66 protein-coding genes and 1 pseudogene (1 of these 67 only partly in view) are annotated in these 57,671 nt (G+C 30.3%); 60 read left to right on the top strand and 7 right to left on the bottom strand.

Annotation, left to right across the window (positions count from 1 at the left end):
• On the bottom strand, nt 1-20 hold the beginning of the coding sequence (locus HMPREF2663_RS06225) for a hypothetical protein (protein WP_002446315.1). The gene continues 196 nt to the left of window position 1, outside the view; 20 of the gene's 216 nt are visible here — the first part of the coding sequence; it begins with the start codon at nt 18-20; its stop codon lies beyond the left edge, outside the window.
• 162 nt (nt 21-182) lie between these two features.
• Between HMPREF2663_RS06225 and HMPREF2663_RS06220 the strand changes: the two genes are divergently transcribed.
• The 17 genes from HMPREF2663_RS06220 (at nt 183) to hfq (ending at nt 20,412) form a co-directional block, all read left to right on the top strand.
• A complete protein-coding gene (locus tag HMPREF2663_RS06220; RefSeq protein WP_002446316.1) occupies nt 183-977 on the top strand; it encodes a TIGR00282 family metallophosphoesterase in 795 nt (264 codons plus the stop codon).
• A gap of 112 nt (nt 978-1,089) precedes the next feature.
• On the top strand, nt 1,090-2,850 hold the full coding sequence (locus HMPREF2663_RS06215; RefSeq protein WP_070846037.1) for a 2-oxoacid:acceptor oxidoreductase subunit alpha: 1,761 nt from the start codon (nt 1,090-1,092) through the stop codon (nt 2,848-2,850).
• Nucleotides 2,851-3,717 carry a 2-oxoacid:ferredoxin oxidoreductase subunit beta gene (locus HMPREF2663_RS06210; protein WP_002457346.1) on the top strand — a complete coding sequence of 289 codons (867 nt, stop codon included), beginning with the start codon at nt 2,851-2,853 and terminating at the stop codon, nt 3,715-3,717.
• Nucleotides 3,718-4,308: 591 nt separating this feature from the next.
• Nucleotides 4,309-4,926 (top strand): poly-gamma-glutamate hydrolase family protein, encoded by a 618-nt coding sequence (locus tag HMPREF2663_RS06205; RefSeq protein ID WP_070846035.1) that lies wholly within the window; start codon nt 4,309-4,311, stop codon nt 4,924-4,926.
• A 56-nt stretch (nt 4,927-4,982) separates the two neighbouring features.
• Nucleotides 4,983-5,273, top strand: coding sequence for a thiamine-binding protein (locus tag HMPREF2663_RS06200; protein ID WP_001829496.1), 291 nt, complete (start codon nt 4,983-4,985; stop codon nt 5,271-5,273).
• A 342-nt stretch (nt 5,274-5,615) separates the two neighbouring features.
• Nucleotides 5,616-7,160: a tRNA (N6-isopentenyl adenosine(37)-C2)-methylthiotransferase MiaB gene (gene miaB / locus HMPREF2663_RS06195; RefSeq protein ID WP_070846033.1), complete on the top strand. Its 1,545-nt coding sequence runs from the start codon at nt 5,616-5,618 to the stop codon at nt 7,158-7,160.
• Nucleotide 7,161: 1 nt separating this feature from the next.
• Nucleotides 7,162-7,527 carry a YlbF/YmcA family competence regulator gene (locus tag HMPREF2663_RS06190; RefSeq protein ID WP_002439569.1) on the top strand — a complete coding sequence of 122 codons (366 nt, stop codon included), beginning with the start codon at nt 7,162-7,164 and terminating at the stop codon, nt 7,525-7,527.
• Between the two features lie 23 nt (nt 7,528-7,550).
• Entirely contained in the window at nt 7,551-8,045 is a 495-nt protein-coding gene (gene thiW / locus HMPREF2663_RS06185) for an energy coupling factor transporter S component ThiW (protein WP_002489929.1), read from the top strand.
• Nucleotides 8,046-8,242: 197 nt separating this feature from the next.
• Nucleotides 8,243-10,864 carry a DNA mismatch repair protein MutS gene (gene mutS, locus HMPREF2663_RS06180; protein WP_002489935.1) on the top strand — a complete coding sequence of 874 codons (2,622 nt, stop codon included), beginning with the start codon at nt 8,243-8,245 and terminating at the stop codon, nt 10,862-10,864.
• 14 nt (nt 10,865-10,878) lie between these two features.
• Nucleotides 10,879-12,816, top strand: a complete 1,938-nt coding sequence (mutL, locus tag HMPREF2663_RS06175; protein WP_070846031.1) for a DNA mismatch repair endonuclease MutL — start codon at nt 10,879-10,881, stop codon at nt 12,814-12,816.
• Between the two features lie 13 nt (nt 12,817-12,829).
• Entirely contained in the window at nt 12,830-13,363 is a 534-nt protein-coding gene (locus HMPREF2663_RS06170) for a glycerol-3-phosphate responsive antiterminator (protein ID WP_002487388.1), read from the top strand.
• A 370-nt stretch (nt 13,364-13,733) separates the two neighbouring features.
• Entirely contained in the window at nt 13,734-14,558 is an 825-nt protein-coding gene (locus HMPREF2663_RS06165) for an MIP/aquaporin family protein (protein WP_002446324.1), read from the top strand.
• Between the two features lie 153 nt (nt 14,559-14,711).
• Nucleotides 14,712-16,211, top strand: coding sequence for a glycerol kinase GlpK (gene glpK / locus HMPREF2663_RS06160; protein WP_002489950.1), 1,500 nt, complete (start codon nt 14,712-14,714; stop codon nt 16,209-16,211).
• A gap of 176 nt (nt 16,212-16,387) precedes the next feature.
• Entirely contained in the window at nt 16,388-18,061 is a 1,674-nt protein-coding gene (locus HMPREF2663_RS06155; RefSeq protein WP_002446326.1) for a glycerol-3-phosphate dehydrogenase/oxidase, read from the top strand.
• A 221-nt stretch (nt 18,062-18,282) separates the two neighbouring features.
• The gene (locus tag HMPREF2663_RS06150; protein WP_032605407.1) at nt 18,283-19,209 is read left to right on the top strand and encodes an alpha/beta hydrolase; all 927 of its coding nucleotides are present in this window, start codon (nt 18,283-18,285) and stop codon (nt 19,207-19,209) included.
• Between the two features lie 11 nt (nt 19,210-19,220).
• Nucleotides 19,221-20,219 carry a tRNA (adenosine(37)-N6)-dimethylallyltransferase MiaA gene (gene miaA / locus HMPREF2663_RS06145; protein ID WP_002491369.1) on the top strand — a complete coding sequence of 333 codons (999 nt, stop codon included), beginning with the start codon at nt 19,221-19,223 and terminating at the stop codon, nt 20,217-20,219.
• The gene (gene hfq, locus HMPREF2663_RS06140) at nt 20,173-20,412 is read left to right on the top strand and encodes an RNA chaperone Hfq (protein ID WP_001829517.1); all 240 of its coding nucleotides are present in this window, start codon (nt 20,173-20,175) and stop codon (nt 20,410-20,412) included. The genes miaA and hfq overlap by 47 nt, the downstream gene beginning before the upstream one ends.
• Nucleotides 20,413-20,630: 218 nt before the next feature.
• On the opposite strand, the gene HMPREF2663_RS06135 is transcribed toward hfq, so the two are convergent.
• On the bottom strand, nt 20,631-21,110 hold the full coding sequence (locus HMPREF2663_RS06135; RefSeq protein ID WP_002446329.1) for a glutathione peroxidase: 480 nt from the start codon (nt 21,108-21,110) through the stop codon (nt 20,631-20,633).
• 109 nt (nt 21,111-21,219) lie between these two features.
• On the opposite strand from HMPREF2663_RS06135, the gene hflX reads away from it, so the two are divergent.
• The 4 genes from hflX to glnA all read left to right on the top strand — a co-directional run bounded on the left by hflX (nt 21,220) and on the right by glnA (nt 25,919).
• Nucleotides 21,220-22,461, top strand: coding sequence for a GTPase HflX (hflX, locus tag HMPREF2663_RS06130; RefSeq protein WP_070846029.1), 1,242 nt, complete (start codon nt 21,220-21,222; stop codon nt 22,459-22,461).
• Nucleotides 22,462-22,476: 15 nt separating this feature from the next.
• Nucleotides 22,477-23,715 carry a methionine gamma-lyase family protein gene (locus HMPREF2663_RS06125; protein WP_070846027.1) on the top strand — a complete coding sequence of 413 codons (1,239 nt, stop codon included), beginning with the start codon at nt 22,477-22,479 and terminating at the stop codon, nt 23,713-23,715.
• A 479-nt stretch (nt 23,716-24,194) separates the two neighbouring features.
• The gene (locus HMPREF2663_RS06120; RefSeq protein ID WP_001829488.1) at nt 24,195-24,560 is read left to right on the top strand and encodes a MerR family transcriptional regulator; all 366 of its coding nucleotides are present in this window, start codon (nt 24,195-24,197) and stop codon (nt 24,558-24,560) included.
• Between the two features lie 18 nt (nt 24,561-24,578).
• The gene (glnA, locus tag HMPREF2663_RS06115) at nt 24,579-25,919 is read left to right on the top strand and encodes a type I glutamate--ammonia ligase (protein WP_002446332.1); all 1,341 of its coding nucleotides are present in this window, start codon (nt 24,579-24,581) and stop codon (nt 25,917-25,919) included.
• 144 nt (nt 25,920-26,063) lie between these two features.
• Here the strand turns inward: glnA and HMPREF2663_RS06110 are convergent, their stop codons facing one another.
• The 3 genes from HMPREF2663_RS06110 to HMPREF2663_RS06100 all read right to left on the bottom strand — a co-directional run bounded on the left by HMPREF2663_RS06110 (nt 26,064) and on the right by HMPREF2663_RS06100 (nt 28,122).
• A complete protein-coding gene (locus HMPREF2663_RS06110; protein ID WP_002457334.1) occupies nt 26,064-27,188 on the bottom strand; it encodes a site-specific integrase in 1,125 nt (374 codons plus the stop codon).
• Between the two features lie 42 nt (nt 27,189-27,230).
• Nucleotides 27,231-27,602 carry a hypothetical protein gene (locus HMPREF2663_RS06105; protein WP_002457333.1) on the bottom strand — a complete coding sequence of 124 codons (372 nt, stop codon included), beginning with the start codon at nt 27,600-27,602 and terminating at the stop codon, nt 27,231-27,233.
• Nucleotides 27,603-27,771: 169 nt separating this feature from the next.
• On the bottom strand, nt 27,772-28,122 hold the full coding sequence (locus HMPREF2663_RS06100) for a helix-turn-helix domain-containing protein (RefSeq protein WP_002457332.1): 351 nt from the start codon (nt 28,120-28,122) through the stop codon (nt 27,772-27,774).
• A 164-nt stretch (nt 28,123-28,286) separates the two neighbouring features.
• Here HMPREF2663_RS06100 and HMPREF2663_RS06095 point away from each other — a divergent pair, with 164 nt between their 5' ends.
• The 4 genes from HMPREF2663_RS06095 to HMPREF2663_RS12870 are packed head-to-tail and all read left to right on the top strand — an operon-like array spanning nt 28,287 to nt 29,170.
• Nucleotides 28,287-28,523: a helix-turn-helix domain-containing protein gene (locus HMPREF2663_RS06095; RefSeq protein ID WP_002457331.1), complete on the top strand. Its 237-nt coding sequence runs from the start codon at nt 28,287-28,289 to the stop codon at nt 28,521-28,523.
• A gap of 27 nt (nt 28,524-28,550) precedes the next feature.
• A complete protein-coding gene (locus tag HMPREF2663_RS06090) occupies nt 28,551-28,829 on the top strand; it encodes a hypothetical protein (protein WP_002457330.1) in 279 nt (92 codons plus the stop codon).
• 21 nt (nt 28,830-28,850) lie between these two features.
• Entirely contained in the window at nt 28,851-29,006 is a 156-nt protein-coding gene (locus HMPREF2663_RS12875; RefSeq protein ID WP_002457329.1) for a hypothetical protein, read from the top strand.
• The gene (locus tag HMPREF2663_RS12870; RefSeq protein ID WP_002457328.1) at nt 29,006-29,170 is read left to right on the top strand and encodes a hypothetical protein; all 165 of its coding nucleotides are present in this window, start codon (nt 29,006-29,008) and stop codon (nt 29,168-29,170) included. Before HMPREF2663_RS12875 ends, HMPREF2663_RS12870 begins: the two co-directional genes overlap by 1 nt.
• Here HMPREF2663_RS12870 and HMPREF2663_RS06085 read toward each other — a convergent pair.
• The gene (locus HMPREF2663_RS06085; protein WP_002457327.1) at nt 29,159-29,362 is read right to left on the bottom strand and encodes a hypothetical protein; all 204 of its coding nucleotides are present in this window, start codon (nt 29,360-29,362) and stop codon (nt 29,159-29,161) included. The two genes, HMPREF2663_RS12870 and HMPREF2663_RS06085, sit on opposite strands and share 12 nt — an antisense overlap.
• 65 nt (nt 29,363-29,427) lie before the next feature.
• On the opposite strand from HMPREF2663_RS06085, the gene HMPREF2663_RS06080 reads away from it, so the two are divergent.
• The 8 genes and pseudogenes from HMPREF2663_RS06080 to HMPREF2663_RS13010 all read left to right on the top strand — a co-directional run.
• Nucleotides 29,428-29,637 carry a hypothetical protein gene (locus HMPREF2663_RS06080; RefSeq protein ID WP_002457326.1) on the top strand — a complete coding sequence of 70 codons (210 nt, stop codon included), beginning with the start codon at nt 29,428-29,430 and terminating at the stop codon, nt 29,635-29,637.
• A 14-nt stretch (nt 29,638-29,651) separates the two neighbouring features.
• Nucleotides 29,652-29,843, top strand: coding sequence for a DUF1270 family protein (locus HMPREF2663_RS06075; protein WP_002457325.1), 192 nt, complete (start codon nt 29,652-29,654; stop codon nt 29,841-29,843).
• 62 nt (nt 29,844-29,905) lie between these two features.
• On the top strand, nt 29,906-30,172 hold the full coding sequence (locus HMPREF2663_RS06070; RefSeq protein WP_002457324.1) for a hypothetical protein: 267 nt from the start codon (nt 29,906-29,908) through the stop codon (nt 30,170-30,172).
• A 13-nt stretch (nt 30,173-30,185) separates the two neighbouring features.
• Nucleotides 30,186-30,581, top strand: a complete 396-nt coding sequence (locus tag HMPREF2663_RS06065; RefSeq protein ID WP_002457323.1) for a single-stranded DNA-binding protein — start codon at nt 30,186-30,188, stop codon at nt 30,579-30,581.
• A gap of 29 nt (nt 30,582-30,610) precedes the next feature.
• Nucleotides 30,611-31,525 (top strand): DnaD domain protein, encoded by a 915-nt coding sequence (locus HMPREF2663_RS06060; protein WP_070846025.1) that lies wholly within the window; start codon nt 30,611-30,613, stop codon nt 31,523-31,525.
• Between the two features lie 5 nt (nt 31,526-31,530).
• Nucleotides 31,531-31,878 (top strand): SA1788 family PVL leukocidin-associated protein, encoded by a 348-nt coding sequence (locus tag HMPREF2663_RS06055; protein WP_070846023.1) that lies wholly within the window; start codon nt 31,531-31,533, stop codon nt 31,876-31,878.
• 50 nt (nt 31,879-31,928) lie between these two features.
• Nucleotides 31,929-32,228, top strand: coding sequence for a hypothetical protein (locus tag HMPREF2663_RS06050; RefSeq protein WP_070846021.1), 300 nt, complete (start codon nt 31,929-31,931; stop codon nt 32,226-32,228).
• 342 nt (nt 32,229-32,570) lie between these two features.
• Nucleotides 32,571-32,779 (top strand): annotated as a pseudogene (locus HMPREF2663_RS13010) (hypothetical protein); the annotation flags it as partial.
• Nucleotides 32,780-32,898: 119 nt separating this feature from the next.
• On the opposite strand, the gene HMPREF2663_RS06045 reads toward HMPREF2663_RS13010, so the two are convergent.
• Nucleotides 32,899-33,123, bottom strand: a complete 225-nt coding sequence (locus HMPREF2663_RS06045; protein WP_002457319.1) for a hypothetical protein — start codon at nt 33,121-33,123, stop codon at nt 32,899-32,901.
• A 174-nt stretch (nt 33,124-33,297) separates the two neighbouring features.
• Between HMPREF2663_RS06045 and HMPREF2663_RS06040 the strand changes: the two genes are divergently transcribed.
• The 27 genes from HMPREF2663_RS06040 to HMPREF2663_RS12295 all read left to right on the top strand — a co-directional run bounded on the left by HMPREF2663_RS06040 (nt 33,298) and on the right by HMPREF2663_RS12295 (nt 56,731).
• Entirely contained in the window at nt 33,298-33,798 is a 501-nt protein-coding gene (locus HMPREF2663_RS06040) for a sigma factor-like helix-turn-helix DNA-binding protein (protein ID WP_002484781.1), read from the top strand.
• Nucleotides 33,799-33,825: 27 nt separating this feature from the next.
• Entirely contained in the window at nt 33,826-34,668 is an 843-nt protein-coding gene (locus HMPREF2663_RS06035) for a hypothetical protein (RefSeq protein WP_002458440.1), read from the top strand.
• A gap of 54 nt (nt 34,669-34,722) precedes the next feature.
• Nucleotides 34,723-35,079 carry an HNH endonuclease gene (locus HMPREF2663_RS06030; RefSeq protein WP_070846019.1) on the top strand — a complete coding sequence of 119 codons (357 nt, stop codon included), beginning with the start codon at nt 34,723-34,725 and terminating at the stop codon, nt 35,077-35,079.
• 121 nt (nt 35,080-35,200) lie between these two features.
• A complete protein-coding gene (locus HMPREF2663_RS06025; protein ID WP_070846017.1) occupies nt 35,201-35,602 on the top strand; it encodes a hypothetical protein in 402 nt (133 codons plus the stop codon).
• Nucleotides 35,595-37,310 (top strand): terminase large subunit, encoded by a 1,716-nt coding sequence (locus HMPREF2663_RS06020; protein WP_002458437.1) that lies wholly within the window; start codon nt 35,595-35,597, stop codon nt 37,308-37,310. The genes HMPREF2663_RS06025 and HMPREF2663_RS06020 overlap by 8 nt, the downstream gene beginning before the upstream one ends.
• 14 nt (nt 37,311-37,324) lie before the next feature.
• A complete protein-coding gene (locus HMPREF2663_RS06015) occupies nt 37,325-38,551 on the top strand; it encodes a phage portal protein (RefSeq protein WP_070846015.1) in 1,227 nt (408 codons plus the stop codon).
• Nucleotides 38,541-39,185 (top strand): HK97 family phage prohead protease, encoded by a 645-nt coding sequence (locus HMPREF2663_RS06010; RefSeq protein ID WP_070846013.1) that lies wholly within the window; start codon nt 38,541-38,543, stop codon nt 39,183-39,185. Before HMPREF2663_RS06015 ends, HMPREF2663_RS06010 begins: the two co-directional genes overlap by 11 nt.
• A complete protein-coding gene (locus tag HMPREF2663_RS06005) occupies nt 39,178-40,428 on the top strand; it encodes a phage major capsid protein (protein ID WP_070846011.1) in 1,251 nt (416 codons plus the stop codon). Before HMPREF2663_RS06010 ends, HMPREF2663_RS06005 begins: the two co-directional genes overlap by 8 nt.
• A 13-nt stretch (nt 40,429-40,441) precedes the next feature.
• Complete coding sequence (locus HMPREF2663_RS06000; RefSeq protein WP_070846009.1) at nt 40,442-40,729, top strand: hypothetical protein; 288 nt, start codon at nt 40,442-40,444, stop codon at nt 40,727-40,729.
• A gap of 9 nt (nt 40,730-40,738) precedes the next feature.
• Complete coding sequence (locus HMPREF2663_RS05995) at nt 40,739-41,074, top strand: head-tail connector protein (RefSeq protein ID WP_070846007.1); 336 nt, start codon at nt 40,739-40,741, stop codon at nt 41,072-41,074.
• A 7-nt stretch (nt 41,075-41,081) separates the two neighbouring features.
• Nucleotides 41,082-41,426, top strand: coding sequence for a phage head closure protein (locus HMPREF2663_RS05990; RefSeq protein ID WP_070846005.1), 345 nt, complete (start codon nt 41,082-41,084; stop codon nt 41,424-41,426).
• Nucleotides 41,426-41,839 (top strand): hypothetical protein, encoded by a 414-nt coding sequence (locus HMPREF2663_RS05985; protein WP_070846003.1) that lies wholly within the window; start codon nt 41,426-41,428, stop codon nt 41,837-41,839. The genes HMPREF2663_RS05990 and HMPREF2663_RS05985 overlap by 1 nt, the downstream gene beginning before the upstream one ends.
• Nucleotides 41,836-42,225, top strand: a complete 390-nt coding sequence (locus tag HMPREF2663_RS05980; protein WP_070846001.1) for a hypothetical protein — start codon at nt 41,836-41,838, stop codon at nt 42,223-42,225. The genes HMPREF2663_RS05985 and HMPREF2663_RS05980 overlap by 4 nt, the downstream gene beginning before the upstream one ends.
• 11 nt (nt 42,226-42,236) lie before the next feature.
• On the top strand, nt 42,237-42,896 hold the full coding sequence (locus tag HMPREF2663_RS05975; protein ID WP_002458430.1) for a major tail protein: 660 nt from the start codon (nt 42,237-42,239) through the stop codon (nt 42,894-42,896).
• A gap of 23 nt (nt 42,897-42,919) precedes the next feature.
• Entirely contained in the window at nt 42,920-43,270 is a 351-nt protein-coding gene (gene gpG, locus HMPREF2663_RS05970) for a phage tail assembly chaperone G (protein ID WP_002458429.1), read from the top strand.
• Nucleotides 43,271-43,442: 172 nt separating this feature from the next.
• A complete protein-coding gene (locus HMPREF2663_RS05965) occupies nt 43,443-47,933 on the top strand; it encodes a phage tail tape measure protein (RefSeq protein ID WP_070845999.1) in 4,491 nt (1,496 codons plus the stop codon).
• Nucleotide 47,934: 1 nt separating this feature from the next.
• Nucleotides 47,935-48,759 (top strand): phage tail domain-containing protein, encoded by an 825-nt coding sequence (locus HMPREF2663_RS05960; RefSeq protein ID WP_070845997.1) that lies wholly within the window; start codon nt 47,935-47,937, stop codon nt 48,757-48,759.
• A 12-nt stretch (nt 48,760-48,771) separates the two neighbouring features.
• Nucleotides 48,772-49,950, top strand: a complete 1,179-nt coding sequence (locus HMPREF2663_RS05955; RefSeq protein ID WP_070845995.1) for a phage tail protein — start codon at nt 48,772-48,774, stop codon at nt 49,948-49,950.
• Nucleotides 49,937-50,158: a hypothetical protein gene (locus tag HMPREF2663_RS05950; protein ID WP_070845993.1), complete on the top strand. Its 222-nt coding sequence runs from the start codon at nt 49,937-49,939 to the stop codon at nt 50,156-50,158. Before HMPREF2663_RS05955 ends, HMPREF2663_RS05950 begins: the two co-directional genes overlap by 14 nt.
• Entirely contained in the window at nt 50,142-50,738 is a 597-nt protein-coding gene (locus HMPREF2663_RS05945) for a hypothetical protein (RefSeq protein ID WP_070845991.1), read from the top strand. The genes HMPREF2663_RS05950 and HMPREF2663_RS05945 overlap by 17 nt, the downstream gene beginning before the upstream one ends.
• 12 nt (nt 50,739-50,750) lie before the next feature.
• Nucleotides 50,751-51,767 (top strand): SGNH/GDSL hydrolase family protein, encoded by a 1,017-nt coding sequence (locus HMPREF2663_RS05940; protein ID WP_070845989.1) that lies wholly within the window; start codon nt 50,751-50,753, stop codon nt 51,765-51,767.
• 17 nt (nt 51,768-51,784) lie between these two features.
• Entirely contained in the window at nt 51,785-53,062 is a 1,278-nt protein-coding gene (locus tag HMPREF2663_RS05935) for a BppU family phage baseplate upper protein (RefSeq protein WP_070845987.1), read from the top strand.
• 23 nt (nt 53,063-53,085) lie between these two features.
• Entirely contained in the window at nt 53,086-53,481 is a 396-nt protein-coding gene (locus HMPREF2663_RS05930; protein ID WP_002484783.1) for a phage holin family protein, read from the top strand.
• A gap of 39 nt (nt 53,482-53,520) precedes the next feature.
• Nucleotides 53,521-54,438, top strand: coding sequence for a peptidoglycan recognition protein family protein (locus HMPREF2663_RS05925; protein ID WP_070845985.1), 918 nt, complete (start codon nt 53,521-53,523; stop codon nt 54,436-54,438).
• Between the two features lie 179 nt (nt 54,439-54,617).
• Nucleotides 54,618-55,391, top strand: coding sequence for a HipA family kinase (locus HMPREF2663_RS05920; RefSeq protein ID WP_002458418.1), 774 nt, complete (start codon nt 54,618-54,620; stop codon nt 55,389-55,391).
• A gap of 6 nt (nt 55,392-55,397) precedes the next feature.
• A complete protein-coding gene (locus tag HMPREF2663_RS05915; RefSeq protein ID WP_002484791.1) occupies nt 55,398-56,129 on the top strand; it encodes a hypothetical protein in 732 nt (243 codons plus the stop codon).
• Between the two features lie 389 nt (nt 56,130-56,518).
• Nucleotides 56,519-56,731 (top strand): helix-turn-helix domain-containing protein, encoded by a 213-nt coding sequence (locus tag HMPREF2663_RS12295; RefSeq protein ID WP_002457563.1) that lies wholly within the window; start codon nt 56,519-56,521, stop codon nt 56,729-56,731.
• Nucleotides 56,732-57,671 lie beyond the last annotated feature (940 nt).

Below are 57,671 nucleotides of genomic sequence, written 5' to 3'. Positions count from 1 at the left end.
GGATCAATATTAATAGACATGAATGAATAAACAACTCCTATATTTTTATTAGTTTTATATTAACACAATACATAAATATAAAAAAGTAAAGTCTTTTAATTTTCAGAATAATTAATTTGTTGATGAGACTTTTATTATAGTACAGTATCCATTAAACTTAATTTATGAGAGGATGAACAGAAATGAGAATATTGTTTATAGGTGACATCGTTGGTAAAGTGGGCAGGAAAATGATGACTACTTATTTACCTAAAATTAAACAAGCTTATCACCCAACAGTTTCTATAGTAAACGCTGAAAATGCCGCACACGGTAAAGGATTAACAGAGAAAATTTACAAACAACTTCTAAGAGAAGGCGTGGATTTCATGACTATGGGTAATCATACATATGGTCAAAGAGAAATTTACGATTTTATTGATGATGCTCATCGAATGGTTAGACCTGCAAATTTTCCTGATGAAGCTCCAGGAACAGGTATGAGAATAATAAAAATTAACGATATTAAATTGGCTATTATTAATTTACAAGGGCGTTCATTTATGCAAGATATTGATGATCCATTTAAAAAGGCTGACCAGTTAATCGAGGAAGCTCAAAAATCTACACCATACATATTTGTAGATTTTCACGCTGAAACTACATCTGAAAAAAATGCTATGGGTTGGTATTTAGATGGTAGAGTGAGCGCTGTTGTTGGTACTCATACACATATTCAAACTTCTGACGATCGTATATTACCTCATGGCACAGGATATATCACAGATGTCGGAATGACAGGTTATTACGATGGTATTTTAGGTATCAATAGAGATGAAGTTATTCAACGTTTTATTACCAGTTTGCCACAAAGGCATGTTGTTCCAGATGATGGGCGAGGCGTATTATCAGGAGTTATCATAGATTTAGATAAAGAAGGTAAAACGATTCAAATAAAGAGACTGTTAATAAATGAGGACCATCCTTTCCAAATTTAAAAGGATATAGTCCATTAGTATGAATTTAAACTTGTACCACTGTTGAAATAGTAAAACAGTGGTTTATTTTGTTATCATAGAGAGTGAATTAATACCACAGGAGGCATGTGATATGAAATCACAAATATCATGGAAAGTGGGCGGTCAGCAAGGCGAAGGTATTGAATCTACCGGTGAAATCTTTGCTACTGCAATGAATAGAAAAGGTTATTTTTTGTATGGATATAGACACTTTTCTAGTCGTATAAAAGGTGGCCATACTAATAATAAGATAAGAGTTTCAACATCGCCTGTGCATGCGATTAGTGATGATTTGGATATACTCATTGCTTTTGACCAGGAAACGATTGAATTAAATCATCATGAAATGAGAGAAGATAGTATTATAATTGCAGATGCTAAAGCAAAACCCCAAAAGCCAGAGAACTGTGTGGCTCAATTAATTGAGTTACCATTCACTAGCGTGGCAAAGGAACTTGGAACAGCATTAATGAAGAATATGGTGGCAATTGGTGCGACATCTGCACTGATGGATTTAAATACATCAACTTTTGAAACTTTAATCGATAACATGTTTTCAAAAAAAGGTAATAAAGTTGTTGATATGAATATACAAGCTCTTAATATGGGTTATGATTTAATGAAGCAACAAGTTACCAACGTTAATGGAGACTTTACGTTAGAGAATGGTAGCGGTCATCCTCATTTATATATGATAGGTAATGACGCAATTGGATTAGGAGCAATAGCAGCTGGATCAAGATTTATGTCTGCTTATCCAATTACGCCAGCTTCTGAAATTATGGAATACATGATTGCCAATCTACCTAAAGTTGATGGTACTGTCGTTCAAACTGAAGATGAAATAGCAGCAGCAACGATGGCGATTGGTGCTAACTATGCAGGCGTACGAGGATTTACAGCAAGTGCAGGTCCAGGTCTTTCCTTAATGATGGAATCTATTGGTTTGTCTGGTATGACTGAAACGCCGTTAGTCATTATTAATACTCAAAGAGGTGGTCCTTCTACTGGCTTACCAACAAAGCAAGAGCAATCAGATTTATTACAAATGATTTATGGTACCCATGGTGATATTCCGAAAATTGTCGTTGCTCCTACAGATGCTGAAGATGCGTTTTACCTTACTATGGAAGCATTTAATTTAGCTGAAGAATACCAATGTCCAGTCATTCTGTTAAGTGATTTACAATTATCATTAGGAAAACAAACTGTTAAAACGCTCGATTATAATAAAATCGATATTCGTCGTGGAGAAATAATACAGTCAGATATCGAGAGAGCTGAAGATGATAAAGCATACTTTAAAAGATATGCATTAACAGCTAGTGGCGTATCACCACGATCAATACCAGGTGTTAAAGGTGGTATACATCATGTAACAGGTGTTGAACATAATGAAGAAGGGAAGCCAAGTGAGGCGCCTATGAATCGTCAGAATCAGATGGAAAAACGAATGCGTAAAACTGAAAGCTTGGTTATCAATAATCCTGTGTTACTCAATGAACATGATGACAAAGCAGATATACTGTATATAGGATTTATATCTACTAAAGGTGCTATTGGAGAAGGTGCAGAAAGACTAGAACGACAAGGTGTAAAAGTGAATACGATGCATATTCGACAATTACATCCGTTCCCTAAAGATATTGTTCAACAAGCTATTAATAAAGCTTCGAAAGTAATAGTCGCAGAACATAATTATCAAGGACAATTATCAAGTATTTTAAAAATGAACACACAAGTTAATGATAAATTAGTTAATCAAACAAAATACGATGGGAAACCTTTCTTACCTTGTGAAATTGAAGAAAAAGGTTTAGAAATTGCTAAAGAGTTAAAGGAGTTGGTGTAATTGGCTACATTTAAAGATTTTAGAAATAATGTGAAGCCAAACTGGTGCCCTGGTTGCGGTGACTTTTCAGTTCAAGCTGCTATACAAAAAGCGACAGCGAACATTGGTTTAGAACCAGAAGATGTAGCAATCATTACAGGGATTGGTTGTTCTGGTAGACTATCAGGTTATATTAATTCTTATGGTGTGCATTCTATTCATGGTCGTGCATTGCCTCTAGCACAAGGCGTTAAAATGGCAAACAAAGATTTAACAGTTATCGCTTCTGGTGGCGATGGAGACGGCTATGCAATAGGAATGGGACATACTATTCATGCTCTTAGACGTAATATGAATATGACGTATATTGTCATGGACAATCAAATATATGGATTAACTAAAGGACAAACATCACCTTCCTCAGCTAAAGGATTTGTAACTAAATCAACACCTAAAGGAAATATAGAAAAGAATGTAGCTCCATTGGAATTGGCACTATCCTCTGGTGCAACTTTTGTAGCACAAGGATTCTCAAGTGATATAAAGGCATTAACTAAAATGATTGAAGATGCGATTCATCATGATGGTTTTTCTTTTGTTAATGTTTTCTCACCTTGTGTTACTTACAATAAAGTGAATACTTATGACTGGTTTAAAGAACATTTAACAAGTATCGATGATATTGAGGGCTATGACAACACAGATAAACAACTTGCTATGAAAACTGTGTTGGATCATGAGTCATTGGTTAAAGGTATTGTTTATCAAGATACAACAACACCTTCTTATGAATCGCAAATTTCAGAACTAGAACATGAGGCGTTAGCTAAAAGAGACATTCATATTACAGAAGAAACTTTTAACGACTTAACTGCACAATTTTTATAAAGGATACTCATTCATAGTAACTAGAATTGCGTCAAAATAAGTAGGTAAAATAAAAACGAAGGTGTACTTTTAATATGATACATCATGACTATTCAATTTTACTGAAATTTCTTATCTAATAACTTTAATGATTACGATAGAAAATCAAGAAGTACGGTTCAATTTAAAAAGTATTATAGAGCATGCATATAGGGAAATAATATATTTAAAGAGTGGGTCAGAATAACATTTTAATTCTGCTCACTCTTATTTTATATCTATATTGCTTATCAAAGTATAATGATTCAATAATGTAATTCTCATTTAACATTTTTTACACGATTAATCACCTATCTCATCTAAAGGTAAATAATATAAGAATGACATAATTTATTCCAAATTATTTTAAAAATATAGGTAAAGTAATTAACAGATGAAATTTTTCTCAGAGTTATTATTAAATATATAAATAAGGCGAACAGTTAAATGAACAGTCCTAATCAATGCAATAATTTTATTTTTTAATAAATATGTAAAAGATTTTGTAAAAAGATTTTAAGAATATGAATTTTGGGAATAATAAAAATATAAGATGATTTTTCGGAGGTTAATATGGACAAATTCAAATCTATGACGGAATTAAAAGAATTAACTAAAGAAGGAAAAGATTGGGAAATAGAGTTTGAAAATCGTTCTAGCATGGTCACTATATTAGCAATACACGGCGGTGGAATTGAACCTGCCACAACTGAATTAGCATATACGATTGCACATCGTGGCAACTATAACTATTTTTCCTTTAAAGGTATGAGAAGTGAGGGAAATAATGAGTTACATGTGACTTCTACACACTATGATGACCAAATTGCATTAGATTTAGTGAGAGGTAGTCAAAGAACTGTAGCCATACATGGTTGTGAAGGGAATGAAAGCGTGGCTTATATAGGAGGTAGTGATGACCGACTCTTTGAGTTAATCACTGAATCCCTTGAAGATATAGGAATTAGTGTGCAAGAGGCACCACACCATATTTCTGGAACTCAAGAAAATAATATTGTTAATATGACTCAAACCCAAGGAGGAGTGCAATTAGAACTGACAGCTCAGTTAAGAAAAGAGCTGTTTAAAAATAGAAAAAGTTCACGCAAAAACCGTGAAAATAAAGATAATTGGGATGATTTAATGTACGACTTTGCAGATGCAATGAAAAAAGCTATAGAACGTGCATAATTAAATTCTAACGCGTGTTAAAATAATATTATAAAACTTAATTGGAGAGATGAAACATGCAAGATACATTAATGAGTATTCAAATTATTCCAAAAACACCGAACAACAACGATGTTATTCCATATGTTGATGAGGCAATTAAAATTATTGATGATTCAGGTTTGCATTTCAGAGTAGGCCCGTTAGAAACAACAGTTCAAGGTGAAATGAGTGAATGTCTTATTTTAATTCAAAAATTAAATGATAGAATGGTTGAATTAGAATGTCCAAGTATTATTAGTCAAGTTAAGTTTTATCACGTACCTGAAGGAATAGAAATTGAAACGCTTACAGGAAAATACGACTAAGTGTAAATTAGAATAATATATCTTATCTTGTTTATTTAAGAGCCTAACATGCTATAGTGTTGAAGGCTCTTAAAATTTTGTAAGAAAATAGAGGTATGCTTCAGACGCTATGCATTGTCACACAGAAAATATGATATAAAAGACTTTTATCAACTGATATATTATAAATAAATGGTGTCCAAATAAACATTTAGATATGATTTACATCGATTACAGTAATAAAAAGCTAATAAGTTAATTATAAAAGATAGCTGTAACATCATATACATGTCTTTTTGCACTTTGACTATAAATTTAATATAATGAAGTAATGATTATGGGCATATAGAAAGGATTTTCAAAGTGAATGAAGAGCAAAGAAAGGCTGGAACGATAAATATTCTAGCAGAACGTGATCGTAAAGCTGAGAAAGATTATAGTAAATACTTTGAACAAGTGTATCAGCCACCTAGCTTAAAAGAAGCTAAAAAAAGAGGAAAACAAGAAGTTCAATATAACAGAGATTTTCATATAGATGAAAAATACAAAGGTATGGGTAAAGGTCGTACTTTTTTAATTAAAACATATGGATGTCAAATGAATGCACATGACACTGAAGTTATGGCAGGAATATTAAATGCATTAGGTTATAGTGCGACATCAGATATTAATGAAGCGGATGTGATTTTAATTAATACATGCGCCATTAGAGAAAATGCTGAAAATAAAGTCTTTAGTGAAATAGGAAATTTAAAACATTTAAAAAAAGAACGCCCAGATTGTTTAATTGGGGTGTGCGGTTGCATGTCTCAAGAAGAATCAGTCGTAAATAAAATATTAAAATCTTATCAAAATGTAGATATGGTCTTTGGGACACACAACATTCATCATTTACCTGAAATTTTAGAAGAGGCATACTTATCAAAAGCGATGGTAGTTGAAGTATGGTCTAAAGAGGGAGACATCATCGAAAATTTACCTAAAGTGCGTGATGGTCACATTAAAGCTTGGGTTAATATTATGTATGGTTGCGACAAGTTTTGTACTTATTGTATTGTTCCGTTTACTAGAGGAAAAGAACGTAGTCGTCGTCCAGAGGACATCATTGATGAAGTTAGAGAATTAGCAAGAGAAGGTTATCAAGAAATTACCTTATTAGGTCAAAATGTAAATTCATATGGTAAAGATATCGAAGGTCTGGATTATGAATTAGGTGACTTATTGGAAGATATTTCTAAAATTCATATACCTCGAGTTCGTTTTACAACAAGTCATCCTTGGGACTTTACAGATCGAATGATTGAAGTTATAGCTAAAGGTGGGAACATAGTACCGCATATCCATTTACCGGTACAATCAGGTAATAACCAAGTACTAAAGATAATGGGTCGTAAATATACAAGAGAGAGTTATCTTGATTTAGTTTCAAGAATAAAGGAAGCTATCCCTAACGTAGCTTTAACTACTGATATTATAGTAGGTTATCCAAATGAAACTGAAGAACAATTTGAAGAAACATTAACATTATATGATGACGTTCAATTTGAGCATGCGTACACATATTTATATTCACAAAGAGATGGAACACCAGCAGCTAAAATGAAGGATAATGTACCTTTAGAAGTGAAAAAAGAACGTTTGCAAAGACTTAATAAGAAGGTTGGAATGTATTCTCAACAAGCAATGAGTCAGTATGAAGGTAAGATTGTTACGGTATTATGTGAAGGTTCTAGTAAAAAAGATGAGAGTGTTCTAGCAGGCTATACTGATAAAAATAAACTTGTGAATTTTAAAGGACCAAGAGAGAGCATTGGTAAACTCGTTGATGTCAAAATTGACGAGGCAAAACAATATTCTTTAAATGGAACATTTATACAAGAACATCAACGTTCAATGGTGACACAATAATATGTATAGTGAAAAAGAAATCATTCGAAAAGTCGAAAGTTTAGCAGAGAAAATTGGAAAACTAGAAGTTGTTCAAGATTATCATAATGTAGAAAAACAAATTCATAATAATCAAGCAATAAAACAAAAGATGAATCGTTTGAAAGCACAACAAAAACAATCGGTTAATTTTCAAAATTATGGAAAACAAAATGCACTCGAGCAATCTGAAGCTAAAATTCAGTATCTAAAAGATGAAATTAATGAATTACCTATTGTTGAAGAATTTCGTTCAGCACAATACGAGGCGAATGATTTACTACAAATGATGGTCAAAACAATGGAAGATAGACTCAATGAATATAATAAAAAAGAACATAATGAATAATTATTTTAGAGGAGTTAAGCACAATGAATATTAGAAAGTTGACCATCACAGCATTCTTAATAGCTATTAATGTCGTGTTAAGTAGTTTAATTGTCATTCCTTTAGGTCCAATTAAAGCCGCACCTGTTCAACATTTTGTGAATGTATTATGTGCTGTATTCGTTGGACCATGGTATGGTTTAGCACAAGCTTTTATTTCTTCTGTACTACGAATTTCATTTGGAACTGGAAGTGCATTTGCTTTTCCAGGAAGTATGATAGGTGTCTTACTTTCAAGTCTGTTTTATATGTATAGGAAGCATATTTTTATGGCTTCAGTTGGTGAAGTGTTAGGGACTGGTGTTATTGGTAGTTTAATGTGTATACCTTTAGCATGGTTTTTAAGACTTCAAGATTTCTTTATTAAACCATTAATGCTTATGTTCATAGTATCAAGCTTTATTGGGGCTTTAATTAGTTATATATTGCTTATTATTTTGAAAAGAAGAGGTTTACTAGATAGATTTAACAAAAATTAATATTTATTTGAAGTACGCTTGATGAATAGGGGATTATAAGTAAAATGTTGATATCTGTTCATATGAAAGCGTACTTTTTGTATCTATTACACAAAAGCGTTTCAAAAACATATATGTTAAAATGAATGAGTTAAAAACCATAAATTTATACATATAATATGAATAAAGATATAAAAATAAGGGTTGTGAAAATAGAAATGGCTAACATTACACCAATGATGCAACAATATTTAAAGATAAAATCTGAATATGATGATTGTTTGCTATTTTTTAGACTTGGAGATTTCTATGAAATGTTCTTTGATGATGCTAAAGAAGCATCAAGAGTACTTGAAATAACATTGACGAAAAGAGATGCTAAAAAAGAAAATCCTATTCCGATGTGTGGCGTACCATATCATTCTGCTGATAATTACATTGAAACATTGATTAATAATGGGTATAAGGTCGCTATATGTGAACAAATGGAAGATCCAAAGCAAACAAAAGGAATGGTTAGAAGAGAAGTTGTAAGAATCGTCACACCAGGAACTGTTATGGATCAAAGTGGTATGGATGAAAAGAAAAATAATTATATTTTAAGTTTTATCGAAAATGAAGAATTTGGATTATGCTATTGTGATGTTTCTACAGGAGAACTCAAAGTAACTCATTTCAAAGATACAGCAACCTTGCTTAATGAGATTACAACAATTAATCCCAATGAAATTGTCATAAAGCAAGCTCTATCTGAAGAATTAAAAAGACAAATCAACATGATAACTGAGACGATTACTGTTCGTGAAGATATATCTGATGAAGATTATGATATGAATCAGTTGACACATCAGTTAATGCATGACACAACTCAATTATTGCTAGATTATATTCATCACACACAAAAGCGAGACTTATCTCACATTGAGGAAGTGATTGAATATGCTGCAGTTGATTATATGAAGATGGATTATTATGCAAAGAGAAATTTAGAGCTGACAGAAAGCATACGATTAAAATCAAAAAAAGGGACATTGTTATGGTTAATGGATGAGACAAAAACACCAATGGGTGCTAGACGTTTAAAGCAGTGGATTGATCGCCCATTAATTAATAAACAACAAATCAACGACAGATTAAATATTGTTGAAGAGTTTATGGACCGTTTTATTGAAAGAGATACATTACGTAATCATTTAAATCAAGTGTATGACATAGAACGACTTGTAGGAAGAGTGAGTTACGGAAACGTAAATGCAAGAGATTTAATACAACTAAAGCATTCTATATCCGAAATACCTCATATAAAAGCATTACTCAATGAATTGGATGCACAAACTACCACGCAATTTAAAGAATTGGAACCTTTAGATGACTTGTTACAAATTTTAGAAGAAAGTTTAGTTGAAGAGCCGCCTATTTCCATCAAAGATGGTGGTTTATTTAAAAAAGGATTCAACACGCAACTAGATGAATATTTAGAAGCTTCAAAAAATGGTAAAACTTGGCTTGCAGAATTACAAGCAAAAGAACGTGAACGTACAGGTATTAAGTCATTGAAGATTAGTTTTAATAAAGTGTTTGGTTATTTTATAGAAATTACACGTGCAAACTTAAATAATTTTCAACCTGAAGCGTTTGGCTATAATCGAAAACAAACATTATCTAATGCTGAACGATTTATTACGGATGAATTAAAAGAAAAAGAAGATATAATACTTGGTGCTGAAGATAAAGCAGTAGAGTTAGAATATGAATTATTTGTTAAATTACGAGAACACATTAAAACGTACACGGAACGTTTACAAAAGCAAGCGAAAATCATTTCAGAACTTGATTGTTTACAAAGTTTTGCTGAAATTGCTCAAAAATATAATTATGTCAAACCTACATTTAGTGATGATAAAGTTTTACATTTAGAAAACTCAAGACATCCTGTTGTTGAGAGAGTGATGGATCATAATGATTATGTACCTAATGATTGCCATCTTGATGATGAAACGTTTATTTATCTCATTACGGGACCTAATATGTCAGGTAAGTCAACATATATGAGACAAGTTGCTATAATAAGTATCATGGCTCAAATGGGAGCATATGTACCATGTGATTCAGCAACATTACCTATATTTGATCAAATTTTTACTAGGATTGGTGCAGCAGATGACCTTGTATCAGGTAAAAGTACATTTATGGTAGAAATGTTAGAAGCTCAAAAAGCTTTAACTTATGCTACTGAAAATAGTTTAATTATCTTTGACGAAATAGGAAGAGGTACATCCACTTATGATGGTCTTGCGTTAGCGCAAGCGATGATTGAATATGTCGCTCAAACTAGCCATGCCAAGACACTTTTCTCAACACATTATCATGAATTGACTTCACTTGATCAAATGCTTAACTGTTTAAAAAATGTACATGTTGCAGCAAACGAGTATCAAGGTGAACTGATATTTTTGCATAAAGTCAAAGATGGCGCTGTAGATGATAGCTATGGTATTCAAGTGGCAAAATTAGCGGATTTACCTAATGAAGTCATTGATAGAGCGCAAGTTATTTTAAATGCATTTGAGCAAAAACCTTCGTATCAACTTTCTCATCAGGATACTGACAATCAACGTACGGTTCCGTCGTATAACGATTTTGGTCAAATAGAAGAAGAACAATCAGTTATAGAAACGCATACATCAAATCACAATTATGAGCAAGCGACTTTTGATTTATTTGATGGTTACAATCAACAAAGTGAAGTTGAATGTCAAATTCGAGAATTAAATCTATCCAATATGACACCATTGGAAGCCTTAATCAAGCTGAATGAATTACAAAGTCAATTAAAGTAGAAGAGGTGTAAACGATGGGGAAAATAAAAGAACTTGAGACGTCTCTAGCTAATAAAATAGCTGCGGGTGAAGTAGTTGAAAGACCAAGTTCCGTAGTTAAAGAGCTCTTAGAGAATGCAATTGATGCACAAGCGACAGAGATTAATATTGAGGTTGAACAGTCTGGAATTTCAGCAATAAGGGTTGTAGATAATGGCACAGGTATTGCTCAGGAAGATTTAGGGTTAGTATTTCATAGACACGCAACGAGTAAAATAGTCGCAGATGATGATTTGTTCCATATTCGTACTTTAGGGTTTAGGGGAGAAGCTTTAGCTAGTATTTCATCAGTAGCAAAGGTGACATTAAAGACCTGTACTGATAATGAAAATGGACATGAAATATATGCTGAAGATGGTAAAATTATTCATGAAAAACCTGCAAAAGCTAAAAAGGGTACAGATATACAAGTGGAGTCATTATTCTACAATACACCTGCACGTTTAAAATATATAAAAAGTTTGTATACCGAACTAGGTAAAATTACGGACATTGTAAATAGAATGGCTATGAGTCATCCCGAAATTAGAATTTCTTTAGTTTCAGATGGTAAAAAAATTTTAAGTACGAATGGCTCAGGAAGAACAAATGAAGTAATGGCTGAAATTTATGGAATGAAAGTAGCAAAGGATTTAGTGCATATTTCGGGTGATACTAGTGATTATCATCTTGAAGGATTTGTAGCTAAGCCTGAGCATTCAAGAAGTAATAAACATTACATTTCTATTTTCATCAATGGTAGATACATCAAAAACTTTGTACTCAATAAAGCAATTTTAGAGGGGTATCACACATTGCTTACAATAGGAAGATTTCCTATATGTTATATTAACATCCAAATGGATCCTATTTTGGTTGATGTAAATGTTCACCCAACAAAATTAGAAGTGAGACTTTCTAAAGAAGATCAACTTTACGATCTTATCGTAACTAAAATCAGAGAGGCTTTTAAAGACAAAATTCTCATCCCACAAAACGACTTAAATCGTACGCCCAAAAAGAATAAGGTTTTAGAAACATTTGAACAACAAAAGATTAATTTCGAGAAGAAACAATCACAAATTGGAGAAACATCTGCACCATATGTACATGATCAAAAAGATAAGAATCATGATGTTGAGTCGCATAGGAATAATTTAGATTCAACTTCATCGACAAATAATGAAAGTACGGAAGTTTCTAATGAATTAAACAATCACATTGATGATACTTACTTACAAAGTCAAAAAGAAGTATTGTTTGATATGGAACAAGACACATCTAACGAATATGAGATATTAAATCAGCAATCAAAAGATATTAAAGGAACAGTGAGTCAGACACCTCATCGTAGGGTGCCTTATATGGAAATTGTAGGTCAAGTACACGGTACGTATATCATTGCACAAAATGAAAATGGAATGTTTATGATTGACCAACATGCTGCTCAGGAAAGAATTAAATATGAATATTTTAGAGAAAAAATTGGCGAAGTGACAAATGAAGTGCAAAACTTATTAATACCACTCACTTTCCATTTCTCTAAAGATGAACAGATGATTATTGATCAGTACAAAGATGAATTAGCTAAAGTAGGAGTACATCTTGAACATTTTGGTGGGCATGATTATATTGTAAATAGCTACCCAGTATGGTTTCCAAAAGTAGAAGCGGAAGAAATTATTAAAGATATGATTGAACTTGTATTAAAACACAAAAGTGTTGATGTGAAGAAAATAAGAGAAGATGCAGCAATCATGATGTCTTGTAAGAAATCAATTAAGGCTAATCACTATTTAAAAAATAATGAAATGGCAGATTTAATTGATCAACTAAGAGAAGCAGAAGATCCTTTTACTTGTCCTCATGGCAGACCGATTATTATCAATTTTTCAAATTACGAATTAGAAAAGTTATTTAAAAGAGTAATGTAGAGGAGTTTTAATTATGAAAGAGAATATTTTGCCAGCTATTAGAAATATGAGAGATTTAGAAAAGTTAATTAAAACAGACTACAAGGCATGTGTTGTGTTAGATATGCATATAGGTCATTTGAAAAGCATTATGGAGTTACTTAAAAGTCATTCGATTGAATGTTATGTACATATCGATTTAATCAAAGGACTCAGTCATGATGAATTTGCTTGTGAGTACATTATTCAACAATATAAACCTAAAGGTATTGTTTCTACAAAAGCTAAGGTCATCAAAAAAGCTAAAATGTTAAATACATTGACGATATTTAGAGTGTTTATTATAGATAGTCAAGCATTAACAAGAAGTATTGAACTCATTAAAAAAGTAGAGCCTGACTATGTTGAAGTTTTACCTGGTGTTGCAAGTAAAGCAGTGAGTAAAATTCAACAAGAAACATCAGCATCAGTAATAGCTGGTGGTCTTATTGATGAACAATCGGAAATTAGTGAAGCAATTTCCAATGGTGCTAAGTACGTTACTACAAGTTACGAAAAACTTTGGTAATTCATATACTGTTAATGAGAATGCATTTAAGTTTGTTAATCAGCGTATTATCACTTTTTCATGGAATGAGTGGATTTGAATACCGGATGATTAATAACTTAAAGTGCATTCTTTTTTTATGAAAAAAGAAAAATGTACTTTTAAAAAAATTGTTAAACCTTTTATTTAGTACATTAAAAACAAATGCTCACTATATCAATAAAAACTTTAATCAAATATGACAATTTTTTTACAAAATTGTTGACAACGCTTACAACGTAATAGTAAACTTATAACAAGTTTAAAAGTTAATATTAGAAGAGAGACGCGGAGATTTCTACAAGTAATATATTTGACGTAGGGGTCTCCCTGTTTTTTGGGAGGAATGTATATGAATGCTTATTTAGCAGAATTTTTAGGTACTGCAATCCTTATTCTTTTTGGTGGTGGCGTTTGTGCAAACGTTAACTTAAAGAGAAGTGCTGGTAACGGTGCAGATTGGATTGTTATTGCATTTGGTTGGGGTTTGGCAGTAACAATGGGCGTTTATGCTGTTGGAACGTTTTCTGGTGCACATTTAAATCCAGCTGTAACAGTTGCTTTAGCCATGGATGGTGGATTTAGCTGGGCACAAGTACCGGGCTATATTGTTTGTCAAATGCTTGGCGGTATTGTTGGTGGAGCTTTAGTATGGTTAATGTATTTACCACACTGGAAAGTTACAGAAGATCCAGCAGTCAAATTAGGTGTATTTTCAACAGCACCAGCTATTAAAAATTATTTTGCTAACTTTTTAAGTGAGATTATCGGGACTATGGCTTTAACATTAGGAATTTTATTTATCGGGGTTAATAAAATTGCTGATGGTTTAAATCCAATTATTGTTGGTAGTCTTATCATAGCAATTGGTTTAAGCTTAGGAGGTACTACTGGTTACGCTATTAATCCAGCCCGTGACCTAGCACCACGTATTGCGCATGCTATTTTGCCAATTCATGGTAAAGGTAAATCTAACTGGTCTTACGCAATTGTACCCGTTCTGGGACCAATGGCAGGTGGTATGTTAGGTGCGATTGTTTACGAAGTATTTTATAAACAAACATTCAATTTTAGTTGTTTCATTGGTTTAATTGTACTTATATTCACACTTATACTTGGTGTGATATTAAATAAGATATCTCAAAATAAAAACAACGATATTGAATCAATTTATTAACATATGGCATTCGCATATATAACCGTATGATTAACGTGATATGTTCATGTGTGTTGAACAATCACATTTAAAAGTCTATTTAATTATCATTTTAGAATGTTTAATTGTTTAGATAATGAATTCATTATTCACTTTTGAAGGAGTCATATACCTATGGAAAAATATATTTTATCAATTGATCAAGGAACTACGAGTTCACGTGCGATACTTTTTAATAAAGAAGGAGAAATTAAAGGTGTTTCTCAAAGAGAATTTAAACAACACTTTCCACATCCAGGCTGGGTAGAACATGATGCTAATGAAATATGGACATCTGTTCTATCAGTTATGGCTGAGTTACTTAATGAAAACAATATTAATGCAAATCAAATTGAAGGTATTGGTATTACAAACCAACGTGAAACGACAGTTGTATGGGATAAAAATACAGGTCGTCCAATCTATCACGCTATTGTTTGGCAATCACGTCAGACACAAGATATTTGTACAAATTTAAAGGAACAAGGCTATGAAGAAACATTTAGAGAAAAAACAGGTTTACTTTTAGACCCGTACTTTGCGGGAACTAAAGTAAAATGGATTCTTGATCATGTTGAAGGTGCTAGAGAAAAAGCTAAAAATGGTGATTTACTCTTCGGAACAATCGATTCATGGTTAGTATGGAAATTGTCAGGGCGTACTGCTCATATTACAGATTACACAAATGCAAGTCGTACATTAATGTTTAATATTTATGACCTAAAATGGGATGATGAGTTGTTAGAACTCTTAGATATTCCTAAACAAATGTTACCTGAAGTTAAAGAATCAAGTGAAATTTACGGGAAAACTATCGACTATCACTTCTTTGGTCAAGAAGTACCTATTGCTGGTATTGCCGGTGACCAACAAGCAGCATTATTTGGTCAAGCATGTTTCGACCGTGGTGATGTAAAAAATACATACGGCACAGGTGGATTTATGCTAATGAATACTGGTGAAGAAGCAGTTAAGTCTGAAAGTGGCTTGTTAACAACTATTGCATACGGTTTAGATGGAAAAGTTAATTATGCACTTGAAGGTTCAATTTTCGTATCTGGTTCTGCTATCCAATGGCTACGAGATGGTTTGAGAATGATTAATTCTGCGCCACAAACCGAAAACTATGCTTCAAGAGTAGAGTCAACTGAGGGTGTTTATATGGTTCCAGCATTTGTTGGTTTAGGTACACCTTATTGGGATTCAGAAGCAAGAGGTGCTATTTTCGGATTATCTCGTGGTACGGAAAAAGAACATTTCATTCGTGCTACATTAGAATCTTTATGTTATCAAACAAGAGATGTTATGGAAGCTATGTCTAAGGACTCAGGTATTGAAGTTCAAAATTTACGCGTTGATGGTGGTGCTGTAAAAAATAACTTCATTATGCAGTTCCAAGCAGATATCGTAAATTCATCTGTTGAAAGACCTGAAATCCAAGAAACAACAGCACTTGGTGCTGCATATTTAGCTGGATTAGCTGTTGGATTCTGGGATGATAAAGAGGATATCCGTGAACGTTGGAAACTTCAAACTGAGTTCAAACCAGAAATGGATGAAGATCAACGTCATAAACTTTATAGTGGTTGGAAAAAAGCTGTTAAGGCGACTCAAGTATTTAAATTAGAAGATTAAGCTATGTTTTAGACTTTTTAAATCTTTAAATGGACTTGATTTTCTTAACTGTGTTATAATCTAGATAAGTTAATAATAAAATCGAGAAACGAGAGATTTGTTCGTACAAAACAATTTAATGTTATTGTGGGGATAAATTTCTCGTTTTTTATTTATAACTAGGAGGCGTTTAGATAATGTCATTATCTACATTGAAAAGGGATCATATAAAAAAGAATTTAAGAGACACTGAATACGATGTTGTTATCGTAGGTGGCGGTATTACAGGTGCAGGTATTGCTTTAGATGCAAGCAATCGTGGGATGAAAGTAGCTTTAGTAGAGATGCAAGACTTTGCACAAGGTACAAGTTCACGCTCAACTAAACTTGTACATGGTGGTTTAAGATATTTAAAACAACTGCAAGTAGGGGTAGTTGCAGAAACAGGTAAAGAACGTGCTATTGTTTATGAAAATGGTCCGCATGTGACAACACCAGAATGGATGCTTTTACCTATGCATAAAGGTGGTACATTTGGTAAGTTCTCAACTTCTATTGGACTAGCTATGTACGATCGTCTAGCTGGTGTCAAAAAATCTGAACGTAAAAAAATGTTATCTAAGCAAGAAACGTTAAATAAAGAACCTTTAGTTAAACGTGATGGATTAAAAGGCGGTGGCTACTATGTAGAATACCGTACTGATGATGCGCGTTTAACTATTGAAGTTATGAAAAAAGCTGCTGAAAATGGAGCAGAAATCCTTAATTATACAAAATCAGAACACTTCACTTATGATTCTAATAAGAAAGTAAATGGTATTGAAGTATTGGATATGATTGATGGCGAAACGTATGCGATTAAAGCTAAAAAAGTTATTAATGCTTCAGGTCCATGGGTTGATGAAGTGAGAAGTGGCGATTATGCTCGTAACAATAAGCAATTAAGATTAACTAAAGGTGTGCACGTTGTTATAGATCAATCTAAATTCCCATTAGGTCAAGCAGTATACTTTGATACTGAAAAAGACGGACGTATGATTTTCGCAATTCCACGTGAAGGAAAAGCTTATGTAGGAACAACTGACACATTTTATGATAATGAAAAAGCAACTCCTTTAACAACACAAGAAGATAGAGACTATTTAATTAATGCAATTAACTACATGTTCCCAACAGTTAATGTTAAAGATGAAGATATTGAATCAACATGGGCAGGTATTCGTCCGTTAATTCTTGAAAAAGGTAAAGATCCTTCTGAAATCTCACGTAAAGATGAAGTTTGGGAAGGTGAATCTGGATTATTAACTATAGCAGGCGGTAAATTAACTGGTTATCGTCATATGGCACTAGAAATTGTTGATCTATTAGCTAAACGTTTAAAACAAGAATACGGGTTGAAATTTGAATCATGCGCCACAAAATATCTAAAAATTTCCGGTGGTGACGTTGGCGGAAGCAAAAACTTTGAACACTTTGTTGAACAAAAAGTTGATGCAGCTAAAGGATTTGGAATTGATGAAGATGTGGCACGTCGCTTAGCAAGTAAATATGGTTCAAATGTGGATCAACTATTTAATATTGCTCAAACGGCACCATACCATGATAGTAAGTTGCCATTAGAAATTTATGTTGAATTAGTTTATAGCATTCAACAAGAAATGGTTTACAAACCAACTGACTTCTTAGTACGTCGTTCTGGCAAATTATACTTTAATATTCAAGATGTGTTAGATTATAAAAATGCTGTGATAGATGTTATGGCAGATATGCTTAATTATAGTGAAACTCAAAAAGAGGCTTATACTAAAGAAGTAGAAGTTGCGATTGATGAGGCACGTACAGGTAATGATCAACCCGCAACTAAAGCTTAATCATTCCTATTGATTGTATATCTAATAGATTATAATAAACTACTTGTAGATGGAGGAGACCTTTTTATCTGCAAGTAGTTTTTTATTTTAATACTATAAACTTCTAAAACCTCAATGTGCGTACGATTTGATATGATATCTCACACACGGTATATTAAATATGATATAAGTTGATGTACTATAAATGACATAACAAATAAAAAGGAATGGGGGCATATGTTGTGAGTCAAAGTCATTTTAAAATAACAGTTGAAGATGGAACAATGATAGAGGTGAAAATTGATAAAGCAAAAAAGAGTACTATTGGTATTGTTCATCTTTTCCATGGCATGGCTGAACATATGGACCGTTATCAAGAGTTAGTTGAAGCTTTAAATACACAAGGTTATGATGTTGTCAGACATAATCACCGTGGACATGGTAAAGAAATAGATGAGAATGAACGTGGTCATTTTAATAGCATGAATCAAATTGTAGATGATGCTTATGAAATCATTGAGACATTATATCTTGAAGAGCTCAATGTACCCTATATTATCATAGGTCATTCAATGGGCTCCATTATTGCTAGATTATTTGTTGAAAAGTATCCTGACATTGCTCAAGGTTTAATTCTTACAGGAACAGGTATGTTCTCCAAGTGGAAAGGCGTTCCCATACGTATAGCGATGAAGATAGTTACATTTATTTTTGGAAAACGACGTCGACTCAAATGGGTGAATCAATTATTGAATAAAACTTTCAATAAAAAAATCACTCAACCTCGAACAGAAAGTGATTGGATTTCTACACGTCAAGATGAAGTTGATAAATTTGTGGAAGATGAATTTTGTGGATTCAAAGTATCAAATCAGCTCATTTATCAAACTTTAAAGACCATGATGAAAACAGCAGAACGACAACAATTAAAAAGAACAGACAAAAATCTACCTATACTATTTATTTCTGGGAAAGATGATCCGTTTGGTGAATATGGTAAAGGTATAAAGCATTTAGCTAGATTATATAAAAGGGCAGGTATTAAACATATAACAGTACAACTATATAAACATAAGCGTCATGAAATATTATTTGAAGAAGATTATTTGAAAACTTGGCAACACATGTTTGAATGGATGGAAAAGCAAATTTTGAAAAAACAAAAGTGAGTGAATCTTAAATGACTGAAATGACAAAGCCTTTTTTAATCGTTATTGTAGGTCCAACGGCTTCAGGTAAAACTGAGTTAAGTATTGAAGTTGCTAAAAAATTTAACGGAGAAATTATTAGCGGAGATTCAATGCAGGTCTATCAAGGCATGGATATTGGTACAGCAAAAGTTACAACTGAAGAAATGGAAGGTATACCACATTATATGATAGATATCTTGCCTCCGGATGCTTCTTTTTCTGCATATGAATTTAAAACAAGGGCAGAAAAATATATTAAAGATATTACTGGAAGAGGCAAGGTGCCTATTATAGCAGGAGGAACAGGACTATATATACAATCTCTCTTATATAACTATGCTTTTGAAGATGAATCCATATCTGATGATAAAATGAAGCAAGTTAAATTAAAATTAACAGAACTTGAGCAGCTTAATAATAATAAGCTTCACGAATATTTAGCTTCATTCGACAAAGAATCAGCCAAGGATATACATCCTAATAACAGAAAAAGAGTGTTGCGAGCAATAGAATATTATTTGAAAACAAAAAAACTTTTAAGTTCTCGCAAGAAAGTGCAACAATTTACTGAAAATTATGATACATTATTAATAGGGATTGAAATGTCGCGTGAAACATTATATTTAAGAATAAATAAACGTGTTGATATTATGTTGGGCCACGGATTATTTAATGAAGTGAAACATCTCGTTGAACAAGGTTTTGAAGCGAGTCAAAGTATGCAAGCCATTGGGTATAAAGAGCTTGTACCCGTTATAAAGGGAAATATAAGCATGGAAAGTGCTGTAGAGAAATTAAAACAGCATTCACGACAATATGCTAAAAGACAGTTGACTTGGTTTAAAAATAAAATGAATGTTCATTGGTTAAATAAAGAAAGGATGTCACTTCAAATGATGTTAGATGAGATTACAACCCAAATAAATAAAAGGAGTTCTAACCATGATTGCAAACGAAAACATCCAAGACCAAGCACTAGAGAACTTTAAATCGGAAAAAACTGAAGTCACAATTTTCTTTTTAAACGGCTTTCAAATGAAAGGTGTCGTTGAAAATTATGACAAATATGTTGTAAGTTTAAATTCTCAAGGTAAGCAACATCTGATTTACAAACATGCGATCAGCACTTTCACTGTAGACAATGAATCGTCTGAAGCAACTGAAGTGAATAGTGAAGAATAAAAAGTTGTAATCAAAGTGCATTCATAATGCATCAACTCAATAGAAGTCATATTTTGACTTATTTAAGAATGTTATTAAATATTGAAGCACATGTTTTAAACGTAGCACTTTAACACAAACCAAGGAATGTTTGTAATAAAAAATGCTTCATCTAATGTAAATATTGAATTTATTAATTCAGTTCAAAAACATTAGATGAAGCATTTTCTTTTTAAAATTTATGATAGTAATTTTTCAATTTCAGACTTTATTTGTTCCGGTTTCTTTTGAGGGGAAAAACGTTTAATCACATTACCTTCACGGTCGATTAAGAATTTAGTGAAGTTCCATTTGATTTTTTCGTTTATCATACCTTTAGCAGCGTCTGTTAAAAAGCGGAATAATGGATGTTGATTATCACCTTTAACATCAACTTTTTCATGAATAGGGAAAGTCACACCATAGTTAATTTTGCAATTTTGAGCAGCTTCTTCCCCCGAGCCTGGTTCTTGACCACCAAATTGGTTACATGGAAATCCTAAAATAATAAATCCTTGATCCTTATACTCATCATATAACTTCTGTAAACCCTCGAATTGAGGTGTAAAACCACATTCGCTAGCAGTGTTGACAATAAGCATAACGTCACCCTTATACTGCTCTAATTTATAACTTTCACCATTGTTTTTTTCTACAACGAAATCATAAATACTTTCCATATTATCACCCTTTCGCTATACATCTAATTTAACACAATTTGTGTAGTTAGTCTTTGTTCACACTCTATGATAAAATGTCTTGAGTAACTTTTAAAAGGAGATGTATAACGTGACACAGCATGCGACCTATGAAACAAAAAATATTCGAGAAACTGCTGTATTAATCGGTGTACATGCTCAAACGGATCGTCAATTTAATTTTGAATCTACTATGGAAGAGCTTGATGCTTTATCACAAACTTGCCAACTTAATGTTAAAGGACAAATCACTCAAAATAGAGAGCAATTTGACCATAAATATTATGTTGGAAAAGGAAAAATCGATGAAATAAAATCTTTCATAGAATTCCATGATATAGATGTTGTCGTAACCAATGATGAATTAACGACGGCACAGTCTAAAACGTTAAATGATAATTTGGGCATTAAAATCATCGATAGAACCCAATTAATTTTAGAGATATTCGCGTTGCGAGCGAGAAGTAGAGAGGGAAAGCTACAAGTTGAACTTGCACAACTCGACTATTTGTTACCAAGACTACAAGGTCATGGTAAAAGTCTATCTCGTCTTGGTGGTGGCATAGGAACAAGAGGTCCAGGTGAAACAAAGTTAGAAATGGATCGTCGCCATATTAGAACACGTATGAATGAGATTAAACATCAATTAAAAACGGTCGTGGATCATCGGGAAAGATATAGAAATAAACGTGAACAAAATCAAGTTTTTCAAATCGCTTTAGTTGGTTATACAAATGCGGGTAAATCGTCATGGTTTAATGTTTTAGCTAATGAGGAGACCTATGAAAAAAATATTTTGTTTGCAACATTAGATCCCAAAACACGACAAATACAAGTGAATGAAGGATTTAATTTAATTATTTCTGATACGGTAGGATTTATTCAAAAATTACCAACGACTTTGGTGGCTGCGTTTAAATCTACACTAGAAGAAGCTAAAGGTGCAGACATACTTATGCATGTCGTCGATGCAAGTCATTCGGAATACCGTACTCAAATTGACACTGTAAATCAAATCATTAATGATTTAGAAATGGATCATATTCCACAAGTAGTTATTTTTAATAAAAAAGACTTATGTAACGAACAGATGGATGTACCTGTATCTAAATCTGCGCATGTTTTTGTATCTAGTCGTGATGAAAATGATAAAGAAAAGGTAAAAAATTTAGCAATTCAAGAAATAAAAAATAGTCTCAGCCCATACGAAGAAATTGTAGACAGTGCTGATGCAGATAGATTATATTTTCTTAAACAACATACGCTTGTTACTGAATTAATATTTGACGAAACGCAAGCATCTTATCGTATCAAAGGATTTAAAAAATTATAAAAAGGAAGACAGATTATGCAAGATTTTAGCAATTTAGTTGAAGAAGTTGAAAACACACTTATTCCTTACTTTAAGAAAATTGAAAAGCGTGCATTATTTAATCAAGAAAAGGTCTTAAATGCTTTTCACCATGTTAAAGCTAGCGAAAGTGATTTACACGGGTCTACGGGTTATGGATATGATGATTTTGGGAGAGACCATTTAGAAGAAATTTATGCGTACACATTTAAAGCAGATGACGCACTTGTTAGACCTCAAATTATATCAGGTACCCACGCTATTACTTTAGCCTTACAAAGTACGTTAAAAAACAATGATGAACTACTTTATATTACAGGTAGTCCATATGATACACTTCTTGAAGTCATTGGTATAAATGGCAATGGTGTTGAAAGTCTTAAAGAATATGGTGTTCGCTATAATGAAGTCGAATTACGTGACGGTCGAATTGATATTCCTAAAGTCATCACTGAAATTAATGATAATACAAAAGTTGTAGCAATTCAACGATCAAAAGGATATGATCAACGTCCATCAATTACAATAAATGAAATTGAACAAGCAATAAAATCAATTAAAGAGGTTTATCCCAATATCATTATTTTTGTTGATAATTGTTATGGGGAATTTGTAGAAGATAAAGAACCAATTGAAGTAGGTGCTGATTTAATCGCCGGATCATTAATTAAAAATCCAGGTGGAGGTTTAGCTAAAATTGGAGGATATATTGCTGGGAGACAAGATTTAATTGAACGCTGTGGTTATCGTTTAACAGCACCAGGCATTGGTAAGGAAGCAGGCGCCTCACTTAATTCTCTACAAGAAATGTATCAAGGATTCTTTCTAGCACCACATGTGGTTAGCCAAAGTTTAAAAGGTGCACTGTTTACTAGTTTGTTATTAGAAAAACTAAACATGAAAACCTCCCCTAAATATAATGTTTATCGTACAGACTTAATTCAAACGGTTCAATTTGAGACGAAAGAGCAAATGATTTCATTTTGTCAAAGTATACAACACGCTTCACCAATTAACGCACATTTTAGTCCAAAACCTAGCTATATGCCTGGATACGAAGATGATGTCATCATGGCTGCAGGTACATTTATTCAGGGCTCATCTATTGAATTATCTGCAGACGGACCTATACGCCCGCCTTATGAAGCATATGTTCAAGGTGGTTTAACTTATGAACATGTCAAATTAGCTGTTACGCGTGCGGTGCAAGATATGCAAGATAACAATTTACTATAATTTTTAAGAGATTGAGATCAAAGTATAAAAGATTAGGCTCAATATAAGGATATAGCATAAAAGCATTCTCGTATGATTCATTAAATCATCAAAGAAAGATCATATAAATGATAACGATGTTATAAGGAGTTTGTTTTCGATAAGATTTTCGACTCCCCAAAAGTAATAGATATAAAGAGAATGGACGATGTTCTAGCCTTATTCTTAGAGTTGTTACGCCTAAGATAAAAGTTATTAAGCTTAGTTATACTTTGAAAAGCAATCTCTTTTTATTTCGAACAATATAAATTGTCGGAAAATTATAAAATTTTTGTGTTATAAGCCATTCTCATTTCTAATTTTAATTAATTACTAATAAATAAACATTGATATAATAAGGTTTAGAAGGTTTATGTCAGAAAACCTTACATACTTTTGTAATTAAAGTAAAACTATGCTAAATTAATAACAAGTTCAAAAGTAGAGGAGAGGTTCAAGGAATGTCTAATGATTCAATCAGACGAAACATGGCCGTTTTCTCTATGAGTGTGGTTAGTAAATTGACAGATTTATCACCAAGACAAATTCGTTACTATGAAACACATGAACTTGTGATGCCCGAAAGAACAGATGGAAATAAGAGATTATTTTCTATGAACGATTTAGAGAGGTTGTTAGAAATAAAGTCTCTTATCGAAAAGGGATTTAATATTAGAGGTATTAAACAAATTATATTCGATGAGCAAGGGCATTTAACTACTGATGAACAAGAGACAAGAAAGAGAATGATTGTTGACGCAACGCAGAAACCACGTAGTGAAACATTACCAATAAATCGTGGCGATTTATCACGATTTATTAAATAAAATTGGAGGATTTATACCATGCCAAAACGTAGTTTTACAAAAGATGATATTCGTAAATTTGCTGAAGAAGAAAACGTAAGATATTTAAGATTACAATTCACTGATATTTTAGGGACTATTAAAAATGTTGAAGTTCCAGTAAGTCAATTAGAAAAAGTATTAGACAATGAAATGATGTTTGATGGTTCATCTATTGAAGGTTTCGTTCGTATCGAAGAATCAGATATGTATTTACATCCTGATTTAGATACTTGGGTTATTTTCCCTTGGACTGCTGGACAAGGAAAAGTAGCACGACTAATCTGTGATGTATTTAAAACAGATGGTACACCATTTGAAGGTGATCCACGAGCTAACTTGAAGCGTGTATTAAGAAGAATGGAAGACATGGGCTTTACTGATTTTAATCTAGGACCTGAACCAGAATTTTTCTTATTTAAATTAGACGAAAAAGGCGAACCTACATTAGAATTAAACGATGATGGTGGTTATTTCGATCTAGCTCCTACAGATTTAGGTGAAAATTGTCGCCGTGACATCGTTTTAGAATTAGAAGATATGGGCTTTGATATTGAAGCAAGCCACCATGAAGTAGCGCCAGGTCAACATGAAATTGACTTTAAATATGCAGACGCTGTTACAGCATGTGATAATATCCAAACATTTAAATTAGTTGTTAAAACAATTGCACGTAAGCATAATTTACACGCCACATTTATGCCAAAACCATTATTTGGTGTAAACGGAAGTGGTATGCACTTCAACGTATCACTATTTAAAGGAAAAGAGAATGCGTTCTTTGATCCTGAAGGTGATTTACAATTGACTGATACTGCTTATCAATTTACAGCTGGTGTCCTTAAAAACGCTAGAGGATTCACTGCAGTATGTAATCCAATCGTCAACTCATATAAACGTCTTGTACCAGGTTACGAGGCACCATGTTATATTGCATGGAGTGGTAAAAACCGTTCACCTTTAGTACGTGTTCCAACATCTAGAGGTCTATCAACTCGTATTGAAGTACGTTCAGTTGATCCTGCAGCTAACCCGTACATGGCATTAGCAGCAATTTTAGAAGCAGGATTAGATGGCATTGAGAATAAACTTGAGGTTCCAGAAGCAGTAAACCAAAATATCTACGAAATGAATCGTGAAGAACGAGAAGCAGTTGGTATCCAAGACTTACCTTCAACTTTATACACTGCGTTAAAAGCAATGCGTGAAAATAAATCAATTAAAAACGCTTTAGGTAATCATATTTACAATCAATTTATTAACTCAAAATCGATTGAATGGGATTACTACAGAACTCAAGTATCCGAATGGGAAAGAGAACAGTATATTAAGCAATACTAAGCGCTAAACAATTTCAGGGGAAACCTAATAGGGGTAAGGAGTTAAGGCATTTTGCCTTAGCTTCTTTTTTATATAAAAGTGGGCAACTTATATATAAAATGATTCTAAATTTTACTTGAATGGGCAACTATTGGGCAACTAATTTTAAAATACATTCTTAATATACTTCTCAAAGTTTTCTTTAGCATTATCATTCATTTTTTTAGTAACGTGACTATAAACTTCACTAGTAATAGCTTCAGATTTATGACCTAAACGTTCTTGAATTACTTTCATAGGTACATTGCTTTCTAGAAGTAAGGTAGCGTGTGTGTGTCTTAGTTTGTGAATACTTAATTCATTTCCTTTACCAAGTAATTTTTTAGTGACATACATCATAGTATTATGTGTAGTTGAACGTGGAAGCGGCTCACCAAATTCATTGCAAAATATGTAATCATAGGAATTATTATAGAAGTCTGAATTAGCTATCTTATTACCATTTTGTAATGTTTTAAGCTTAAATAATTCATTAGCTAATTCATTTGATATAAATATAATTCTGTTTTCCTTATTTTTAGTAGGGCCGAATTTATTTCTTTTTTGATTATAAGATTTTGTGATTGAAATTGTTTTTAATTTTCTATCATAATCTTTCCAACATAATGCACTAGCTTCACCAATACGCATACCTGTTTCTATTAAAGTTCTAAATAAAAAATATTGATATACATCTCTTTTTTTAACCATTGCTAAAAAAGGCTTAACTTTATCTTTAGGTAAGTATTTTGCTTTATCCTTAATTTTTAAATCTTTATGATTCAGTGTAATTCCTTCGCAAGGATTGAAGTATATTAATCTATCATACTTAGCTCTTTCAAGGCTACGCTTTAGCAAATTGTGAGTTTTAGATAAAGTAGATTTACTATAACCTTTTTCTATTAAATGATTGATAAAACTTTGGTGCATAGATGGTGTAATATCTTTAATATTAATATCATTATAGAAATCTAATATTCTTTTTTTTGAAAATTGTTCAATTTCAAAACTACTATCACTAATTTTATTTTTACGCCAAGTATTTAGATAGTATTCAAGCCATGAAGTTAAAGTGTAGCTTTTTTCTTCTTTATAACCCTTATTTAACTTACTTTCAATTTCAATAGCTGCTTTTTTGGCTTCAGTCTTCGTTCTATAACCAGATTTAGTTATATATTTTTTATCTCCATTATGGTCTTTAAAATGTACTTTAAAACGCCATTTATTTCCTCTTTTTTCAAATGATGCCATTTTACCACTCCCTAGATGTGTATTTCTTAAGTTGAAAATAAGCTAATTATCAATAGCATTAATTAGATTTAAATTAGGATATTTGATTTTGTAAAAAGTTAGAGTTTGTTTAATATAAATTGAAGTAGTATTAAAGTAGATTGCTAATTTTGAGTATGAATTTAATTGAGGATTTTTAATAGCTTCGATGAGTTGATCAAGAGGAATAAATTCACTTACAGAACTGATGGCTAGAGAGTTAAGTTTATTTATCTGTCGAGTACTATACGAAACTACTTTTTCATTTACTGTTAAATCAGGAATAATAGATTTACTTATATATAAATTATTACCACATATAAAGCCATTTAATTTTTCGGGGCAGTCTATATATTTTACTTCAATTTTATTTATCATCTCCTTGCAATTATGCATAGTAGATCACTTCCTTTTCAGTTTATTTTTATAAAATTGAAATTTTAAATTTTTATGTTTATCATCACTAATCGCTAGAGAAGTAAACTATATGCTAAAAATATATATAATAAAAAAGAGACACAATTATACTAATCAATAGGTATTAGTAATAAATTAGCGTCTCTTTTTATTTATCGCTTTTATTATCTTTTATAAAGTTTATAAAATTTATTATCTGTTTCATTTCTTCATCTGTTACATCATCATCAATATGTGCTGCAATAATTTCTCCATTATGACTTAATCTTTTATCGTCATCACTGAGGCGTTCAGGGTTAACATCATAGCCTAAAAGCCAAGCTTCACTTACATCAAGTACTTTCGCTAAAATATAAATTTTATCTTGTTTAGCTTCGTATTTTCCATTTAAATAATCACTAATTGAATTACGTCCAATACCTGTCAACCTTGATAATTCAGATTGCGAATATTTTTTAGAATCAATAGCTTCGCGTAATCTGTTTTTAAAACAGTTCATATTTCTGAACACCTCCTTTAAGTATAATACTATTAAATTAGAGAACTTACAATTATATTCAACAAATTTTGTACAAAAAAATGAAAAATATATGTTGACTATTTTAAACTACAATGCTTTAATAAAAATGTACGGAAAACCGAACGAGTAAGGAGGTGATTTAGATGAGTTATACATTTGATTATAGTTTGCTTTGTGAAAGAATGTCAGAATATAGACATAGTCAAAGCTCATTAGCTAACGCTATTCCGATATCACGGACTTCAATAAATCATAAATTGAAAGGGAAAAATTCATTCACTCAATGGGAAATCAAAAGAATTTGCGAACTACTTGAAATTTCACCTAATAAAGTGGGATTATATTTTTTTAATCAAAATGTTCGGAAAACTGAACAATAGCAAATTTTAATTACGGAGGAAGAACTTATGAGCAATATTGCAATCGAAATTAAAGATGATTTTATTAATGAGTTAGTGCAGTCAAAGGTGGAAAGTATTTTAGAAAATTACAAACGTCAATACGCTTCAATTGATATTAAAGATCTAGTAACAATTACAGGGCTAAGTAAGTCAACTCTACAAAATAAAATTGTTTGTGAGCCTGAAATCGTAGAAGTTACAAGGCGTTTAGGTACACGAGTTTTATATCTTTATCCGCAAGTTTTAGACGCATATCAAACTGTAATTAATCGATTAGGTTCATAAATATTTAGAGGAGGAACATGCATGATCAAACAGTTATTAAATGACAAATCATTATTAGAAAAATTTAAAGATAGAGATGAATTGAATGAATGTGTAAAAAAGCTAATGCAAGAACAAGTGAAATTAAAAAATGAGAATAATAAAGTAATTCATTTTAGTGATTTAAGAGGTGCGTAATGGAAAGAATTAAAATATTAAAAATAGCACTCTTAATCGTCATCTTGGTGGAAGAGATTAGGAATGCTAAAAGAAATACAAAATTTAATTCAGATATTAATATTGAAAAATTAGTCGAATCAATAAATGAAAGAAATGCTAGAAATTGCTCGTTATTTTTCTAACATATCTAATTTTTCTAGTAACTGAATAAACATTTCATCTTGTGATTCAACTAGTGACTTAAGATAGATATTAATCATTGTGTTTTGAGAATTATCTTTTCTATTAGCGTGATATTCATTAAATTTTTGTTTAATAAGTGTATTACGTTCTTTAAATAATTGATTTAATTCATTTTTAGTAATCTTACTCATATTTTCCACCACCTACTATCGCAGTAGCGATAACTATAATTATACATGAAGGGAGTTATGCGCGTATGGAATACATTGGCTTTGCAGATGTCGGAAAATTTGTACAAATTAGTGGGATATCTAAAGATGATTTTGAAAAGAAGATAGCACCTAATAAAGAGTTTCAGGCAAATTGTATGTACCGCTTCGGTAAAGGAAACAAAAGATATATCAAGATAACTAAAGCGATTGATTTTATTGAGAATAATTTAATGGTTAAAGAAAGTGACATATAAGGAGGTGAGTTTATATGGACAAAATATTTTTATCATTTGTTATTGCGAATTTAGTTTTTATAACAATGTCTATAGCATTACAAATATTAGGATTTTATTTTACAACTGCAATTGGTAGTGCAGCATTATTAGCAATGGTAACATTCATATACCTTGACAAATATTTCTTTCAAGAAATAAAAAAACTGACTGCTAACGGCAATTAGCAATCAGAATAAATAGAAAAATATTTACATGTGAATTATAACAACTTTGGAGGATAACTACAATGAAAAATGAATCTAAGCAAAAAATGTTTGATTTATATTATGCTCTTTTTAGTGAATTTAAAGAAACAAGTCAAACATGTTTATTAGAAATTGAAAAGACCTCAAGAAATGAAATTATAATTAATTTTTTACATTACCATAATAGATATATGACGAATAATAAATTACTACAAATTTTTGAAATATATCCCGAAAGTCACGAGAGACTTAAGAATCATATTATTTCTGTGATGCGTGGCCAAGTCTTAATTAGTAAGGGAGCATAGGAGTTGATTATAAATGAATGTAACTGTATTAATTGGACGTTTAACACGTAATCCTGAATTAAAGCACACACCAAATGGTATTGCTGTTGCTTATTTAAATATAGCAGTGAATAGGGATTATACGAATTCTAAAGGTGAATATGAAGCGGATTTTATTAATTGTATTGCTTTTCGTAATCAAGCAGAACATGTAACTAATTATCTATCAAAGGGGAGTAAAGTCTCCATAAGAGGACGAATTCAAACACGAAATTATAAAACGTCTGATGATAAAAAAATATATGTGACGGAAGTTGTGGCCGATAAAATAGAATTTTTAGAAACTAAAAATAAAGATACTTCTAACAATAATCCTTTTGTTAACGTAAATCAAAATACCCAATCAAATGATGATATATTTCCATTTTAAACTAATGAATAAGAAAGTGAGGAGTATTTATGACCGGGTGGATAAAACTACATCGTCAAATTATGGAGCATTGGATATGGGAAGATTCTAAACGTTTTAAATGGTGGATGGAAATACTTCTTTTAACAAATCATACAGATAAAAAAGTATTTGTTGGCGGAAAGATACAAATGATAAAAAGAGGCTCTTTTCATACTTCTGAAGTGAAATTATCTGAACGTTGGAATGTATCAAGAAACACTGTAAGAAAATTTTTAAAGTTACTTCAAAATGACAATATGATTACTACAAAAAAGACAGGTAACGGAACAACTATTGAAGTGCATAACTATGATGTTTATCAAGGAAATAATGAAGTAAAAAAACACGAAAATGAACAACAAAATAAACAAGAAACTGAACATCAGCATGAACATGTGAGAGACAACGAACAGAACAACGAACAGAACACAACTAAGAATGTAAAGAAAGAGAAGAATTATAAGAATGTAAAGAATGAGAAGAAGGAAAAAAATAATAGTGCCTTCGACTTCTTTCAAAATAATGGATTTGGTTTTATCACTCAATATACAGCTGAAGATATTAATTATTACTTAGACTCTTTTGAAAATGATTCAGATGAAATAGTCATTGCAGCATTAAAACTGGCTAAAGATAGAAATAAGGTTAGTTGGGGATATACAAAAGGGATTTTAAATACATGGTTACAAACTAACTTAAATTCTATTGATCAGGTAAAATTTTTTGAATTACAACTAAAAGAAATGCGAAAAAATAGAAATACATCAAATCAATTTCAAAAAAAAGAGTTAACACCAGAATGGCTTGAAAATAGACAATACAAAAAGCCTAATATTTTAAAAAGCAACATTATTGAAAATGATGAAAATTTTAATAAGGAAGTAGCAGCATTCAAGGATAAACTTAATAAAAAGTGGGATTAATCATTTTGACTGAAATTAGAAAAATTCTTACATACAATAACATGAAAATAAAGTTTACTGATGATGAATTAGCAAAAATGAATGAGTTAAATATTACAGAAGCAACTATAATTAGTAGATTAAAAAAAGGTTGGCCAAAGTTTTATATAGTTCATCAACCGAAAAAAATGAGTAGCGAAAAATTTAAAGAAATGCTTTTAGTAAGACAACTAGCTGATGAAAATAGAAGATGTAGAGAAGCCTACAAACTACAAAAATTAATAGAAATTAAAAAGAAAAAGCTCCATCTAAAGATGTATCCTCAAAAAGTTAGAGCAAGTAAATATTACAAAACCTTCTTGAATTTACTTTAAAGCCATTTTTAGGGAATAGTTAAAAAATTGAATTTAGGAGAATGAAATATATGAATAATTTATTAATTCCAATTTTATTTATTGTTATGTGCATAACTTATTATTTAGTACCATTTATATTGAACAAGTTGATTAGAATTATGTTAGGTCTAGTTATGTGTATTTCTTTATCAGCAAGTGTCACATTAGCTTTTATCTATAGTTATGAAGAGTATATTATTCCTATGATTGTTGGAATAATATTAATTGAAATCATAGATATAAAAACTGATAAATATGATATTAACCGTAAAATTAAAAAATTTTTTAAACAACAAAATAAAGAACTAAGAGACAGAGATATTAATTAAAAAATTTTTACTAATAAAATCAGGTGAACCAACTCTAAATAGTTATTTATCAGAAAGTAGTATAAATAAATCCTCTGAGAAGAAGGAGTATAATTAATTATGGTTAAAATTAAAACAGTTATGAAACTGAGCTTTATTGAATTGATTAATGGGCATGGAAAAACAATATAAAGAATGAAACATTTTACGGTAAAAATGCTGAAAGGATAAAATTTGATAAATTTGGTTGGCTTCAATGTGAAGAAGTAGAAGAAAACACATTATTTAAAGTTGAAATGGCAAAAGAAATAACTGAGGAAGCCAAGTTGAAATAAATCATTTTAATTGTAAACGATATAGTCTTATGAAGAGACTGATGAAGTTGTTGCAGCATTATTATCTGGAAATAAAGAAGATTTAAGGGTATAGGCGATATTGTAGTTACTTTAATTTTTTTAGTTCAGCAATTTGGTTGGAACTTAGAAGAGTGACTACAAAACGCCTATAGTGAAATCAAAAATAGAAAAGGAAAAACTATAAACGGTACTTTTGTAAAACAAAGTGATTTATAGAATTATGTTATTTATTAAACTACTAGAATTGTATTATCACCAATTAAAAATACTAGTAGTTTTTCACAAAGAACAAAATATATGACTTCAGTTGGTTTATAATTTAAATTCATATCATATTAATCATTTAAATAACCTGGATGTTTTTTACTACTTAGAATAATTGATATACTCTTAAATTTCACTTCTACTTCACTGTCATCGATTAATAAAAGCATTATTGTATCTTCGTCTTTAATTTGATAGCCCTTAGATAAATAAGAATGATCATTAGTTATAACTTCCGAGAAAATATTCTTTTCATAATCACTCTCTAAATGTTTAATTACATTTTCTTTATTCATTTTGTTCACCTCCGTTTATTTAAGTAATACCCAATACTTAACTTTTTAAAGATATTACTTAAAATTAAAATATTATAAGAGTATTGGTATTAAGCTATCAAAAGATAATTTTACGTCAGTAAGTTGGATTTAAGGGCAAGAAATATAAATACAAACATCAGGAGTGTAATCATCATGAAAGATTTATTAATAGAATATAGAAAGACTAGGTTAAATGTATTAAATAAAATTAAAGATTTAGAAAATAAAGATTCTTTTAGAATGGATGATTTATTAGTCTATAAAGATATTTTAAAAGATTTAGATTATACAATAGAATGGTTAAAATATGGACATCAACCTGGGATTTATAAAGCTATTGATAGATCACAATGTTATTTAGTAGATCAACAAGTTTTAGCAAAAGCTTGTGATGAATCTATGTATAAAAAAATTTCTAATGAAGAATATAAAAATATTATTGAAGATATAAATAATCCAATTAGTTATGCTTTGATGAAATTAACTCCTATTGAATTAGAATGTTTTATAATGGTTAAATGTGAAGGATTAAGTTATAGTGAAGTTGCTAATTTATTAGGAGTAAAAAGAGGAACAATACAAAAACACTTAGAAAGAGCCAAATGTAAAATAAATTTAGAGATAGATAAAAATCTTTTTATTAATATAGATTAAAAGTTTAAAAGGAGAGATATAAACGAAATGGGATCAATAATAAGTGCTTTGATAAGCATGTTGGGTGTTTTAATTGTATTTTATAAAACTAGAGAGTACCAGTCTAATATACATAAGGAAAAACTAGAAGAAGACGCAAAAAATAATCAACCAGTCTTCATATTCGATCCTCTTGAAATATATTACCAATTTAAAGGTTATAAAAAGAAATATATTGATAAGAACTGGATATATCCTGATTCAAATTTATATAATGACAATTTAAACAATGACTTTAATAATGATTATTTTCATAAATCGATATTAAGGTTTAGAAATATAGGTAACGGCGTAGCCAAAAACGTTACGATTACATGCAAACATATAGACGGATTAAATTTTTTGAATCAAGTGAACGGTGATTCATATTATCCTTTAAATCATGATTTTAAATTAGGTAAAGTAAATGATGATAATAATGAAGCAACAATTTCAGTGGAGTTAGATGAAAATGGTGATAAGGGATATTCTTTCAGAGTCCGAATGAAAGAAAAATATTCAGAGAAAAAATATAGATTTATTAATAATAATGGTTATATTGAATTTCCTTTCAATCTTTTTGATATGCGTATCTTTAATTATAGATTATATCATTCTGATCCGCGAGAAATAAGAGAACCAATGCTTCAATTTACATTTGAATATTATGATCTATATGATAATCCATATAAAGATACTATTTATATTTCAATTAATAATATGTCGTTGAAACACAATCATCGAGATGAAATAACTGTTATGGCTAAATTAGATGAAGTTAATGAAGAATATAAAGTTAAAGCAGATGAAAATATTCAAAGTAAGTTAGGCCATCCGAAATATTTTAATTAAATATATGTCTTACACAGTATACATATGTATAAGAAACAATTTTGAGGATAACTTATGAGTAAAAGAAAGCAACAACAATTTGATTGGTTCTACCGTAAGAAAGCTTGGTTAAATATTAGAGAAATAGCATTAGATAGAGATAACTATTTATGTAGAAGATGTGTTAGATTAAGCAAGGTTAGACCTAATCCTGCAGTAATTGTACATCACATTATTCCTATTACTAAAGATTTTAATAAAGCGTTAAAATTAGATAATTTAGAATCTCTTTGTTTAGAATGTCACAATAAAGTACATCCTGAAAAAGGGAAAAACCGTCTTTCGAAAGACGGTTTTTTTGTTGGTAATGTGAGGAAAGAAATGATGTTTGATGAATATGGAAATTTAATTGAAAGGGTCCCCCCGGGTTAAACATTGCCGGGCCACTTTGGGGGACCGGCTTAGGAGGAGGTACATTTAACGGATTGTTTCACGTATGACCCCCCCTCCCCATTTAATTTTATAAATACACTCAAATTTAGGTGGTGATTCGATGGCTAAAATAGGCGAAGATAACATGGATTTAATTAAACAAAAGAGAATAAAGAAAGAGTTGTCTAAACTTAAAAAGATTTATAAAGACATACCAAAAGATAAGATGATTATTGTAGATGGATTAATAAACAGAGCTGCTTTCATGAGGATTTCATTAGAAGATATGGAACTTGATATTCATAAAGATGGATTTGTAGAAATGTTTAGTCAATCAGAAACACAAACACCATATGAGAGAGAAAGACCAGTAGCAAGACTTTATAATTCAATGAATAAAAACTATCAATCAATCATTAAAGAATTAACATCACATTTAAAATATTTAGATGAAGACCACGATGAAGTTCAAAATAATTCAGTTATGGAAGCTTTTGCGAAAAGACGTGATAGAAGTGGTTAATAAAGTTGAAGATTACTACTTTAAAAGTTATCCAATTCAATACAATCCAATAATTGAATATTTTAACCAAATTAAAAATAAAAAAGTAATTGTGTCATTAAAAATATATAAGGTTTATAAAAAAATTGTGGAAAATATTCATGATACTGAAAGTCAATGGATATATTCTCCTGAACATGCATTACACCCAATAGAATTTATAGAATCATTTTGTAAACATATAAAGGGAAAGTATGCTGGAACACCAATTGAATTAGAATTATGGCAAAAAGCAGGAATAGCAACTATTTTTGGTTTCATTAATAAAAAAACTAAAGAAAGAAAATATCAAGAAATCTTTTGGGTGGTGGCTCGTAAAAATGGTAAGTCAACTATATCTAGTGGAATAGCGTTATATTTGCTCGGTGCTGATGGTGAAGGTGGCCCAGAAGTATACACAGTGGCTACCAAAAAAGATCAAGCAAAAATAGTATGGAACGATGCTAAAAAGATGGTGAATAAATCGCCGTTATTAAAACTCGATTTCGTAACTAAAGTAGCTGAGATATTAACACCTTTTAATGATGGACAATTAATTCCCCTTGGTCGAGATAGTGATACTACAGATGGGTTAAATGTACATGGTGCTATTATGGATGAAGTGCATGCTTGGAAAACAATGCAAATGTACGATGTGGTTTTTGACGGAATATCTGCACGTGATAATCCTTTAATTCTAGCAATAACTACTGCGGGAACAATAAGAAACTCTGTGTATGATATAAAATATGAAGAATCAGAAAATATAATCAATGGGTTATGGGAAGATGAAGGATATAAAAATGAACGATTTTTACCTTTGATATATGAATTAGATTCACGAGAAGAATGGATAGATGAAAGTTGTTGGCTAAAAGCCAATCCAGGATTAGGTTCAATAAAGAAAATAGATGCTATCAAAACTAAAGTAAATAGAGCTAAGAAGAATGCTTTATTAAGAGCAAACCTACTAACAAAAGATTTTAATATTCGTTCAAATGCAAATGAAGCATGGCTATCTTTTGAAGATTTAAATAATACTAATAAATTTGAATTAAGTGAATTGAATCCTTCCTATGCTATTGGCGGTAGTGACTTATCAAGCAGTATTGATTTAACAGCAGCGTGTATTGCTTTTATGCTTCCAAATGACAAAAATGTTTATTTCAAACATATGTATTGGATACCAGAAGATCTAGTAGAAGATAAAGTAAATGAAGATAAAGTACCTTATGACAAATGGATAGAATTAGGATATGTAAGGACAACACCTGGCAATAAGGTTCATTATAAGTTTGTTGAAGAATGGTTTGATGAATTGCGTGACGAATTTGATATTTATATACCATGGCATGGTTACGATGCTTGGTCTGCTGAATATTATGTTGAGAGTATGAAAGATAAACATGGAAGCGAATCAATGATTAAAGTATATCAAGGTAAAAAAACTTTATCAGGACCAATGGAAAATTTAGGTGCAGATTTAAAGAAAAAACACATTAATTATAATAACAATCCAGTAACAAAATGGTGTTTATCTAACACTATTGTTGATATAGATAAAAATGGAAATATCCAGCCAGATAAAAGTAATAAAAGAAGACGTATAGACGGATTAGCTTGTATGCTTAACGCTTATGTAATTTTAAATGAAAAAATGGATGATTATATTAATTTGATAGGTGCATAACTGGAGGTGATTATATGTTTAATAGAGCAAAGGCTTTTTGGAATAAAATATTCTTAGATCCATTAGCAGATGCGAGAGAACAAAGTATTTTTAAAATGATGAATAACTATACACCTACATTTAATTATGTAGAAAATCCATATGATACAAAAATAATACGTAAAGCTGTACACACTATAGCTACTAATGGTGCTAAGTTACGTGCAAAACACATTAGGAAGAAAGATGGGAAACTTGAAGTTCAAAGTACAAACTTTGAATATTTGCTCAATATACGACCTAATTATTTTATGAGTGCATTTGATTTTTTGTATAAAATTATTACTCAATTATTATTAAAAAATAATGCCTTTGTATATATCGAAAGAGATGAAAGAGGTAACATAAAAGGATATCATCCAATAAATTCAAGATACACAGAATTAATTGAATATAAGGGAGATTTATTTATTAGATTCTATTTTCCCAATGGTAATAAACTATCAGCGTCTTATGATGATGTTATTCATCTAAGACGTTATTTTAATAATAACGATATTTATGGTGAATCTAACAAATGTATAATAAATGGATTAAATGTTATTCAGGCTGCAGATGATTCAATTATTAATGCAACAAAACAGTCAGCTTTTTTAAGAGGTTTATTAAAATACAATCAAATTTTAAAGCCAGAAGATATAAAGAGCCATAGAAATAATTTTGTTAAGGACTATTTAAATATTAATGATTCTTCTGGTATTGCAGCATTAGACCAAAAGGCTGATTATATTGAATTGAAAAATGACCCTAAAATGGTGGATTCTAACCAAATGAAATTTCTTTCAGAAGATATGCTAGCTTATTTTGGTACTAATGAGGATATTGTTTCATCAAATTATACAGAAGATCAATGGAATGCATTTTATGAAAGTGTATTAGAACCAATTAGTATACAAATGTCTCAAGAATTTACTTATAAATCATTTACAGAACGTGAAATGGGTCATGGTAATGAAATTATGTTTGAACCAAATAGAATTCAATATGCTTCTATAAAAACAAAAATTGAATTAATTAAGACAATGGGACCAATGGCAGTTATTAAAAAAGATGAAATGAGGGAAATATTTAATCTCCCGTCTATGGACGAAGGCGGAAATGATTATGTACAAACATTAAATTATATAGTCGCTTCAGATGCACAAGAATATCAAATAGGTAAAAAAAATAATGATAAAGGAGTTGATGAAAATGGGGACTAAGAGAAAAGAAATTATTAAAAGAGAAAAGCAAATAAGAAGTATGCCTGTAAGTATATCTAAAAGAAATGAAGATGAAATAGAAAAAATGATAGTTGAAGGGTATGCTGTAAGGTTTAATGAACCTACTGTTTTATTTAAATTTGAAGGTTTAGAGTACAAAGAGGTTATTAAACCTGAAGCTCTAAATCATACAGACTTATCGGATGTACCATTTAAATATAATCATTCAGATAATGTAATGATAATGGCACGTACTAGAAGTAAGACGCTCACACTTAATATAGATAGTGAGGGTCTTTTTATTAGAGCTGAATTAGCAAATACGACGGCAGGTCGTGATTTATATGAATTAATTAAACGTGGTGATGTCGATAAAATGTCATTTGCTTTCACTATAGAAGATGAAGATTATGATATTGAAACACATACTTATACAATAAGATCTATTGATAAATTGTTTGATGTTGCCGCAGTTGATTTTCCAGCATATAACAATACTTCTATAAGTGCTAGAAAAAGTTCTGCTCTTGAGCTGGAGAGGTCTAGAGAAATTGATTTGGAGAAGTCGGCAGACGAAAAGCGTAAAAAAGAATTGTTATTAAAATTGAGATTAGGAGGAGTTTTTAATGAATAAACGATTAAAGGAAATTTTAGAAAGAAAGCAAGAATTACGTAAGTTAATTGAACAAGATGACAATGCAGACTTAAACGCTATTTCTACAGAATTAGATGAGATTGAAGCGGAAGAGCGTCAAATTAAAGATAAACAAAATATCATTGAGCGCATGTCTAAAGGAGAAACTATTGGCAATGTCATTAGTCAGAACTTCGATAAAAAAGAAATAGACATGAGAAGTATGAATTGGGAGCAAGCAATTGAAACACCTGAATATCGTTCAGCGTGGTTAAATGATATCGCAGGTAGAAAAGTTACAGAAGAACAGAGAAACTTAATTTCGAAAGTAAATGAACAGTATCGTAGTGATTTTGTACATTCGACTGAAAATAAGGGCATTTTAATTCCCAAATCAGTAGCAGATGGTATTTGGGAGAAAGCTGAACAAACTTCTAGTTTATGGGCAGATGTTAATAAGTTTAAAGTTAAAGGCATATTAACGTTAGTTACTGGTGAAAAAAATAAAAATGCAACTTGGTATGAAGAAAGTACAGTTGTTGAGTCTGAAGAATTAAAATTTGGAACTGTTGAGTTATCGGGTTATGAGTTAGCTAAATCTATTACTGTATCGTGGAAGCTTAAAACCATGGCAATTAATGAACTTGAAACTTATATAATTAATGAATTAGGAAAAAGAATTGGTTCAGCATTATCATACGGTGTTTATCGTGGTAAAGGTCCTAAAACAACACAAACCAATTCAAAATCGGAACCATTAGGTATTAGAACGGTATTGAAAAATACTAATAAATATTATGACAATGCTGTATTGAGTTATAACGTATTATGTCAATATTTAGGTGAAATTCCGACAAATTATTCTAAAAATACAAAGATTTATGCTAGCAGGAGAACAATTTGGACTTCGTTAGCTACTCTTACAGAGAATGGTGGAAAACCACTATTTATAGCTGATCCGACTAATAATGGAATTCATAGATTGTTTGGAATTGAAGTTAAAGAAGATGCAGGTATCAAATATGGTGAAATTTTAATTGGGAATTTAAAGGATGGTTATGTAGCAAATATACAAGAAGATATTTCTATTTATACTGAAGACCATATTAAAGAACGGAAAACAGACTATATGAGTTATGCTATAGTTGACGGTAAACCTATTGATGAAAATGCATTTGTTATTTTGAAGGTAATAGACGGTGTGGATTTAGATGAGCCAGAAAGTACAGTGCAGGCTCTTTAATTAGGTGATTTAAATGACTAAAAAAATAATAGCTTTATGTAGTAAGGATTTTAGAGACAAATCTAATAATTTAACTTTGGTGATTAAAGGTAATTTATATAAAGGCACAGTAGAAAGAATTCAATTTTTAGTTGATAAAGGAGTATGTGAGTTTATTGATAATAGTCAATTAGATGTACTGCTATTATCAAAATATGCAAAACATACTGGTGGACCTAATTTCATAACTAGTGATGGTAAAAAGTTTATTGGTAAAGCAAAAACATTAGAATATATAAAAGAAAATGTATTAGATAAGTAGGTGATTAAAGTGGTAACCGAAAATCTAGCAGTATCACTTGAAGAAATGAAAAAATACTTACTTATTGATTTTGATGATCAAGATAATGAGATTAAAGAGTTAATTTATGCTGCTCAATCCGAGTTAGCAACTTCAGGTGTTCCATTTCCTGAGATTGTTAATCCTTTATATAATCTAGCTGTTAAAATGCTAGTTTCCAACTTTTATGAAGATAGAAATAGTATAGGTACAAGAGGATATAAAGTAGATGCAATTATAACTAAGTTAGCTATGAATCAACATCAAGATTTTATTAATAATAAAGTAATTATTAGTAATAATAAGCAAAATAAGGAAGTTACGTAGTGATTCTATGAGAAATTTTAATAAACTTAAAATAAGAATAGGATTTGTAAATACATTATCACGAGTTGGTGGAAAACCAGGAAAAAAATACAGTGAAGATACTTTATTTAATTGCTGGGCTTCAATTGAAAACGTATGGCTTAAAGATATACAACAGGCTAAAGCAAATAATACTGAAACAGATTTAACTATTACTATAAGAGATCCATTAAACACATTTGAAATTAAAAAAAACCATGCTGTAAAAATATTAAATGGTAGATTTAAAGATAAAATTTATGACATTAATTTAATACAGAAAGATTTTCAAGATTCAAGATTTGTCACATTAATTTGTAAGCAGGTGATCTAATGAGCGTTGAAATAAAAGGAATTGAAGGTGTGACAGATAAAGTTCATCAAGATATTCAAAATCTTATTAGCAAAACTGAAACAGAAAGCTTATTAAATGGTGCTGAAGTAGTAAAGTCGGCAATAATTAAAGAATTTGGGAAATTTAAAGATACTGGTGCAAGTATAGATGAAATTAAAATTAGTAAACCAGTTAAATCAAATGGTAAAAGTAAAGTTATACTTCATTGGGGAGGACCGCAAAAGAGATATAAAATAATTCACTTAAATGAATATGGTTATACCAAACACGGTAAAAAGAAGGCTTCTAAGATTAAGCCGAGAGGATTTGGAGCAATTCAAATGGCTTTACTTTTAAGTCGTAATAATTATAAAGATGCAGTTTCAAATGGATTTAGGAGTAACATAAAATGATTAGTGATATTTTTGAATATATAGAAAAAGTATTAAACTCAAATGCGATTGTTAACGAACATGTTGGCAATCGTATATTTTTTTATCAAGTTGAAGAAACCGATGAAGAATCAATAAATTTACCATTTATAGTAATTAATAGTTTAGATCCATATAGTCCACGCTCATTTGCTAGTAATAATTATTTTAATCAAAATTTTGTTGTTCAAATTGATGTAGAAAGTAAAGATGATTCTATTACTAAATTAGTTGCTAATGAGATTACTAAAGAATTATTTAAGCATTATTTATTCAAATTAGATGGAGGACTTGATGAGTTTTTTATTGAAACTCAAAGGTTTGTTGATTCTAGAAGATATGAAGGAATACCAAAAAATATTAATTAGGAGTGTTAATTATGACAGAAACAGTTAAAACTAGTTCTACTTTAATTGGCTTTGAAAAGGTTTATGTAGGAATTTATAACAACAATGGAGATTTACAGGAAATTTTAGAATGGAAAGATGATCATGGTGGAACTGTAAACATGAAAATTGCAGGTTTAGACGCTGATGAATTAAGAGTTAGAGCATCAAATAAATTTGTATGGATTTCTAAAAAAGGGACAGGAGATGTGAAAGTTGAATTTGAAACATTCAATCCACCTTATGAGGATATGATGACTATTTTAGGAAGAACTAAAGACCAACATAATATTCATTGGGCAGGAGAAGATACTAATCCACCTTATGTATCATTATTAGCTGTATCTTCAAATCTAGTGGGAGAAAAAGCTTATTTAGGATTGCCTAAAGGTAAATTAGGTGTGAATGATACGGAGTTTGCTACAACCGAAGCAAAACAAAAAGAGCCTAAAAATACTAAATTATCTGGAACATTTGTTGATAAAGTGATTGAAGGTAAATCAAGAGTATTTGGTTCATGTTTTGGAGAAGATAAGTTTGATAAATTTAAAGAATTAATTATTGGAACAGTAGATAGTAAAAGTAGTAAAGCAGTAGGTTCATCACTTTCGTCTACATCATCAAGTACTGGTTCACAAAGTGTTTCTAGATAATATAACAATAAAGGAGTAATTAAATGACAAATATTAAAGGTACTTACATTGAACTCTATAATTCTGAAAAGGGAGAATACGAAAAGATTATACAACCTTTTATTTCTTCCAAAAAGTTATATGACGCATTAGACATGCAAGAAAAAGCCCAAAAAGCAAAAACTGAAAAGGAAGAGTTAGATTTAGCTTTACATTACATTGAACAATTATTTGATTCACCAAAAGTTACATTTGAATCTATTCTAAACGGTGTTGCCAGTGCTGACTTATCTGAAACATTACAAAGAATTATGAGTGATGTAGTGGGAAAGAAACCTCAGAATCGTCAAGAACGACGCAACCAAAAACATATCAAGAAGCAAAACAAGAATTAAATAAGATTTTTCAGCATTTTATGAAAGAATTAGGTTGGTCATATAATGATGTGGCCAACGCCGATTTTTATCATTTAATTGAAATTTTAGAAACAAATGATACAAATTCAAATCAAGTAGTTAATGGCTATGAGTTTATAGCTTCTCTATAGAGAAATGGAGGGATTGCATTATGTCAGAAAAAATTGAAGGTTTATCACTATCTTTAGATTTAGATTATTCGCGAATTGACGAAGGAATGAAAGGGCTAAAAAGAGAGCTTAGTGTAGTTAATAGTGAATTTAATGCCAATCTTTCAGCATTTCAGAGAGGCGAAGAATCTATTGAAAGATATCAAGTAACCATAGAAGGGCTTAATAAAAAATTAGAAATACAATCAAAAATTGTTGAACAAGCAAAAGAAAAATTTTCTAATTTGAAAAAAACTCACGAAGAGCAGAGTGAAGCTTTAACAAGAGCAAACAGAAGGGTAGAAGAGGCCAACGATCGTTATGAACGATTAAGTAAAACTACAAATGTAAGTAAAAAAGAATTTGATGAAGCTAGAAAAGAAGTACAAGAATCTGAAAAAGCATTTGAAAAATTAAGTAAACAAGCTTTGGTAACTCAAAAAGAGTTAGATAATTCTGCAAAATCTGCTAATAATGAAGTAAGAATTTTAAATAATTTACAACACAGTATTGAAAATACTAGTAAAAAGTTTGAAGAATTTAAAAATAATCAACATGACGTTGATGAAGGCAATCATAAACTTTGTAAATCCTTTGATGCAGTTGCAGAACATGCAGCAAAAGCTTCAGAAAAATTCAAGACTATAGGTAAAGGAATGACAGCTAGTATAACAGCGCCTTTAACTGGAATTGGCATAGTTTCTAAAAATGCATTTTATGAAGTGGATGAAGGTTTAGATACTGTAACTACTGCTACAGGTGCAACAGGAAAAGAGTTAGATAATTTACAAAATAATTTCAAAAATGTTTTTAGTACATTCCCAGGAGATGCTCAACAAGTAGGGGGCGTACTAGGTGAAGTTAATACACGTTTAGGACTTACCGGAAAAGATTTAGAAAATGCGACTAAAGAATTTTTAGAGTTCAGCGATATTACTAAGACTGATGGAGTTCAAGCAGTTCAATTAATTACTAGGGCTATGGGAGATGCAGGAGTAAGTGCAAATGATTATTCTAAAGTATTAGATAGCATGGCCAGAGCATCCCAAGTAAGTGGAATTTCAATAGATAAGTTAGCGGAAAATGTCACTAAATATGGTGCACCTATGCGTAGCTTAGGCTTTGAAATGAAAGAATCAATTTCTTTATTTTCTCAATGGGAAAAAGCGGGGGTAAACACTGAAATCGCGTTTAGTGGTCTAAAAAAAGCAATATCTAATTGGGGTGCTGCTGGAAAAAATCCTAGAGTAGAGTTCAAAAAGACTTTAGATCAAATTAAAAAAGCACCTGATATTTCTACAGCTACTAGTTTAGCAATTAAGGCATTTGGAGCCAAAGCGGGTCCAGATTTAGCTGATGCAATCAAACAGGGTAGATTTTCAATTGAAGATATGAACAAAGCTTTAAAAACATCATCAGGTACAGTTGATAAGACTTTTAAAAGTACACAAGATGGAGCAGAAAAATTTAAAGTAGCAAATAATAACTTAAAATTAGGTTTATCTGAGATATGGGCATCTATAGAAGATGCATTTGGTCCAGTTTTACAAAGTTTATCTAATCATATTAAAGATGTATCAAAATGGTTTGGTGGTTTATCATCTAATACTAGGAGATTTATTGTTATATTTGGCGTTGTTGCAGCTGCAATAGGTCCTACATTATGGGCCTTAGGTTCATTTATAGGTGCTCTAAAAAAAATAAAAGATGTATTTGGTTTATTGAGTGGAATAGGTAAAGTAGGAAAAATATTTAGTTTATTCACTAATCCAATAGGAATAGCTATATTAGCAATTGGAGCATTAGTAACAGCATTTGTTGTAGCTTATAAAAAATCTGAAACATTTAGAAATTTTGTTGATAAAGCATTTGAAGGTATAAAAAAAGCCGCAAATAGCTTTGGTAAATTTATAGGTCTAGTTATAAAAAAATCTTTTAATGGACTAATTAATCTGGGTAAATCAATTGGAAACTTTCTCAAGGGATTTTGGAATGAAAATGGAAAAACTATAATTCAAAATTTGAAAAATATAGCTACTGTTATTTCTAAAATAATAAAGTTTATACTTTCGATTTTTTATTTGGTATTTCCAAAAATAAAGATAATTGTTAAAACTGTTTTTGGTAGCTTAGTAGGTATTATAAAAGGATTTATTACCATTGTTAGTGGCGTAATAAAAGTATTCTCGGGACTATTTACTGGAAACTGGAAAAAATTGTTTCAAGGTTTGAAACAAATTTTTAAAGGAGCATTTCAAGTTTTATGGAATATTATTAAAATAAGCTTTTTTGGTCTAATAGTAAAAGGTCTCATAAGTTTTGTGAAATTATTTACCTTTAAAATCAAAAATTTATGGCTTAAAATATCATCAATTTTTAGTCAGTACACCAAAAATATTTATAATTCTACATTCGGTAGATTTAAAGCAATATATAATGTAATATCAAAAATTATTGTTAGTTTAATAACATTTATCATTACTAAATCGTTATCTTTTTATAAAGGCATAGTAACTATATTTAAAAGGATTTATGAAAAAATATCTAATATTATCGGTAATTTAAGAGACTGGTTAGTAAATACATGGCAATTAATAAAGGAAAAAACTATAGAAGCAGTTTTTAATTTAAAAGATAGAATGATATCCACTTTTTCAAATTTGAAAGATAAAGTTTTGAATTTCACTGAAAAAATTAAAAATGGATTTGTAGGAATGAAAGATAAAGTTATAGATACCGCAAAAGAATTAGCAGAGGGACTTAAAAAGTATGCTATTGGTGGTATCAATAAAATGATTGATGGTATTAACTGGATAGGCGATAAACTAGGAATGGGTAAAGAGATAATTAAACCAATCAAACTCTCTACTGGGACAGCTTCAATTGATGATGGTGTTCTTAGCGAGTCTACTTTAGCAATAGTAAATGATAAAGGGCCAGGTAACGGACCTAATGGATATTATCAAGAATTACTACAATCTCCCAGCGGTGATTTATATGCGCCTCAAGGTGAAAATGTACCAGTTTATATTCCTAAAGGCTGGGGAGTGTACAATGGTGCACAAACATATGCTATGCAACAATCCGGAGTAATACCTAGACTTTCTATAGGTTCAGGTATTATGGATACATTTAATAAAGCAGTTGAATTTGGTTCCAACATAAAAGATAAAGTAGTTGAAACGGCGTCTAATGTATACGAATGGGCGTCAGAAAAAATAGGCGATGTAATGGATTATATTAGTGATCCTGGAAAATTAATAGATAAAATTATAGATGTTTTTGGCGTTAATTTTAAAGGAATCAAAGAAATACCTTCTAAACTGATTAATGGTATGTTTAAAAAAATTAAAGCTGGTGCGGTTGATTTTGTAAAAAAATGGTTTGAAGAAGTTGGCAATGCTGATGGATCATCATTTACTAAATTTGGTATTAATATGGGCTATTATCCCAATGGTGGTGCACCAAATTATAGCTTTGCAAATGGTCATCATTATGGTATCGACTATGCAACTCCATATGGAACTCTTATTACAGCGCCTACATCTGGCACAGTCTCAAGACAATATAATCAATATGGTGGTTTAATTGCTAGATTAGTTAGTGGTATATATGCTCAATACTTCTTACATTTAAGTGAAGTATTAAAAACTGGACGTGTTGAACAAGGAGAACCAATTGCTAGAACTGGTAATAGTGGACAGTGGACAACTGGGCCACATCTTCACTATCAAGTTGAGTCACCTTTTGGCGCAGAACTTACTAATAGAAACACTATTAATCCTGCAAAGTTTTTATCAGAACATGCTGGCGGTGGTAGTGGTGCAGAATATGCAAGAAAATCAATATTAAGAGCTCAATCTATATTGGGGGGACAATATAATTCTAGCTATATAACTGAACAAATGATGCGAGTTGCTAAACGTGAATCAAATTATACTGCTAATGCAGTAAATGACTGGGATGTTAATGCACAAAATGGAACTCCATCAAAAGGTATGTTTCAAATGATTGAACCATCATTCAGAACTTATGCTATTAAAGGACATAGTAACATCATGAATCCAGTTGACGAAGCAATATCTGCAATGCGTTATATTGTTGGTACATATGGATGGAATGGTTTTAAACGTGCTGGTGATTATGCGTATGCAAATGGTGGTTTAGTAACACATCATCAAATTGCAGAAATTGGTGAGGGTAATAAGCCAGAAATGATTATTCCTTTAACAAAACCTCAAAGAGCATTACAGTTAATTAGGAAATCACAAGAAATAATAGGACATAAACCTGAAAATAAAACTTCTATTTATTCAAATGATAATACTTCAATGGAAATGCTATTAGAACAGAATAATGAATTACTTAAGTTATTAATTACAACTATAAAAAATAAAGATTTTAACGTTGATATAGAAAAAATGGAAAAAGCAATTAGTGAAAAACAAATGGACAGATATAGATTAATAAAATTAATGGGGGGAGGTGCTTAAAATGAATGATTGGTTTAAATTTATTTTTAAAGAAACAACAATCAATTTAAATAATATACCAGGAGTTATTTTCAAAGATATAGAAATTGGTGATGTTAATGTAGATAATACATCACAAAAAATAGATGCTAATGACGGAGTAATTCCTGGTAGTAATACGTTTTCACCTTTTACATTAAAAGCTACATTTTATTATGATGGTGTTGATGAAAGTGACTTATTCTTAATGGAACAAAAATTGAGAAATGTTATATATCAACGAGAGCCATATTATATATCGCATAGTAAATTACCTAGAGTTAAATACGCTGTAAATGATGCAAGTTTAAAAAAAACACGTTATTTTCATTCTGATATGGAATTTGAAATAGAGTTTACAGTATATAAGGGCTATTCAGAATCTTTATTATATACAAATGAAGTTGATAGTCTAGAAGATGGGTTTATGCTTACTGAAACATTACCAACTGATTATGTACCTAGATATCAATTTAATACAAACAATTTCACTGTATATAATGGTTCAAGTGAAGTTATAGATCCTATTAAAAGACATACTTTAAAAATAAAGATCATAGCTGATTCGCCATCTAACTTTTATTTAACAAATTTAAATAATCAATCTAAATTCACTTACACTAAACCACTAAAAACTGCTGATACTCTAATTTTAGATGGTGAGGCACCATTTTTGAATGATAAAAGATGTGGGGTAGATACAGATAATGGTATTATTAAGTTAGAAAAAGGTACAAATAATTTTAAAGTTAATGGAAATGCAAAAATTCAATCAATTGAATTTGCATTTCCATTTATTTATAGGTAAAAGGTGAATTTTATGGATTATATTGTTATAGGTAATATGAATGAAACTAAAAAAGAAATTTTTGTTGATATAGATTATGGATCATTTAGATATGATTATGAAAAAAATAATAACCGCTCTTTAAGGTTTACAGTTATCAAAACAAATAGAAACAAAGATATTTATGATTTAATTCAATGCGAATCTATAGTGTACTATCAAGGTCAAAAATATATTATTAAAGCTCCCACATTTAACAATAAATCTAAAATACAGACGGTGGATGTTACTGCTATTCATATTATGTATGGTTTTCAAGATCATTACGTTTATTCAAATTCTAAAAAAGAAAATGATAAAAATACAAAATCCTATACTTTAGAAGAGATACTTAAATATGGTTTCAAAGATAATACTTTAGGTTATGAATATGAAATTAAAGGGCATTTTGAAGCAGCTAAAATTGATGAATTAGGTAATGCATCGGGTTTTGATTTTTGCAAAGCTATTGCTGAGAAATTTAATGCAATAATTTTTGCGGATAATAAGAAAATTACGTTCTATTCTGAAAAAGAATTCTATAAAAAAAGAAATTTAGTTATAAGGTATAAATATAATACTGATGAAATTGCGGTAGATGTTAATACTAATAATTTGAAGACAGAAATTAAAGCATATGGGAAAAAACAGGATAGTTCAGTTAAAAGCGACGATAGAAAAAGTAAAGGTACGGATCAAAGTATTGAATACTTATATAAATCACCAAATATTAATAAGTGGGGCAGAAAAGTTGCTCCACCTATAAATAATGATGAAATAAGTGATTTAGAAGAATTGAAAAAATGGGTGAAAACGCAAATTCAAGATGAACCAGAAACGAGTTTGAAGCTTGTTTATAAGGATAAAGAACCCTTGAGTGAGAACGATATTATTAAATTTATTCATCAAAATATGGAATTTAATGTAGATTTAAAAATAGTATCATTAAGTAAAAATCATCCTTTTGTAAATAGACCAGATGAAGTAACTTTTTCAAATGAAAAAAAAGATATCATCAAACTACAAAATTCTATTCAAAAACGTATTTATAAAATAAATGCGTATACCAAAAAAGCTATTTCAAATACAGAGAAACGATTAGAAACCATTAAAACTAATACTCCTATATTTACTGTCAAAGATGTTGGGAGCGTTGTAGATGACGAAAATTAAATTAAAGGAATTATATGAAAATGGATTGATTTTTTATCCAATTACACACGTAAAAGCAATTCGTGGGCTATCCATAGCAACAGAAGCTGAAGATGGATTAATGTCAAAAAAAGACAAAATAAAACTTAATAAATTTAATTCAACAGGCCCTAATAGATTAGGGTCTGTTTTTTATAAGGAAGTGAACAACTATGACTCAAATTACTAAAGCTAGAACATTAACTTATGATGGGGAAGAAGTTTATGTTAGAACCCACGTTGATGTTATTGATGGTTTCGATAAAAATTTACTTTTAACACCTGAAGAAAAACAAAAATTAAATAGTTTTTCGCAAGACAGTCTGACAGTAGCAACTTCAGAAAAAGCAGGTTTAATGTCAGCCGAAGATAAAAAACGTTTAGATAAATTAAAAACAAATTCAAATGAATACTCAACAAGGTTAAGCAACGTATCAACAAATAATACTTTAATTAAACAAGATATTAATTTATGGCCAAGTAATCAACAGACGGTTAATTTAAACAAAAGTATTTCATCTTGTAATAACGGAATTATTTTAGTTTGGCGTTTAGATGAATCTGATGATTTATATCATTACCAATACTTACCTAAATCTCACGTTCAATTGCATAGAAATGCAAAAGTGACTGAAGTCATATCTATAAATTCTTCTGGACAAACATGTACTAAAACTGTAGTGGTGAGTGATCAATTAATTAAGGGTACAGATGATAATTTTAGAAACAATGCTAATAAGATTCGATTACATGAAATTTTAGAATACTGAGGTGATTGATTTATGAATTTAAATAAAAGTCTTATTGATTCAGACGGTGTCACATTTAGACGTCAAATGATAGAAAATTTAAAGATAATTGAAGATACGTTTAATAAAGTATTTGGATATAAAGATTTAAGTACTCAAGAAAGAAAGGAATTAAGTGAGTTTAAAAATGCTTTAGAAAAAGAAATAAGAGCAATTGTTATGCCAGAGATGTCACCTTTAGAAGTAACTGAAGAAGTATCTAAAAGTAAAATTGATTTAACTGGTGTAAAACATGAAACATTGTCGCAGCGTATTGATGCAGATATAAATAATATTATTAAAAAAGATAAATATAGTAATTTAGTAGTAACTCAAAACGGTACATTAGTATATGATTATTCAAAACTTTCACAAACAATTAAACAAATTAGAAATATTTATTGTATTGGTGATTCTGTAGCACGTGGTTTACATGCCAAAAAAAATTATGGCCAATATTTATCTGAGAAATTAAATATACCAGTGAATAATTTTGCTGTTAGTGGTGCAACTTTTTCTACAGCTAGTAATAACAATATATATAAACAAGCCAATCAAATACAAAATGCTGATTTAGTCATCATACAAGGAACTGATGATGATTGGCTCTATGGTAACGGTGTGAAAATTGGAACAGATAAAACCGATATATCTACTTTTTATGGTGCTTTTTATCAAAGTATAAAGCTCCTCAGATTACAAAATAAAGGCGTAAGGATTATATGTATGACTGCCACACGTCAGTTACCTGTTAATGGCAATCAAATTAGAAGAAAAGACACTGATAAAAATTCATTAGGCTTAACTTTGGAGGATTATGTAAATGCTCAAATACTAGCTTGCACAGAATTAAAAATACCAGTTTTTGATGCATATCATTCAAATATTATTGACTCATACAATCCTGCTTTTAGAAATAAATGCATGGTTGACGGCTTACATCCGAATGAATTAGTACACGAAGTTATTACTTATGAGTTATTAAAAAACTATTATTACTTTTATGGTTAAGAGGGGAGAAATAATAAATGGCTAATCAAGAACTATCATTTGATATTACAAAATTAGGTAATCAACAAGAAAAGCAACAATATATTGTTAGTAGGGTTGGAGACGGAGGGCTTAAAGCTATTACAATTTCAGTTACATCTAATGGAACACCATATAATATTACAGACTTAACACCAATTTTTGAAGGAGTAAAACCTGATGGAGAACGTATTATTGATACGACTGGTGGTATTGTATTAAATGCAAAGAGAGGTATTTTTAGGTATATATTACCGCAACAAGCTAGTACTGCAGAAGGTGATTATCAACAAGCTTTCTTTAAATTAAAGAGAGGGGAGCAAACTGATTCTACAATTGAAGTCCAAATGCGAGTATTAAAAAATAAAGTAGAATTTGGCATTAATTCAGAAAGCTATTTTACTGAATATCAAAAAGAGTTAGAGAGATTAAGAAAAACAGTTGAAGCTGGTATACAAGAAATAAATAATTCATCTGATGGTACAAAGAATAAAGTTCAAAATTTAGTTGATACAGCAAATATGCTGGATTTACAAATTAAATCGCTTAAATCATCTATTGGAAGCAATCAATTAGTAACTAAAAGTGAATTGAATAATCAAATTAATCAACTTACTGAGCAAGTTTCAGATTTTTCATCATCACTAATAACAACCAAACAGAATTTAACTCAAAATATTAGAGATTTAGTTAGTAAGAAATTAGATGCTGGAGTTAGAGAAGGAGTTCTAGATAACCCAGCAAATATTACTAGTACAGGTTATTATTATTTCGATTCTACCACTCAAGGAATGCCAGTTAGAAATGGCAACAATACAACAGGAATTATACAAGCTATTATGCAGGATGATGGGAACGGTATTTTGACTATATTAGGTTCAGGGTTATCAATTGAAAAATATAGAGGGCAATTATATGATCGATGGAAATCATCTCTACCAATTCTTTTATGGAAAGGTAGAGGTCAAAGAGGAAATACTCTTGAATTAAAAGATAAAATACAGAATTACGGCCAGTTAATTATTAAATTAGTCTTTTTCACTAATCGTCTTGCTACTCAATTTATTACAGTACCAGATATAGGGCAAACAGTTTATTTGAATAACATTGGTATGAGAGCGTTAAATGATGAATTTAAAAACGGATACTTAGACGAGATTTCACTATCTGTGAAAGACGAGAGACATATTCAAATATTAAAAACTTTAACCTCTACTGATAATGCAATTGCTACTAATTCAGATGCAATTATAACTGCAATTTATGGTATATATTAACAATCGAAAGAGAGTGAATAAAATTGGGAACAGTACAAAATTATAATACAGAAGTAGACGATTTTATGAGTCTAATATATTCAGGTAATTCAGTTTTTATTGATTTACTTTTAATTATGATTTTAATTGATATAGTTACGGGAATATTAAAGGCATTTTCAGAAGGAAAGTTATGGAGTCACAAAGCAATAACTGGATATATAAAAAAAATAGCTTATCTATGCGTTGTGCTAGTAGCTAATACATTGGATATAGTATTTCAATTAGACGGAATTTTAGTTAATGGTTCAGTTATCTTTTTAATTTTATCGGAAGCAACTAGTATTATTGAGAATGCTGCAATCTTGGGTGTGCCGATACCGGATCAAATAACAAAAAGGTTAAATATTTTTAGTAAAGATAACAATGCGACTAAATAAGTCGTTTTTATTGATTAATTTTATTGGAGTTGATTAATTATGTCAAAAGAATATTTGGGTGAATGGAATGGCGTACCAGTGTATACCGACTTTTTACCATATGGAACGAGACGTACAGGGCAATCTTTAGACACTGGTAGCCCAATTTTTGCGGTATATCATGACACAGGTAATCCTGGAAGTACAGCACAACAAAACGTTGACTATTATAAAAATACTTATGATATAGATTGGGCTACTACCGCTTCGGCTCATTTCTTTGTAGATGATAAAGAATGTATTATTTGTGTGCCATTAGACGAAAAAGCATGGCACGTTATTTATGATACGCCAACAGACAATTATTATTTTGGTGATGATGCCAATGACGCTGCTTTTGGTGGCGAGCTATGTTATTTTGAAGATGATAGAGAACGATCATTAAAAGCACTTGATAACTTTGCTAGAGTGTATGCAGTACTGTGTCCTTCATGGAATATCGATCACTATAATAAAGCACCAGGTCATCAAGATATTCAAGATGATAAACGTGATCCAGGTAATGCACTTGAAGCATGTGGTTATGGGCGCGATGAAATTGATGTGATTGATAATTTAGTGCAACGTTATATTGATGGCGAAGATGTTGATACAGAAACAATTGTGAATCAACCTGAAGAACATGACGAAATTATTGAAAAGAAACCAGTAGGCTGTACACGTGTCAAAGTTTGGTCTGAACAACCTTATTATAGAGGTACAATCAAATATGATGCTTCATTACGTGAACGTGCAGGTAGTAGTTTTGATAACTATAGTTTTGCTAGAGAAAAAGATGTACTTGAAGCGGGTTCAACAGTCTACATTTATGAAGAAATTCAAGATCCACAGGGGAATATTTGGTGTCGAACTTATTCACCAAGTAATAACGGTTGGGTGCATAAGCACACTATTGAAGTAGAAGAAGAATATAAATAATTAAAAGGGTAGCCATTTTTTGGTTACCCCTTTTTTGTGTTTAATAGTAATTATATGATTAGTGTTTTATATCTATCTGAAACAAATTTAAAGATAGTGATTTAAATAGTGGTTCACAGCATATTAAAGTTAGAGTATAATGTAATTAATTTTGAGTATAATAGAGGTAGGGGTACAAGTTGGAAATTATTTCAGAAATCACTGAGGATGTGGGGAATGGAGTAACCGATCCTATTCGAGGATATATAGATGATAAAAAAGTTGTTGCAAAGTACATACACAATAACGAAGGATTTATTGCGTTATTTAATGAATTATTAGGCTATAATTTAGCTGAATTTTTTGGTATAAGACATCCCCATTTTGGATATGCATTGTTTAGCAAAGAAGATACGGCAGTGAAAAATGGGAAAGATTACGTACATAGTAGTTTGTTCACTTACACAACTTGGTTAGAAAAATCATTAACAATTACTTCGCCCAGCATGACATCTTTTGTTCAAAAGAGTGAAATTGTCAATTTGCTTCTATTTGATATCTTTATTTACAATAAAGATAGAAATTTAGGTAATTTATTAATAGAAATCCCTAAAAAATTATATCCTATTGATTATACTCATATTTTACCAGGTGGATGTATTTGGCCAGATGTACTTAAAAATGATGATTATAGTATAGAGGATATAATTAAGGATATGTTTAGTTCTGGATATTATCAATATTTACTTGAAAATAGAAAAATTGAAACATCAATAATTGAAGATTGTGGTAGAACTTTTGTTGATAAAGTTAATGATGTTGATATTGAAAGTATTATTTCTAAAATTCCTATTTATTTAAAAAATAATCTTTCTGAGGAAAATATACAACAACTATACAAGTACTTTATATACATTACCGAGAATTTTGATGAAGCTATTAAATTTATAATAGAAAAAATAGGAAAGGAGTGATTGAGTATGTTTAAAGTGAATTATTCAGTGTTAAGTTACTATCCAGATATATATTTAAGAAGTAATCTAGCTATAGGTGTTGCTTTTGAGGTAGTAGGAGAAAGCTATCATAAAAATGAAGTTAAATTTATAACTCAAAGAAAAAAAATTGTTTCTTTTGATGATGAACTTGAAGATTTAGAATTTATTAATATGTTTTTAGATGGATTAAAATTTGAATTTGAACATACTAATCAATCGCTTCAGAATTATATAAAAAGATTTGTTAATAATTTTTATTTTGAAGATATTGAATATAGAACATTTAGTTCCATTAATGAAGTTAATGATTTTATTAATAAAACTTATAAATACATTTTACATCTTGGGTTGAATAAAAAGGAAAGATTAAATGTAAATGAAAAAAGAAAGTATGTAATGACTTATTTAGAAGGACGATATAAAGATATAACTTCTAAGCATGTCGTAAGTGGCAAGAATTCATTAGATAAATTTACTCCAGATTTTGTTGCTAAGGATATTGAAAATAAAGAGTTCCTTTTTAAATTTTTAAATAAAAATAATACAACTATTCATAATGCGAGATCTTATATTCTATATTCAATTATGAACGAAAAAAATCTGATTTTAATTCTTGAGGATGATATGGTAGAAGAAGAAAAACTTTTGAAAGAATTCATCAATAAATTTGAAGCTAAAGTTCAATTAAAAAATGAGCATGATTTAATTAAGAATTAATACACCATACCTATGAGGTATGGTTTTTTTATAAAAAAATTAAGAAAAACAGTTGAATTATATCACATATGTGATATAATATAAGTATCAAGAAAGAAAGGAGAAGGAAATGAAAAGAAGTGAAAAAGAAAAAGAACGAATTGAAAAAATAAAGTATCGATTAGCCATAGCAAGCTTAATAATTCAAATACTTAATTTTATCAAATCGTTCATTTAATGGTAAAGGGTTAAAAGCCCTTTACCTCATTATATATGGAGGTGAGGTCTATGACAAGAGAATTGAGAAAGAAGTTAACATTTTATATAAATATATTATCTTTAATTTTGTTTATCGTTAATATAATAAGAAGAAAATAATAAAATATTTCTTTTCATTTCCTATTTAATTTATGAATCAGTTTAATCATATATATACAGTTATAGAAAAATTGCTAAACAATAATGAAATATCGAATTATAAAATTAAAAAAGATACTGGCATTTCCTATGGGGGCATAAGTGAGTTAAGAAATGGTAAAAGAAAAGTCAAAAATTTAACTCTAGAAACTGCGGAAAAACTTTACAATTATCAAGTAGAATTAGAACAAAGTGATGAAAAATAAAACAAGGCTCTATCTTTTGCTACATAAGGGATAGAGCCTTGTTAGTTGCCCAGTGTATATAATTTATTATATTGGGCAACTAAATGGGCAACTACAATTAATTCACAATACATTAATAAAGTGTAAAAACATTGATATAAAGCTATTTAACAATTTAATAAACCTTATTATACCCAATTTGCTTAAATAGAACTCAAGTATCCGAATGAGAAAGAGAACAGTATATTAAGCAATACTAAGCGCTAAACAATTTCAGGGGAAACCTAATAGGGGTAAGGAGTTAAGGCATTTTGCCTTAGCTTCTTTTTTATATAGTTTAGATGGACAATACTATTAAATTACATTATAGAATTTATACTTGTCTGATATTCAAAAATATTTTAATCATATAAAATATTGGGTGATTAAATAGAATTATATACACATATAGAATTCTTATTATTAGATATACTTGATAAAACACCATCTATTTATTATTCTTTCTTTACAATTGCGTTAGGGATTATAATTTATTCTATTAAAGAATGTATTAGATATTTTAATGAAAAAAAGATTCATAAAGCTAAATACAATTTAGAATATATAAGACCTATATTACAAGAAGCACATATTAAAGTTAATAAATTAAATCAAGCTTTTATAGATACTTACAGCGACATAGATTCATATAGTGACTTGAATTTAGAACTTTTAAGTAAACTACCAGAAAATGAAAGAAGAAAGTATGAAACTAAAATATGTAATATTCTTTAAACTTAATAAGAAACATAAAATGAAAAATTTAACAATTACATCTTTAATACTCAAAATTGGAAATATGACGAAATTAATGATGAATTCATTTGTCTGAACAATAAAAGACTAGGATTTAAAAGGTATGCCTATCGCCATGATAAATATGGTTTTATACGAGACTTTAAATTATATGAATGTGATGATT

The sequence above is a fragment of the Staphylococcus sp. HMSC077D08 genome (assembly GCF_001837945.1).
GTDB classification, from domain to species: Bacteria; Bacillota; Bacilli; order Staphylococcales; family Staphylococcaceae; genus Staphylococcus; species Staphylococcus epidermidis.
The sequence above is the reverse complement of the archived record's forward strand: the minus strand, read 5'-3'. Positions and strand labels throughout refer to the sequence as shown.

Bases quoted from the DNA above. Each gene is read 5' to 3' on its own strand.
- HMPREF2663_RS06220 (WP_002446316.1), top strand. From the start codon at position 183: ATGAGAATATTGTTTATAGGTGACATCGTTGGTAAAGTGGGCAGGAAA.
- HMPREF2663_RS06215 (WP_070846037.1), top strand. From the start codon at position 1,090: ATGAAATCACAAATATCATGGAAAGTGGGCGGTCAGCAAGGCGAAGGT.
- HMPREF2663_RS06205 (WP_070846035.1), top strand. From the start codon at position 4,309: ATGGACAAATTCAAATCTATGACGGAATTAAAAGAATTAACTAAAGAA.
- HMPREF2663_RS06200 (WP_001829496.1), top strand. From the start codon at position 4,983: ATGCAAGATACATTAATGAGTATTCAAATTATTCCAAAAACACCGAAC.
- HMPREF2663_RS06190 (WP_002439569.1), top strand. From the start codon at position 7,162: ATGTATAGTGAAAAAGAAATCATTCGAAAAGTCGAAAGTTTAGCAGAG.
- thiW (WP_002489929.1), top strand. From the start codon at position 7,551: ATGAATATTAGAAAGTTGACCATCACAGCATTCTTAATAGCTATTAAT.
- mutS (WP_002489935.1), top strand. From the start codon at position 8,243: ATGGCTAACATTACACCAATGATGCAACAATATTTAAAGATAAAATCT.
- mutL (WP_070846031.1), top strand. From the start codon at position 10,879: ATGGGGAAAATAAAAGAACTTGAGACGTCTCTAGCTAATAAAATAGCT.
- HMPREF2663_RS06170 (WP_002487388.1), top strand. From the start codon at position 12,830: ATGAAAGAGAATATTTTGCCAGCTATTAGAAATATGAGAGATTTAGAA.
- HMPREF2663_RS06165 (WP_002446324.1), top strand. From the start codon at position 13,734: ATGAATGCTTATTTAGCAGAATTTTTAGGTACTGCAATCCTTATTCTT.
- glpK (WP_002489950.1), top strand. From the start codon at position 14,712: ATGGAAAAATATATTTTATCAATTGATCAAGGAACTACGAGTTCACGT.
- HMPREF2663_RS06155 (WP_002446326.1), top strand. From the start codon at position 16,388: ATGTCATTATCTACATTGAAAAGGGATCATATAAAAAAGAATTTAAGA.
- miaA (WP_002491369.1), top strand. From the start codon at position 19,221: ATGACTGAAATGACAAAGCCTTTTTTAATCGTTATTGTAGGTCCAACG.
- hfq (WP_001829517.1), top strand. From the start codon at position 20,173: ATGATTGCAAACGAAAACATCCAAGACCAAGCACTAGAGAACTTTAAA.
- HMPREF2663_RS06135 (WP_002446329.1), bottom strand. From the start codon at position 21,110: ATGGAAAGTATTTATGATTTCGTTGTAGAAAAAAACAATGGTGAAAGT.
- HMPREF2663_RS06125 (WP_070846027.1), top strand. From the start codon at position 22,477: ATGCAAGATTTTAGCAATTTAGTTGAAGAAGTTGAAAACACACTTATT.
- HMPREF2663_RS06120 (WP_001829488.1), top strand. From the start codon at position 24,195: ATGTCTAATGATTCAATCAGACGAAACATGGCCGTTTTCTCTATGAGT.
- glnA (WP_002446332.1), top strand. From the start codon at position 24,579: ATGCCAAAACGTAGTTTTACAAAAGATGATATTCGTAAATTTGCTGAA.
- HMPREF2663_RS06110 (WP_002457334.1), bottom strand. From the start codon at position 27,188: ATGGCATCATTTGAAAAAAGAGGAAATAAATGGCGTTTTAAAGTACAT.
- HMPREF2663_RS06105 (WP_002457333.1), bottom strand. From the start codon at position 27,602: ATGCATAATTGCAAGGAGATGATAAATAAAATTGAAGTAAAATATATA.
- HMPREF2663_RS06100 (WP_002457332.1), bottom strand. From the start codon at position 28,122: ATGAACTGTTTTAAAAACAGATTACGCGAAGCTATTGATTCTAAAAAA.
- HMPREF2663_RS06095 (WP_002457331.1), top strand. From the start codon at position 28,287: ATGAGTTATACATTTGATTATAGTTTGCTTTGTGAAAGAATGTCAGAA.
- HMPREF2663_RS06090 (WP_002457330.1), top strand. From the start codon at position 28,551: ATGAGCAATATTGCAATCGAAATTAAAGATGATTTTATTAATGAGTTA.
- HMPREF2663_RS12875 (WP_002457329.1), top strand. From the start codon at position 28,851: ATGATCAAACAGTTATTAAATGACAAATCATTATTAGAAAAATTTAAA.
- HMPREF2663_RS12870 (WP_002457328.1), top strand. From the start codon at position 29,006: ATGGAAAGAATTAAAATATTAAAAATAGCACTCTTAATCGTCATCTTG.
- HMPREF2663_RS06085 (WP_002457327.1), bottom strand. From the start codon at position 29,362: ATGAGTAAGATTACTAAAAATGAATTAAATCAATTATTTAAAGAACGT.
- HMPREF2663_RS06080 (WP_002457326.1), top strand. From the start codon at position 29,428: ATGGAATACATTGGCTTTGCAGATGTCGGAAAATTTGTACAAATTAGT.
- HMPREF2663_RS06075 (WP_002457325.1), top strand. From the start codon at position 29,652: ATGGACAAAATATTTTTATCATTTGTTATTGCGAATTTAGTTTTTATA.
- HMPREF2663_RS06070 (WP_002457324.1), top strand. From the start codon at position 29,906: ATGAAAAATGAATCTAAGCAAAAAATGTTTGATTTATATTATGCTCTT.
- HMPREF2663_RS06065 (WP_002457323.1), top strand. From the start codon at position 30,186: ATGAATGTAACTGTATTAATTGGACGTTTAACACGTAATCCTGAATTA.
- HMPREF2663_RS06060 (WP_070846025.1), top strand. From the start codon at position 30,611: ATGACCGGGTGGATAAAACTACATCGTCAAATTATGGAGCATTGGATA.
- HMPREF2663_RS06050 (WP_070846021.1), top strand. From the start codon at position 31,929: ATGAATAATTTATTAATTCCAATTTTATTTATTGTTATGTGCATAACT.
- HMPREF2663_RS06045 (WP_002457319.1), bottom strand. From the start codon at position 33,123: ATGAATAAAGAAAATGTAATTAAACATTTAGAGAGTGATTATGAAAAG.
- HMPREF2663_RS06040 (WP_002484781.1), top strand. From the start codon at position 33,298: ATGAAAGATTTATTAATAGAATATAGAAAGACTAGGTTAAATGTATTA.
- HMPREF2663_RS06035 (WP_002458440.1), top strand. From the start codon at position 33,826: ATGGGATCAATAATAAGTGCTTTGATAAGCATGTTGGGTGTTTTAATT.
- HMPREF2663_RS06030 (WP_070846019.1), top strand. From the start codon at position 34,723: ATGAGTAAAAGAAAGCAACAACAATTTGATTGGTTCTACCGTAAGAAA.
- HMPREF2663_RS06025 (WP_070846017.1), top strand. From the start codon at position 35,201: ATGGCTAAAATAGGCGAAGATAACATGGATTTAATTAAACAAAAGAGA.
- HMPREF2663_RS06015 (WP_070846015.1), top strand. From the start codon at position 37,325: ATGTTTAATAGAGCAAAGGCTTTTTGGAATAAAATATTCTTAGATCCA.
- HMPREF2663_RS06010 (WP_070846013.1), top strand. From the start codon at position 38,541: ATGGGGACTAAGAGAAAAGAAATTATTAAAAGAGAAAAGCAAATAAGA.
- HMPREF2663_RS06005 (WP_070846011.1), top strand. From the start codon at position 39,178: ATGAATAAACGATTAAAGGAAATTTTAGAAAGAAAGCAAGAATTACGT.
- HMPREF2663_RS06000 (WP_070846009.1), top strand. From the start codon at position 40,442: ATGACTAAAAAAATAATAGCTTTATGTAGTAAGGATTTTAGAGACAAA.
- HMPREF2663_RS05990 (WP_070846005.1), top strand. From the start codon at position 41,082: ATGAGAAATTTTAATAAACTTAAAATAAGAATAGGATTTGTAAATACA.
- HMPREF2663_RS05985 (WP_070846003.1), top strand. From the start codon at position 41,426: ATGAGCGTTGAAATAAAAGGAATTGAAGGTGTGACAGATAAAGTTCAT.
- HMPREF2663_RS05980 (WP_070846001.1), top strand. From the start codon at position 41,836: ATGATTAGTGATATTTTTGAATATATAGAAAAAGTATTAAACTCAAAT.
- HMPREF2663_RS05975 (WP_002458430.1), top strand. From the start codon at position 42,237: ATGACAGAAACAGTTAAAACTAGTTCTACTTTAATTGGCTTTGAAAAG.
- gpG (WP_002458429.1), top strand. From the start codon at position 42,920: ATGACAAATATTAAAGGTACTTACATTGAACTCTATAATTCTGAAAAG.
- HMPREF2663_RS05965 (WP_070845999.1), top strand. From the start codon at position 43,443: ATGTCAGAAAAAATTGAAGGTTTATCACTATCTTTAGATTTAGATTAT.
- HMPREF2663_RS05960 (WP_070845997.1), top strand. From the start codon at position 47,935: ATGAATGATTGGTTTAAATTTATTTTTAAAGAAACAACAATCAATTTA.
- HMPREF2663_RS05955 (WP_070845995.1), top strand. From the start codon at position 48,772: ATGGATTATATTGTTATAGGTAATATGAATGAAACTAAAAAAGAAATT.
- HMPREF2663_RS05950 (WP_070845993.1), top strand. From the start codon at position 49,937: ATGACGAAAATTAAATTAAAGGAATTATATGAAAATGGATTGATTTTT.
- HMPREF2663_RS05945 (WP_070845991.1), top strand. From the start codon at position 50,142: ATGACTCAAATTACTAAAGCTAGAACATTAACTTATGATGGGGAAGAA.
- HMPREF2663_RS05940 (WP_070845989.1), top strand. From the start codon at position 50,751: ATGAATTTAAATAAAAGTCTTATTGATTCAGACGGTGTCACATTTAGA.
- HMPREF2663_RS05935 (WP_070845987.1), top strand. From the start codon at position 51,785: ATGGCTAATCAAGAACTATCATTTGATATTACAAAATTAGGTAATCAA.
- HMPREF2663_RS05925 (WP_070845985.1), top strand. From the start codon at position 53,521: ATGTCAAAAGAATATTTGGGTGAATGGAATGGCGTACCAGTGTATACC.
- HMPREF2663_RS05915 (WP_002484791.1), top strand. From the start codon at position 55,398: ATGTTTAAAGTGAATTATTCAGTGTTAAGTTACTATCCAGATATATAT.
- HMPREF2663_RS12295 (WP_002457563.1), top strand. From the start codon at position 56,519: ATGAATCAGTTTAATCATATATATACAGTTATAGAAAAATTGCTAAAC.